General features: G+C 43.6%; 41 protein-coding genes (2 of these 41 running past the window's edge). 14 read left to right on the forward strand and 27 right to left on the reverse strand.

The genetic code is table 11. The annotated features are described in order from the left end of the window. On the reverse strand, positions 1-380 hold the 5' portion of the coding sequence (locus tag RH96_RS09100; protein WP_010200095.1) for an NAD-dependent epimerase/dehydratase family protein. Its footprint begins 322 nt before the window's first position; only the first 380 of its 702 coding nucleotides appear in the window; its start codon is at positions 378-380; its stop codon lies off the left edge, out of view. Between the two features lie 467 nt (positions 381-847). On the opposite strand from RH96_RS09100, the gene rpsT reads away from it, so the two are divergent. Together rpsT and RH96_RS09110 are read left to right on the forward strand one after the other, a co-directional pair. Further along, the gene (gene rpsT, locus RH96_RS09105) at positions 848-1,114 is read left to right on the forward strand and encodes a 30S ribosomal protein S20 (protein ID WP_010200097.1); all 267 of its coding nucleotides are present in this window, start codon (positions 848-850) and stop codon (positions 1,112-1,114) included. 121 nt (positions 1,115-1,235) lie between these two features. Beyond that, complete coding sequence (locus tag RH96_RS09110; RefSeq protein WP_010200100.1) at positions 1,236-2,378, forward strand: FAD binding domain-containing protein; 1,143 nt, start codon at positions 1,236-1,238, stop codon at positions 2,376-2,378. Between the two features lie 81 nt (positions 2,379-2,459). Here the strand turns inward: RH96_RS09110 and RH96_RS09115 are convergent, their stop codons facing one another. The 20 genes from RH96_RS09115 to RH96_RS09210 form a co-directional block, all read right to left on the reverse strand. Continuing rightward, positions 2,460-3,296, reverse strand: coding sequence for a histidine phosphatase family protein (locus RH96_RS09115; RefSeq protein WP_010200102.1), 837 nt, complete (start codon positions 3,294-3,296; stop codon positions 2,460-2,462). A 167-nt stretch (positions 3,297-3,463) separates the two neighbouring features. Next, positions 3,464-4,261, reverse strand: a complete 798-nt coding sequence (locus tag RH96_RS09120; protein ID WP_227500956.1) for a metallophosphoesterase — start codon at positions 4,259-4,261, stop codon at positions 3,464-3,466. 1 nt (position 4,262) lies between these two features. After that, positions 4,263-4,451: a hypothetical protein gene (locus RH96_RS15070; protein ID WP_010200105.1), complete on the reverse strand. Its 189-nt coding sequence runs from the start codon at positions 4,449-4,451 to the stop codon at positions 4,263-4,265. Positions 4,452-4,486: 35 nt separating this feature from the next. Beyond that, positions 4,487-5,185: an orotidine-5'-phosphate decarboxylase gene (gene pyrF, locus RH96_RS09130; RefSeq protein WP_010200108.1), complete on the reverse strand. Its 699-nt coding sequence runs from the start codon at positions 5,183-5,185 to the stop codon at positions 4,487-4,489. Between the two features lie 72 nt (positions 5,186-5,257). Continuing rightward, positions 5,258-5,662, reverse strand: a complete 405-nt coding sequence (locus tag RH96_RS09135; RefSeq protein ID WP_010200115.1) for a lipopolysaccharide assembly protein LapA domain-containing protein — start codon at positions 5,660-5,662, stop codon at positions 5,258-5,260. A gap of 86 nt (positions 5,663-5,748) precedes the next feature. After that, positions 5,749-6,054, reverse strand: a complete 306-nt coding sequence (locus RH96_RS09140; RefSeq protein WP_010200120.1) for an integration host factor subunit beta — start codon at positions 6,052-6,054, stop codon at positions 5,749-5,751. Between the two features lie 335 nt (positions 6,055-6,389). Beyond that, positions 6,390-8,078, reverse strand: a complete 1,689-nt coding sequence (gene rpsA / locus RH96_RS09145) for a 30S ribosomal protein S1 (RefSeq protein ID WP_010200122.1) — start codon at positions 8,076-8,078, stop codon at positions 6,390-6,392. A gap of 288 nt (positions 8,079-8,366) precedes the next feature. Then, positions 8,367-9,119 carry a (d)CMP kinase gene (gene cmk / locus RH96_RS09150; RefSeq protein WP_010200125.1) on the reverse strand — a complete coding sequence of 251 codons (753 nt, stop codon included), beginning with the start codon at positions 9,117-9,119 and terminating at the stop codon, positions 8,367-8,369. Between the two features lie 492 nt (positions 9,120-9,611). After that, positions 9,612-10,190, reverse strand: a complete 579-nt coding sequence (gene tadA / locus RH96_RS09155) for a tRNA adenosine(34) deaminase TadA (protein ID WP_081501587.1) — start codon at positions 10,188-10,190, stop codon at positions 9,612-9,614. A 15-nt stretch (positions 10,191-10,205) separates the two neighbouring features. Then, entirely contained in the window at positions 10,206-10,943 is a 738-nt protein-coding gene (locus RH96_RS09160) for a uracil-DNA glycosylase (RefSeq protein WP_010200131.1), read from the reverse strand. A 303-nt stretch (positions 10,944-11,246) separates the two neighbouring features. Continuing rightward, the gene (locus RH96_RS09165) at positions 11,247-13,817 is read right to left on the reverse strand and encodes an AAA family ATPase (RefSeq protein ID WP_010200134.1); all 2,571 of its coding nucleotides are present in this window, start codon (positions 13,815-13,817) and stop codon (positions 11,247-11,249) included. A gap of 682 nt (positions 13,818-14,499) precedes the next feature. After that, a complete protein-coding gene (locus tag RH96_RS09170) occupies positions 14,500-14,895 on the reverse strand; it encodes an ATP-dependent Clp protease adaptor ClpS (RefSeq protein WP_010200136.1) in 396 nt (131 codons plus the stop codon). 199 nt (positions 14,896-15,094) lie between these two features. Then, on the reverse strand, positions 15,095-15,970 hold the full coding sequence (locus RH96_RS09175; protein ID WP_010200138.1) for a hypothetical protein: 876 nt from the start codon (positions 15,968-15,970) through the stop codon (positions 15,095-15,097). Positions 15,971-16,144: 174 nt separating this feature from the next. Next, positions 16,145-17,212, reverse strand: a complete 1,068-nt coding sequence (gene argC / locus RH96_RS09180) for an N-acetyl-gamma-glutamyl-phosphate reductase (protein ID WP_010200140.1) — start codon at positions 17,210-17,212, stop codon at positions 16,145-16,147. A 151-nt stretch (positions 17,213-17,363) separates the two neighbouring features. Then, on the reverse strand, positions 17,364-18,500 hold the full coding sequence (hemE, locus tag RH96_RS09185) for a uroporphyrinogen decarboxylase (protein WP_010200147.1): 1,137 nt from the start codon (positions 18,498-18,500) through the stop codon (positions 17,364-17,366). Between the two features lie 465 nt (positions 18,501-18,965). Continuing rightward, a complete protein-coding gene (gene proB / locus RH96_RS09190; RefSeq protein WP_010200153.1) occupies positions 18,966-20,138 on the reverse strand; it encodes a glutamate 5-kinase in 1,173 nt (390 codons plus the stop codon). A gap of 83 nt (positions 20,139-20,221) precedes the next feature. Beyond that, positions 20,222-21,433, reverse strand: a complete 1,212-nt coding sequence (gene cgtA, locus RH96_RS09195) for an Obg family GTPase CgtA (protein WP_010200157.1) — start codon at positions 21,431-21,433, stop codon at positions 20,222-20,224. A 296-nt stretch (positions 21,434-21,729) separates the two neighbouring features. Continuing rightward, positions 21,730-23,172 (reverse strand): glyceraldehyde-3-phosphate dehydrogenase, encoded by a 1,443-nt coding sequence (locus tag RH96_RS09200; protein ID WP_037033396.1) that lies wholly within the window; start codon positions 23,170-23,172, stop codon positions 21,730-21,732. A gap of 275 nt (positions 23,173-23,447) precedes the next feature. Beyond that, positions 23,448-24,677: a lipocalin family protein gene (locus RH96_RS15235; protein WP_010200162.1), complete on the reverse strand. Its 1,230-nt coding sequence runs from the start codon at positions 24,675-24,677 to the stop codon at positions 23,448-23,450. A gap of 413 nt (positions 24,678-25,090) precedes the next feature. Continuing rightward, positions 25,091-26,173: an NUDIX domain-containing protein gene (locus tag RH96_RS09210; RefSeq protein WP_010200163.1), complete on the reverse strand. Its 1,083-nt coding sequence runs from the start codon at positions 26,171-26,173 to the stop codon at positions 25,091-25,093. 273 nt (positions 26,174-26,446) lie between these two features. Here RH96_RS09210 and hemP point away from each other — a divergent pair, with 273 nt between their 5' ends. Further along, entirely contained in the window at positions 26,447-26,605 is a 159-nt protein-coding gene (gene hemP / locus RH96_RS14780) for a hemin uptake protein HemP (protein ID WP_227672156.1), read from the forward strand. Positions 26,606-26,745: 140 nt separating this feature from the next. Here hemP and RH96_RS09215 read toward each other — a convergent pair whose 3' ends face one another. Both RH96_RS09215 and RH96_RS09220 read right to left on the reverse strand, forming a co-directional pair. Next, entirely contained in the window at positions 26,746-31,740 is a 4,995-nt protein-coding gene (locus tag RH96_RS09215; protein WP_010200176.1) for a translocation/assembly module TamB domain-containing protein, read from the reverse strand. Positions 31,741-31,801: 61 nt separating this feature from the next. Beyond that, positions 31,802-35,449: an autotransporter assembly complex protein TamA gene (locus RH96_RS09220; protein ID WP_010200179.1), complete on the reverse strand. Its 3,648-nt coding sequence runs from the start codon at positions 35,447-35,449 to the stop codon at positions 31,802-31,804. Positions 35,450-35,931: 482 nt separating this feature from the next. On the opposite strand from RH96_RS09220, the gene RH96_RS09225 reads away from it, so the two are divergent. The 7 genes from RH96_RS09225 (at position 35,932) to RH96_RS14985 (ending at position 45,634) form a co-directional block, all read left to right on the forward strand. After that, on the forward strand, positions 35,932-37,272 hold the full coding sequence (locus tag RH96_RS09225; protein WP_026037257.1) for an MFS transporter: 1,341 nt from the start codon (positions 35,932-35,934) through the stop codon (positions 37,270-37,272). A gap of 196 nt (positions 37,273-37,468) precedes the next feature. Further along, the gene (coq7, locus tag RH96_RS09230; RefSeq protein WP_026037258.1) at positions 37,469-38,107 is read left to right on the forward strand and encodes a 2-polyprenyl-3-methyl-6-methoxy-1,4-benzoquinone monooxygenase; all 639 of its coding nucleotides are present in this window, start codon (positions 37,469-37,471) and stop codon (positions 38,105-38,107) included. A gap of 220 nt (positions 38,108-38,327) precedes the next feature. Beyond that, positions 38,328-39,461: a hypothetical protein gene (locus RH96_RS09235; RefSeq protein ID WP_010200184.1), complete on the forward strand. Its 1,134-nt coding sequence runs from the start codon at positions 38,328-38,330 to the stop codon at positions 39,459-39,461. 525 nt (positions 39,462-39,986) lie between these two features. Next, positions 39,987-42,461 (forward strand): esterase/lipase family protein, encoded by a 2,475-nt coding sequence (locus RH96_RS09240; RefSeq protein ID WP_010200186.1) that lies wholly within the window; start codon positions 39,987-39,989, stop codon positions 42,459-42,461. Between the two features lie 454 nt (positions 42,462-42,915). Then, the gene (locus RH96_RS09245) at positions 42,916-44,412 is read left to right on the forward strand and encodes a cytochrome ubiquinol oxidase subunit I (RefSeq protein WP_010200188.1); all 1,497 of its coding nucleotides are present in this window, start codon (positions 42,916-42,918) and stop codon (positions 44,410-44,412) included. Further along, the gene (gene cydB, locus RH96_RS09250; protein ID WP_010200190.1) at positions 44,412-45,428 is read left to right on the forward strand and encodes a cytochrome d ubiquinol oxidase subunit II; all 1,017 of its coding nucleotides are present in this window, start codon (positions 44,412-44,414) and stop codon (positions 45,426-45,428) included. The genes RH96_RS09245 and cydB overlap by 1 nt, the downstream gene beginning before the upstream one ends. Positions 45,429-45,517: 89 nt before the next feature. Next, the gene (locus tag RH96_RS14985; RefSeq protein WP_141629728.1) at positions 45,518-45,634 is read left to right on the forward strand and encodes a DUF2474 domain-containing protein; all 117 of its coding nucleotides are present in this window, start codon (positions 45,518-45,520) and stop codon (positions 45,632-45,634) included. Between the two features lie 84 nt (positions 45,635-45,718). On the opposite strand, the gene murU is transcribed toward RH96_RS14985, so the two are convergent. Further along, entirely contained in the window at positions 45,719-46,447 is a 729-nt protein-coding gene (murU, locus tag RH96_RS09255; RefSeq protein ID WP_010200193.1) for an N-acetylmuramate alpha-1-phosphate uridylyltransferase MurU, read from the reverse strand. Between the two features lie 56 nt (positions 46,448-46,503). Further along, entirely contained in the window at positions 46,504-47,613 is a 1,110-nt protein-coding gene (locus RH96_RS09260; RefSeq protein ID WP_010200195.1) for an aminoglycoside phosphotransferase family protein, read from the reverse strand. A 400-nt stretch (positions 47,614-48,013) separates the two neighbouring features. Here RH96_RS09260 and RH96_RS09265 point away from each other — a divergent pair, with 400 nt between their 5' ends. Together RH96_RS09265 and RH96_RS09270 are read left to right on the forward strand one after the other, a co-directional pair. Beyond that, positions 48,014-51,100 (forward strand): LPS assembly protein LptD, encoded by a 3,087-nt coding sequence (locus tag RH96_RS09265; RefSeq protein ID WP_010200196.1) that lies wholly within the window; start codon positions 48,014-48,016, stop codon positions 51,098-51,100. Between the two features lie 163 nt (positions 51,101-51,263). Further along, positions 51,264-52,667 carry a peptidylprolyl isomerase gene (locus tag RH96_RS09270; protein ID WP_010200197.1) on the forward strand — a complete coding sequence of 468 codons (1,404 nt, stop codon included), beginning with the start codon at positions 51,264-51,266 and terminating at the stop codon, positions 52,665-52,667. Between the two features lie 646 nt (positions 52,668-53,313). Here the strand turns inward: RH96_RS09270 and RH96_RS09275 are convergent. Beyond that, a complete protein-coding gene (locus RH96_RS09275; protein ID WP_010200201.1) occupies positions 53,314-54,492 on the reverse strand; it encodes an endonuclease/exonuclease/phosphatase family protein in 1,179 nt (392 codons plus the stop codon). Positions 54,493-54,976: 484 nt separating this feature from the next. Between RH96_RS09275 and asd the strand changes: the two genes are divergently transcribed. Next, on the forward strand, positions 54,977-56,110 hold the full coding sequence (asd, locus tag RH96_RS09280) for an aspartate-semialdehyde dehydrogenase (protein ID WP_010200206.1): 1,134 nt from the start codon (positions 54,977-54,979) through the stop codon (positions 56,108-56,110). 78 nt (positions 56,111-56,188) lie between these two features. Here asd and RH96_RS09285 read toward each other — a convergent pair whose 3' ends face one another. Further along, positions 56,189-56,839 (reverse strand): SOUL family heme-binding protein, encoded by a 651-nt coding sequence (locus RH96_RS09285; protein WP_010200210.1) that lies wholly within the window; start codon positions 56,837-56,839, stop codon positions 56,189-56,191. A 236-nt stretch (positions 56,840-57,075) separates the two neighbouring features. On the opposite strand from RH96_RS09285, the gene tgt reads away from it, so the two are divergent. Beyond that, positions 57,076-57,671, forward strand: the 5' portion of a protein-coding gene (gene tgt, locus RH96_RS09290) for a tRNA guanosine(34) transglycosylase Tgt (RefSeq protein WP_010200213.1). It continues 556 nt past the right edge of the window; 596 of the gene's 1,152 nt are visible here — the first part of the coding sequence; its start codon is at positions 57,076-57,078; its stop codon lies off the right edge, out of view.

Consider the following 57,671-nt stretch of genomic DNA (forward strand, 5'->3'; position numbering starts at 1 on the left):
TTGTACAAAAACCGACTGTCGATATCAGCGTTCATTGAAGACAATAAAAAGAAATTTTCAACGCCTTTATCGCGGCATAGTTTGGCAAAGTTCATATTATAATCATGATCGACTTTTCGAAACGCTTCGTCACTGCCAGCCTGCTTTTTTGTGGTGCCGAGGCAACTAAAGGCATCTGTCGTTCGGTCAACACCCACACTGACAAATATTTCGCTTAGATTGTCGAAGTCATTGACCTGATAAAAGCGCATACTGGCATTGATGTAGCGTGGCGGATGCCGTGCAATCACAATCAACGTGTCGTAAAGCTCACTCAATTGTTTGACAAGGTGTTCCCCCACCAATCCTGTCGCGCCAATCATAATTGCTTTTCGCTGCATACCTTATCCATTTATATAATGTTAGAAAATCCATGATTATGAGAAGACATATCCGTAAAGACAGATTGCTCCTATATCATACCTAAATTAACAGATAACTGAGCTCATTAAGCACAGTTTATTGTAAGAGATTTTGTCAGCGATAGGTATGACTTGGCAGCTGACTTTGCTCTTAATAGCCTAATAAAGTAAAATATTAGCAAATAGTCTAACTACTTTGAGCATTAACCATCAAATATATTGTTCTAAGCGCAATAATTTGCTAAGATAACCGGCTTTACACGTCAACGCTGTTTAATTATTCCAAACAGTTCTGACGCTTGCGATGATCTATTGATATTAGATACCCTATTAATATCAGACATCGACATCATGTTTGGCGAGAGGCTGCTCGTCACCGATGATTGTTAAACCCATTATTGCAATCAACATTCATATTTTTATCTGTCTTTATCAAGGAGATACGCGTGGCTAATACTGCACAAGCTCGTAAACGCGCCCGTCAAAACACCAAACGTCGTCAGAACTCTGCGTCACAACGCTCTATGGTTCGTACTTACTTAAAACGTGTTGATGCGGCAATCGCAGCTAAAGATTATGACGCGGCTACCGAAGCTTACAAAAAAGCGGTACCGGTTCTTGATCGTATGGCTGACAAAGGTATTATTCATAAGAATAAAGCTGCTCGTCGTAAGAGCCGCCTAAACAAAACAATCAAAGGCCTTCAAGCTTAAGATTTGTTCTGTTTAGACCGTAAGCATAAAAAAACCTTGTCACTGGTTCTAATACTGGGGCAAGGTTTTTTTATGCTATTTTTTTTGTATATAGATATTCAGGAGAGGCTCAGTGGAATCAATGAATAAGCGTGCAATCGTGATCGGTGGTTCGTTAGCTGGGCTGTTTTCAGGGACGCTATTACGTTCTATTGGCTGGCAAGTAGATATTTACGAGCGTTCTGCTCGTGATTTGGATAGCAGAGGCGGTGGTGTTGTTTTGCAAGCTGATGTCGTGACTGCTCTTAAAGAGGCGGGAATTGCGACAGACAAGCTAGGCGTCGATGCTCTTGAGCGCTATTATCTGCAAAAAAATGGCTCAATTGAAAAAATGGTCATGCGTCAGACGCTCACCTCTTGGAATATTCTCTATCGCTCGATGCGAAGACACTTTCCAGATAAGCATTATCATCAAGGTAAAGTATTAGCGCGGGTACAATCAAAAGGCGCTAAAGTAACAGCTGTTTTTGTTGATGGCTCTTGTGAAACTGGAGATTTATTGATTGGTGCTGACGGGCCAAATTCAACTGTGCGCCAACAGCTTTTGCCCACTTATGAGCCTCAATATGCAGGTTACGTGGCTTATAGAGGTTTGATCGACGAAGCTGACTTAGCGCCAGAAGTGGCTAAGATATTTACTGAACGGTTTGTATTTTATGACTTTCCAAACTCGCACATTTTGGCCTACGTCATTCCTGGTGAAAACGAATCGCTGGTTCCAGGAAAACGCCGATTTAACTGGGTTTGGTACGTTAACTATGATGAGAAAACGGAGTTAGCTCATATACTTACCGACAAAAACAGTAAATGTAGAATGCATTCTGTGCCACCAGGAATGATGTCGCCTGCTGTTGATCGAGCAATGCGAAGCTACGCAGATCTTGTACTCGCTGACCCCTTCAAAAAATTAGTAGCCGCGACTAAAGAGCCTTTTGTACAGTCGATTTTAGACTTAACAGTGCCGCAGATGGCTTTCGATAGAATGGCACTGATAGGAGATGCCGCTTTTATTCCTCGGCCTCATACAGCAGCGGGTACAGCAAAAGCAGCAGCAAACGCTATTTCGTTGGTAGAGGCACTCGTTGACCATAATCATAACGTTCCTAAAGCCTTACAGGCATGGGAGAGCAACCAGCTATCACATGGCATGCAATTATGGCAATATGGTCGCAGTGTGGGTGATCGTTCTCAGTTTTCTTATGGTAAAAGCCGAACAGAGGGATAGAAAATAAAATTCGACTGATTCTCCATTTTTGAGATGAATGGGTCGAATTTATGCTCAATAAGCATAAAACCCCTTAAAAAATTAAGTCCACTTCACTTTTGGTGGCAGCAATAATTTGCTAGGATGAAAGCCGGCAGCACGGTAACCGTCTAACAAAGTACTAACAGGACGAATATAAACCTCACCACGCCAGACAAAATAAGCATTCGCCTGATCAAAAGGCTTATCATCGAACCATAAAAACACCCCTTCCATCATCTTAGGCCAATCATTCCAATCGATTTCGGTCACATCAAGCATTACCGCCAAAAAAGCTGATAACAAAGTATCATGACTAACAGCGAGCATTAAATGCCCGTGCTGCGGCTGATGTTGATAAAAGAGCGATAAAATATCAAGACCACCTTGATAGGCATTTTTGGTGCCTTCAAGATTGCCTTGTAAAAAACGATTAATAAAGTTAAGCACACCAATTTCTTTGAATACGACATTGGCAATCTCAGGTTCAGTAACCAGACTGCCCGGCTCCACCAGCAATGATTGATGAGCAATATGACGCTGTAACCCCGCCCCTTCTTGCATCAATTGTGCCGTATCAATGCAGCGCCCAATCGGACTGGAGATGCTATCGACATCGAGCGAATACGGCAGATGTCCTGCTAGCCAACGTCCCCAAGACTTAGCCAATATGCGACCTTTAGGCGTAAGCGGCAACTGATAACTGGCAAAACCGTTACCATCAGAACGCTCGCGTAGAGAGTGCCTAGTAAATAAAATCAGTCGCTTATTATCAGGTAATAAGCTGACCGAAGAGATCATACTATCAGGTAAGTGTGACGGCGCAGGCGCACTTGGCGTGTGACTCGCAAGCTTATCTGCGGATAGTTTTGACTGGGTACTAATAGGATATTTGCTCATGCTAGCAAGCCTAGCAGATTTTTTATCAGGAATGAACAAAATATAAATCCAGTTGCAATATAAGCAGCGATAATGAACGGACTTTTAAGACCAATAATGAATGATAGACTATTTCAGGATGCGCTAAGCCATTGCTAGCGATCCAACGTATTTATACGAAAAACGGCTCAACCAATATCAATGACTTTATCCCAAGCAAAGGCTAATGCTGTACTACTCACCTCGTTTGGATAAGCGCGTGGATTGACAATCACTCGGGTATTACCAATACGATAGTCAAATGCTTCGTGCGTATGTCCATGCACCCACAGCGTAGGCGCCCAAGTTTCATGCATCCAGCCAGATAAATCACTGACGAACGCTGCATTGCTGGGTAGGCTGGCATACTTCTCAGACACTGATAACGCACTGATGCTATGATGACTCATCACTATCGTTTTTTTGCCCAGTTTTTTCGCGGTTATCAAGGCTTGTTGTAACCATTGACGCTGCTCAGCATGCAATTGCATAGATAGCTCAGGTGAGAATAGCTGATCACCAGCATATATTTGCGTATAGTCCCGCATAAAGCGTTTAGCAGCGACCATAGTGTCCTCATTCGCTTGGTACTGATAATCAGTCCACAGCGTACACCCTAAGATGCGTACTTCTCCGATGTCAACATGCTGACACTGGAGCACGCGCATGCCTTTGGCTGAGGTTTCATCGTAATTATCCCATGTTGCTAGCTTCTGATCGAAATTTAGCACATCTTCTTTGAAATACTCATGATTTCCCGCGATGGTAATAAGCGGTACCTGTAAACGTGCAGCTTGCTCTTGTAGCCACGGCATGCCGCTATCACTATTAGCGGTGTCACCAGCGACCAATACAATGTCTGCATCGGTCTTAGGAATATACCCCATCGGATGCAATTGCCGGGCATAGCTGTCAATGTGTAAGTCACTTAATATCTGTAATTTCATATTATCCAACATCATTTAGTGGCGTTATTATTAAAAATCTAATTAGCGATAAACGCTCATAATAGTAATATTTATATTTAGTTAAATAAACATTTTTGATATGGCCATTATATTTTAGAAAGGTTGTAAGCATAAATTTAAGTAGTGTAGCAGCTTTTCCTTGTCCATCAAAAAGTAAAAAAACAGCCATTTAGGCTGTCTTTTTTTCTTAACATCTATTCAAACTCAAATACTTTGAAGTATCTTCTGTAGCTTAGCGGCAGGATTTTGCGCTTGGGTAATAGAGCGTCCAATGACCAGATAATCAGAACCTTCCATCAAGGCTTGACTCGGCGTACAGATACGTTTTTGATCATCCGCACTGTCCTCAGCGAGTCGGATGCCAGGCGTGACCAGCTTAAAGTCTTTACCACATAAAGCCTTAAGTACTTTTGCCTCCTGTGCTGAACACACCACACCATCCAGACCAGCTTGCTTGGTCAATTGTGCTAGGCGGCTGACTTGCGCATCTAAACCGTCCCTGATGCCCGTTTGCATCAATGCTTTATTGTCCATAGAAGTCAGCACAGTGACGGCAATCAACAAGGTCTCAAAATTACCGTCTAACAGGCGTTGTTTGGCCAATGACATCGCCTCTAAGCCCGCGCTTGCATGGACATTAACCATCCATACGCCAAGCTCAGCTGCCGCCAATACCGCTTGAGCCGTGGTATTGGGGATATCATGAAACTTTAAGTCCAAGAACACCTCAAAGTCACGCTGATGCAATGCCTTGACGATGTCAGGACCACAACGAGTAAACAGCTCTTTACCCACTTTTAATCGACATAACGTTGGGTCTAATTGGTCAGCTAGCGCTAAGGATGCATCCAAAGTCATGTTATCTAAAGCAACGATGACTGGAGAGTTAGTTATATTATTCATGGTTTTGCCATATATCAGAGTTATCAAAGCATTGTATTTTTAAAATTAGCCGCGCCGCCATTATTAAGCCGCTTAGTCTCGCTTATGCTTAATCAAAGTCGAGCTTTCATCTATATTAACTGCTGTATCTTGAGTTTGGGTCGCTGTTGTCCCATAGACCGCATCTTCTACTGTTGGTGCATTTGCTTGACGATCAATAACGACATTGGCTTGGGTCAATTGCTCTTGCAAATGATTGTTGGCCTTGTTAAGGCGCGAGATTTCCCACTTATTTTGTAAGACGCGGAAAATAAGCAATGCTAGCAAAATACCAATAATTATACCGAGTATTAAACAGAGTATCAGTAGCAACCCCAAATTCATCGTCGGTGCTTGTGAGAACAGCAAGTTTACGCCAACCTCAGTATTATTTGCCAATACCAAGCCAAGCGAATAAGCAAAGCTTAAAAACAGTAATACAAACAGTAAAAAGCGCATGAAAGATACCTCAGTTTTGAATGGAGCTAACAGTTTAAAGATAGCATTCTAGAGTGCATCATCAATTAACACATCTATGACCAGTACTAATTATTTGCTACTTTATCATTTACAGCTTCACGTAGTGCTTTACCCGGCTTAAAATGCGGAATAGCTTTGGCAGGTACAGGCACGCTTTCCCCTGTTTTTGGGTTACGCCCCATACGAGCGCGGCGATGATGTAGACAAAAACTACCAAACCCACGAACCTCTACCCGACCATCATTGGCTAAAGTATGGGTCATCAAATTTAATATTTCACGTACTGCATCATCTACAACTGTGTCAGTTATATTTTCACAATTCGCACTCAAATTACTAATAAATTCGGATTTGTTAATCGCTTGCTGCATTATGACGCTTGCCCTGTTGATTAATGGATAAAATGACGGTGAGTCAAAACCTGGTTTTTACGATGACTATTTATAGCATTATACTGAATTAACTTAGAAACACCTAAAGTCACAATTGCTTCTATAAGCCGATATTATTTATATAAAACTAAATCTGACTGATATATTGTTACTCAATGTTGCAAATGATAGCGGATATTAGGATAAATGGAAATAAGAGTTTGTCTGTTTGAGCAAAAACTTCTATTACTGGCCACGTTATACAAATTTAATCATAAAAAAAAGCGACCGGAGTCGCTTTTTTTACATTACTTTTATATCAATAGCTTAGCAACTTACTGCATTTGTTCTTTGATCAAGTCACCAATTGTTTTTGGCTGTGCATCAGAACCTGGAGCAGCAGTCGTGCTAGTGCTACCAAGATCTTTAATCGCTTGACGCTCTTCAGCTTCGTCTTTCGCTTTGATAGACAAGTTGATGTTGCGTGTTTTGCGATCAACACTGATGATTTTAGCTTCAACATCATCACCAACCGTTAGATGCTTAGTCGCATCTTCAACGCGGTCACGTTGGATCTCAGAGGCACGTAGATAAGCTTCTACTTCGTCAGCAAGTTCGATAGTAGCACCTTTAGCGTCTACTTCTTTCACTTTACCATTAACGATAGCACCGCGGTCATTGTTGACTAGGTATTCGTTGAATGGATCAGAGCTTAACTGCTTAACGCCTAGGCTGATACGGTTAGCTTCTGCATCTACAGACAATACCATTGCTTCAACGGTGTCGCCTTTATTGTAGTTACGGATAGCATCTTCGCCAGTTTCGTTCCAAGAGATATCAGATAGATGAACAAGACCATCAATACCACCGTCTAGACCGATAAAGATACCGAAGTCAGTGATTGATTTGATCGTACCAGTGATTTTATCACCGCGCTCATGTTTCTTATCAAACTCATCCCATGGATTGGCTAGAGTCTGTTTGATACCTAGGCTGATACGACGACGTTCTTCATCGATATCAAGAATCATTACTTCAACTTCATCGCCCACTTGAACTACTTTTGATGGGTGGATGTTTTTGTTGGTATGATCCATCTCTGATACGTGCACTAGACCTTCGATGCCTTCAGAAATCTCAGCAAAACAACCATAATCAGTTAGGTTAGTAACGCGTGCTTTAACAACGCTACCCACTGGGTATGTGCCGCCAACGTTATCCCAAGGATCAGTACCAAGTTGTTTTAGACCTAGGCTAACGCGATTGCGCTCACGGTCAAACTTCAATACTTTAACTTTTAGGTCTTGACCAACTTCAACCACCTCAGATGGGTGCTTGATACGGCGCCATGCCATGTCAGTGATGTGCAATAGACCATCGATACCACCTAGGTCAACGAATGCACCGTAATCAGTAAGGTTCTTAACGATACCTTCGATCTCGATACCTTCTTCAAGCTTGTTCAATAGCTCTTCGCGCTCAGCTGAGTTTTCAGCTTCCATAACTGCACGACGGCTAACCACAACGTTGTTGCGTTTTTGATCAAGTTTGATGACTTTGAATTCTAGCTCCTTGCCTTCAAGATGCGTGGTATCACGGATAGGACGTACATCTACCAATGAACCTGGCAAAAACGCGCGTACTGAACCGATATCTACGGTAAAGCCGCCTTTAACTTTGCTAGAAATAATACCTTTAACGATCTCATCATTGTCAGAGATTTTCTCAAGGAAATTCCAAGTCTCAACGCGTTTGGCTTTTTCGCGTGACAGTAAGGTTTGACCCATACCGTTATCAACCGCTTCAACCACAACATCGACACTATCGCCAACTTCAACTTCAAGTTCGCCTTCTTCGCTTAAAAACTCTTCACGAGCGACGATACCTTCAGACTTAAGACCAGTATCTACTGTAATCCAATCACTATCGATGGCTACAACAGTACCTGTGATAACCGAGCCACGCTCGATATCAAGACCTGTTTCTTCGATGCTCGCTTCAAATAGTTCAGCAAATGATTCCATTATGTCTACCTTTGTATAGCCGTATCCTGTCCAGCACAGTACGGATCAAATTTATGACTATATAAAACGGAATACTGGTTTTATATCCTACATAGTCATATAAAAAAACGTTTGTTGCTAATAAGCGCATTGTTCATAAACACAATGTTTATAGAGCTCATTAGCAACAACTGTCTTGTGTTATTAAAACGACAACGTTGTTCTAATCACTTCTTATCCGACATACTATAATTTTATACTAAAATCAAAGATATAGGAAACTATTTAGTGCTCAATATGTTGTTCCTATTAGCTATTAAAGCAGACACCCTGATTCTGGCAATGTTTTTTTATCTGCTCATAAACCGCATTTGCATCTAGCATTGAGCTATCCAATACTAAGGCATCGTCTGCTGGCTTTGACGGTGCTGTCGTACGATTTTCATCACGATCATCACGGGCTTTAATCGTCGTTAATATCGCCTCAAAATCTGCCACTTGTCCCGCTTCTACTAATTGTGTGACACGGCGATTGGCACGTGCTTCCGCGCTGGCAGTCAAAAACACTTTAACGTCAGCATCTGGGAACACCACTGTACCCATATCGCGACCATCAGCCACTAGGCCTGAACGGGTTGCCATGTCTTGTTGTAGCGTTAGCAAGGCATTACGAACCTTTGGATAGACAGCCACTTGTGAGGCGTAACCACCAATCGTTTCGTTTCGTACTTGCTCACCCACTGCTTCGCCATTTACGATGATATCGACACGGCCTGACTCATTGTTAGGCACAAAAGCAATGTCTAAGCTTTGTGTCAACTGCAATACAGCCATCTCATCAATCGCTTTGCTAGCATCGGCAGTAATCAATCCTGCTTCAAATGCCTTTAGACCAACGATGCGATATAAAGCGCCTGAATCTAACAGCTGATAACCCAATACTTGTGCCAGACGCCAAGTTACCGTGCCTTTGCCTGCGCCACTTGGACCGTCAATACAAATAACAGGATAACGCACTGGCTGCGCTTGGCTATTATCATTAGTAGGTGTAGAGACGGTCATAGGACTCACTTATCACTTAATAGTAGGCACTGCTTATATGGCTGCTTTTATATTAAAAAGCACATTAGCTAGAATGCTACTTATGCAACAGTAACAACGCAATATTTACTTAATTATCAACTGTTTGTTAGACCACTAACTTATTAGCAATCAAATAGGGCGATATTATAGCAAAAAAACCACGCTATCACTAGCCACAAGACTGACATCTTGTTGAATGTCTGTTTTAGGGTCTGCTGAACATTCAAATGTGGCACTGGCAGTGGCTATTTTTTAGACAATACGCAGTGAAATTTTTGACGCCTAGTCATTCTAGGGTAGACAATTTCGCCATGTATTGGCAAAAATAGCCCTGCCCTGAAAGGCTGATGCTAAAACCACCCCAAACGTTGTTGTAAACCTAGCTAAGGTCTCGACATTATCGTCGGTTTACGCCTAGTTTGGGAAGATTTTAGCGATCAGCAGTCCTAATATTTTAATGTTTAACAGACCCTAATTGTTAATGACAGTGTCTTTACTTTTTTTGGCTGCGCGGCGGCGTTCACGAAAAAAATGCTTTAGCATCTGACTACTATGCTCACGGCATAAACCTTTATCAACTTGAATACTATGATTATAAAAAGGCTGCATGGCTAAGTTCATTTGACTGCCTACCATGCCCGCTCGAGGTTCGCTCGCCGCATAGACCAGTCTATCCACACGGCCATGAATGAGTGCGCCAACACACATCGTACAGGGCTCTAAAGTCACGTACAAAGTTGTCTGTAATGGCAGGCGGTAGTTTTTTAAACGCGCGCACGCATCCCTTAGTGCAACTATTTCAGCATGAGCAGTCGCGTCATGGCGTCCAATTGGCTCATTGAAGCCTTGCCCGATGATCTGCTGATTGTGTACCAACACTGCGCCTACTGGCACTTCTCCGAGTGCAGCCCCTTGTCTAGCCAGTAGCAATGCTTTTTGCATCCACTTCACGTCCTCTAGTGACCAAAATGTACTGCTTACAAATGGCATTTCTACTTCAATAATGGCCAATTGGCTAGGTATTAACGGATGAGAGTGTAAATTTATCATTAGATTATTTGTTGTCTATTGTGGTAATTGCCAGTCAATTGGTGTTTGTCCATACTGTACCAAGTAATCATTGGTTTTAGAAAATGGCTTGGAACCAAAAAATCCACCACGATTGGCAGCCAGCGGTGAAGGATGCACAGCTGTTAAGATTAAATGTTTTTCAGTATCGATATACTTGCCTTTTTTCTGCGCTTTACTGCCCCACAATATAAATATCGTGTGCTCCGTTTGTTGATTGACCACATCAATCACGGCATCGGTAAACTGCTCCCAACCTTTATTTTGATGACTATTCGGCTCACCTTCTCGCACCGTTAATGAGCTGTTCAAGAGTAAAACTCCTTGCTGCGCCCAATACGTTAAATCACCATGCGCTGAGTAACTGGTGCCGATATCATTGGCCATTTCTTTGAGTAAGTTATTAAGTGACGGCGGCTTGGGAATCGCTTTGGGCACAGAAAAAGATAGCCCCATTGCCTGACCTGGACGATGATAAGGGTCTTGTCCCAAGATAACGACTTTAACCTTCGATAAAGGGGTTAGGTTAAAGGCATTGAACATCAGCGGTGCAGGTGGATAAACACTCTCATCTGATTGGTATGCTTCCTTTAAAAAAGCTCGTAGGTTATCCATATTGTCAGAGGTTAATTCATCTGCTAGTGCCGTTTTCCAGTCTGCTGGTAGACGGACATTGTCTAAAATCGCTTGCCTTTGCTCTGGGGTCTTCGTCGGCTGTTCGTCAAACAGTTCCATGTTACATCCTTATTATATTTGTTATGAATAATTACTTCGCAACTATAGTTAAAATATCCTAGAAACGCGACGGTATTGCTGATATTAATTTTTTGTAGCCTCTGTCTGCGCAAGCACAGCAAGCAAGAAAAATTGGTATCAGCAGTGCGTGATGGTTCGATATTACTTTTCACTGACTATAGCGTGGTTTAGAAGTTGATGGTAACAAAAAACGATGTGAGGTTTGTTGATAAATTATAGCAATAAAAAAACGGCTACCACAGCAATATGGTAGCCGTTTTTATAAAGCTAATGTAAAACCGTTTAGCTGGCCAATGATTCAGAGTCTGAGCGCGGCTCATGGGTCTCAACGACTGTTAAGATAATCCGACTATTCGCTGAACCTTTATCCGATACCTTATCTAGTTTCATAGTAGCGCCATCTTGCTCATCGCCCGCTTCAGGCTCTAAGGTAAGATGAACAACCCCACCGTTAACCAAATCTCCAAACAAAATCATACTTGCCAATGGTTTTTTGATTTCGTCTTGAATCAGACGCTGCATCGGACGCGCACCCATCAAACGGTCATATCCTTTTACAGCCAAGTAATCACGTACTTCATCATCAATCTCTAGCGTGACTTGCTTATCATCAAGCTGTACTTGTAGCTCGACCAAGAATTTATCGACCACTGATACCACCACTGATGTATCTAGTGAATTGAACTGAATGGTGGCATCTAAGCGGTTGCGGAATTCAGGGGTAAAGACACGTTTGAGCGATTCTGTGTTATCACGGCTATGATCTTGCTGGGTAAAGCCCATCGAAGAGCGGCTAATACTATCAGCACCCACGTTGGTGGTCATAATGACAATCACTTGCTTAAAGATAGCGACACGACCGTTATTATCCGTCAACGTACCATGATCCATCACTTGTAATAACAAGTTGAACACATCAGGATGCGCTTTTTCAATCTCATCAAGCAATAAGACACAATGCGGATGTTGATTGATTTTTTCAGTAAGCAGTCCACCTTGATCAAAACCGACATAGCCGGGAGGCGCACCAATCAGACGTGATGCGGTATGGGCTTCCATATATTCTGACATATCGAAGCGCACCAATTCTACGCCTAATAATTTTGCCAACTGACGCGATACTTCTGTCTTACCAACCCCTGTCGGACCGGCAAACATAAATGAACCAATTGGCTTATCTGGCGCTTTTAGACCCGCACGAGACAATTTAATGGCATCTGCCAAAGTCTCAATCGCTTCGTCTTGACCAAATACTAAATGCTTAAGATCACGATCTAAATGCTCAAGAATACTCTTATCATCGCTTGATACTGACTTGGGCGGAATGCGCGCAAGCTTGGCCACGATAGCTTCAATGTCTGCCACATCGATTTTCATCGGTGGTTTTTTCTTGGCTTTCGCCGCTTTTGACTCATCAGATGATTTAGCACGATCATTGGCTTTTGCAGTATTGGCTTCATCCTGCATTTCATTATCGTTGTCATCACTGGTTATGTCATTATGAATATCGCTCTCAAGACCTTCAACATCGGCATCAATCTGCGCATCAAAATCTTGCTCCAAATCAGCAATAAAGCTTTCTTCTGCCTCGATATCATCGGTATCCGGAATCACGCCTAAACGCTTATAAGCACCAGCTTCATCGATAACATCAATTGCCTTATCAGGTAAAAAGCGCTCGTGAATATGCTTGGCCGATAACTGTACAGCAGTGACCAATGCTTCATCTGTATATTCAACGTTATGAAACTCTTCGTAACGCGGTTTGAGACCCCGTAAAATATCGATACTGTCATCGACACTTGGCTCTTTCACATCGATTTTTTGAAAACGACGCGAGAGTGCATGGTCTTTTTCAAACACCTGACGATACTCAGTAAAAGTCGTTGAACCAATACAACGCAATTCACCGTTGGCAAGCGCCGGTTTAATTAGGTTAGACACATCCATGTTGCTACTCATTGAAGAGCCTGCACCAATAATCATGTGAATCTCATCGATAAACAAGATGGCATTAGGCTTTTTCTTCATTGCATCAAGGAGCGATTTCATACGTTTTTCAAAATCACCACGGTACTTAGTACCGGCGATGAGTGAGCCAATATCTAAGCTATAAATCACACAGCCGTTAAGCGGCTTTGGGGCTTTATCATTGATAATTAACCATGCCAAACCTTCAGCGATAGACGTTTTACCAACCCCTGGCTCACCAACCAACAATGGGTTGTTTTTGCGGCGACGACAGAGTACTTGCGCCGCACGCTCAATCTCAGAAGTACGTCCAATTAATGGATCGGTTTTACCTTCTGCCGCACGCTGGTTTAGGTTAGTAGCGAACTCAACCAACGGATCTTTGCTGGTTTTTTCAGAAGCACTACGACGCTCTCCAGTCGTAGAAGCACGAGGCTCTGATGGCTCATCTTTATCTTGACCATGTGATAAATACTGGGTCAGCTCAAGCCGACTGATGCCTTGTTTTTTGAGCAAATAAACAGCGTAAGTATCATGCTCGGAAAACATAGATACCAAGATATCTGAGCCTTCGACCAAACGACCACCACCAATAGATTGCACATGAAAAATAGCACGTTGCAGGATGCGATCAAAGCTTTGGGTTGGCTGTGGTGATTGCTCCGTTTCTGCATCTACCGTTGGCGTATGCTTATTGATATAAGCCTCGAGCTCGGTACGTAGCGTTGAAACATTTGCATTGCACGCCGTTAATGTGTTGGCAGCATGCGTGTTCTCTAACAGTGCCAACAATAAATGTTCAACAGTGAGATACTCATGCGATTTTTGGCGCGCAAGTGTCATTGCTAAACGCAAAGAAACTTCAAGATGACGACTTAACATAAGGACTTCCTACGGTTGTACCTATCTTATAAATTGATAGCTTTATGAATGAGTTAGGTAGTAAATCAGGGCGATAGATGTATTGTTCAAGGGCAATGTTAGTATTATTAAGAGACACGACCAAACGATGATTGAAGTGTACCGTGTATCATTTAGTGAGTGTTTCGACCTATCTAGCAATGATTGTGATAATTCATATTCGCTTTTCTTTATCTCAACATGATACTCAAACATAGTCAATCTATTAACGCATACTAAAATGTATCTAAGCATACTTTGTGAGGGGATGTTGGAGACGAGAAAGTCAGAAAATAACGAATTACACAAATGAGAAGTTGAGAATAAAAAAGATCTTATAAAAATAAGGGCGTAAATAATCAGGGTATTAGGAACATAGCGAAATGCTAAAAAACTGAGCGCAAGACATCCATTTATCACACGACGTTATGTTTAGTATATAAGGCTATTTGAGATAAAAATCAAGATCAAAGCAGAAAGAAGACTGATTACCTAGGAGAGGTATGAGGGCTGATTTGCGGTGAAGTAATAGTAGCACTGCCTAGTAAAAAGGCTTTTAAAAAATATTACGGGTATATAATCTTGGAAGTGGCAGCATTAAATAGCTGATTAAATAATATCAAACAAGGTGAAAAGCTGCGAAAAAATAAAACCGTTGTGGCGGCTATTCACCCTGATGTGGTTCAATTTGAGTCAATAAAGGATAGCCTTCGCGATGAGCCAAACTGTTTACCTTTTTGGCTTTGGTTTCAGCGATATCTTTGGGATAGATACCAGCAATACCTTTACTGCTGTTGTGAATCGTCAACATCACTTCAACGGCAGAATCAACACTGTGGCGAAATTCCGACTGTAAAACATAGACGACAAATTCCATCGGTGTGTAATTGTCATTATACATCACGACCGCATACATCGGCGGCTTTGCCACTTCTGGCTCGGCCACGAGCACGTCTGCTTGCGGCGACGTCTCATCCTCTGGCGCACTGTCTTGAGCACGCTGTGCAGGTATGTTAGGAAAATGCCAATCAAAAACGGTTGGCCTAGCTTGTAGAGTCATAGGTTTTATCATAATAAAAATATAATTATAAGGTAAATTCTAAATAAAAAGGAGGTTATACAGAGAGGCTATTTGGTACACAATTGGCATGTAACAAAGCACCTTTGCTTCCACTTAGCTGCTATCAGTAGCCATCATGTTTAACTAGCTTTGGCTCATACCATCAAATTTCAAGTGATTATTGATATTTGAGTAATAATCAAGGTTCAATAGGACTTTCATCGACTTCTGGCAAGTCTAAAAGGGAGAGCGGCATATTGTCGACCCTATCGCCAAGCCTCCAATCATACAGCTGTTCTTTTTGTTGCCCACCAGCTCTTAAAGTCAGTTTAGCCTGTAAAGGCTTAAATCCTGATGGCATCATAAAGCGACCACGAATACGTACAATACCTTTGATCGAATAACTGGCAGGATCTAGTGGTACTTCCACAAAGTCATCATTATCAATTAATGTCAAAATTGGCGTTAAACGCTTGGCAGTGCCATCTTTACTCAGCATACCGACATCAAAACCATACTCGAAAGCGTTCTCGGGTAACGGCTTAATATTAGCGCCAATTATCTGTAATGGCATACCACCATTATCACTAATCACCTCAGTATAAAGCTCATTAAGCTGGGCAACTTGTTTGTTTTCAATGGTTAATTCTTTTTGTGTGGCGCGTAACTCTTCTAAATTTGTCAAACTTATCGCCAGCTCTTGCTTGGCAGTGGCGGCTTCACTCGTGGCAATCTTATTGCTAACATGTAGATCTTTCAGCTCTTTAGTTGCCTCAGTGCTGTTGATAATCGCTTGTTTGGTCTCAGTCTGCATCGCATGAAAGCCGCGCTGATAGCCAAGCTTGTGACCAAATACCAATCCAACGATAGCTGTCGCTAATATGGCCACGACAAAAAGCGCCAGTACCAGTGTCGAAGCACCTGTTTGGCTCGCACTGAGACTGTTCCGACTATCGATAGTGCCATTACTGACTTGTAAAGAATGTCGGCTACGCTCCAATTTATATGAAATAGCGTCTTGGCACGATAGACGTGCTGGCTGTGAGCAAAAGCGTAGTACAATCTTAACACGCATTTAGACAGTATCTCTTAACAGTAAGGGCAGGTTATTATAGCGGAATTTATAATCAATACCTAGCACCATCAATATGAACGATGTGACAATAAAAAAATGAGGTAACTTAATAGGTTATGTTTGATCCCTCGACCATGACAGTGCTTATTTGTGAGCGTTCAACACGCCTCAATATTAAGGAACAATAGGCGCGAAATTCAATCCCAGTGATTCATCAAGACCAAACATCACATTCATATTTTGTACCGCCTGCCCTGCCGCGCCTTTTACTAAGTTATCTTGCACCACGATAACCGTCAGTTCAGCACGGTCATTGTCTTGATGTACCGCAATCCGCAGACGGTTGCTGGCACGTACACTGCGCGTATCAGGATAAATACCTTTTGGCATGACATCAATAAACAACTCTGACGCATAGCACTCTTCAAATACTTGCTGCCAATCAATAGCCGCGCCTTCCTCAGTCATCTCCATATGGATGGAGCTCAGCATTCCACGAATCATTGGCACTAAATGCGGTAAAAAGCGAATGCGATGGCTAAACTGACTGTCTAATAGCTGCGAAACTCCTTGCTCAATCTCTGGCAAATGGCGATGACCTGCAACGCTATAAGTTTTAAAATTGTCTGTCGTTTCCGCATAATTAAGCGCCAAACTTGCCTGACGTCCCGCCCCTGAAACACCAGATTTGGCATCAATAACGATACGTGCGTCGATCAAGCGTGCTGCTTGCTTGTTTTGCGCGTCAATAATGGGTTTTAGTCCCAAAATAGCCGTGGTTGGATAACAGCCAGGGTTCCCTACTACTAAGGCGTTTGCAAGCTTGTGGCGATTGACTTCAGGTAGGCCATAAACAGCTGTCTTCAATAACTCAGGGCATGCATGCGACTGTTGATACCAATGCTCAAACTCCGTCAAAGACTGCAAACGAAAATCAGCTGCCAGATCGATGACTCGCACACCTGCTTGAGTCAACGCTTCCGCTTGCTTCATCGCGACACCGTGTGGCGTGGCAAAAAATACCACATCACATTTTTGCAACGTTGCAAGCGTATCATCACCCAAGTCACTAAAGACGATGTCTGAGATACCGCGTAAGCTTGGGAATATCTCATCAGCACGTGTACCAGCTTCGCTACGTGACGTTAGCAAATCAATAGAAACTTCAGGATGAGCGGATAGTAAGCGAATCAGCTCAATACCTGTATACCCTGTGCCACCGACGATTGCTGCTGAAATCATAAGATATCCCTTTTTACTCAATAATGTAATTGCTAGGCTATAGCTAACACTGGATTTTAACTTTATAAGTCCAATTTATCATAGCATTTAAATACCCCAGTGGCTAAATAGCAGAGTAGTTAAATAGCACAGTGATTAAATAAAACAGTGGCTAGATTTTATAATCATGCACGGCATCGATAAACACTTTGGCATTATCAGGGTTGACCCATTGCGTAATACCATGACCTAAATTCGCCACGTAGCCGGTTTTTTCGCCGTTAGCATAGGCATCATCAAGCATTAATTTTACTTCTGAGCGGATGGTTTCAGGAGAACCATACAAGGTTGCTGGGTCCAGATTACCTTGAAGCGCTTTGCTAGCTTGTAGTTTTTTATGCTGCTTAGTCAATTGACGCTGACTCTCAGTCAACGCCTGACGCGCACGATCAAGCGGCATCGTCCAATCTAGACCTAAGGCATCCGCTTCACTATCCGCTTGGATATCTAGCCATAGTCCGCCGCCCTTGGTGAATAATACCACTGGTATATCAGGGTGACGCACTTTTAGCTCAGCGACGATGCGCTTATTATAAGCGTGTGAAAAATCGATAAACTGACGATGACCAAGCGCGCCGCCCCAGCTATCAAAGATCTGTAGTACCTGAGCACCAGCAACGACTTGCGCATCTAAATAGTCAATAACAGACGTAGCAAGCTTATCTAATAATTGATGCAAAAAAGCAGGATTGCTATACAAAAAGCCTTTGGTATAACGATAATCCTTTGAGCTACCGCCTTCAATCATATAAGTCGCTAGTGTCCACGGGCTGCCAGAAAAGCCAAACAAGGGGACTTGGCCATTAAGCGCTTTACGAATACTTGTCACCGCACGCATGACATAATCAAGAGAATCATTCACATCAAGCACGGGCAATCTATCTAAATCAGCTTGCTGGCGGATAGGGTGTTTAAACTTCGGCCCTTCTCCAGCTTCAAAATACAAACCCAATCCCATAGCATCAGGAATGGTCAGAATATCACTGAATAAAATAGCGGCGTCCAAATCATAACGACGTAAGGGCTGCAAAGTGACTTCAGTTGCGCGGTCAGTATCTCGGCACAAGCTCATAAAATCGCCTGCTTCAGCGCGGGTGGCTTTGTACTCTGGTAAATAACGACCTGCTTGACGCATCATCCACACTGGGGTGGTGTCTATCGTCTCAAAACGAAATGCGCGTAGCAATCTGTCGTTTTTTAAAGGGGCAAATTCTTGCTGAAGCGAGTTGCTATGGTCTGAAGCACTCATGTACAAATCTCCAAAGCAGCACGGTATTCATTGTTACTATTTTCAATGAATACCGTGCTGGATAAAATAAGTTGAATATAAAGGATATAAAACGCGTTGCACGTTGGATAATTAAGCTTTCATTCAAAGAAACGTTTTAGTCAACGCTGTCTTTAAATCCAAAAACGTCTCGTATCATTAAGTAATACTGGTTTTTAGATTTTTGAGTGCTCGTTACTGCTAAATACTGATAAATGCCTACATGTTGACAATTTTCAAACGTTGATAAGTCATGCTATGACGTATATAAGCTATCAACCGACACATCTCTATGACTCATCAACACCTGCAAACAGGCCATATCCAAATTATATAGTTGGTTCAATATAATTTGGATACAAAGAAGTCGAGCGAAAGTGCTATAAAAAGTGCTGTAAATAGTAGACTAAGCGAGACTGACAGCGTATCCAATTTATATAGGATTGACTATACCGTCAACGCTAAGTTGTCACGATGTACCATGACAACGCGCTCTTCATTACTACCGAAAATTTTATCAAAGCTTTCGGTACGCTCACGAGCCACACGGCGCGCATCATGCGATGAAAAATTCACTTGACCGACAGCTATACGTTCGTTTGTATCTTGATCAATAATCTCTACCACATCGCCTTCATCAAAACCGCCGCGCACTTCTACGACCCCAACTGGCAGCAAACTTCTATTGTGTTCAGTCAGCGCTTTAGCGGCACCAGCATCGACAATCAAGCTGCCTGACATGCGCAGATGCGCTGCAAGCCATTGTTTGCGAGCAATGATTTTGTCTTCTTCGTTGGTGGTCAGTAATGTACCCACTGCCTCACCTGAAACGACACGAGTGATAACATCATCAATAGCGCCGCTCACGATAACGGTTGGACACCCACCCATTGCAGCAAGACGACCAGCACGGATTTTGGTGAGCATACCACCGCGTCCGAGCTTGCCACCATCCCCTGCGATATCAAACAAATAATCAGCCATCGCCCGCTCTTGACGAATCATTTTGGCATTAGGATTGTCACGTGGGTTATCAGTAAACACACCGTCTTGATCGGTTAGGATAATATACAAGTCAGCATTGACCATCGCTGCTGCCATTGCACCTAGCGTGTCATTATCACCAAATTTTATCTCATCAATAGTAATGGTATCGTTTTCATTAATGACAGGTAGTACGCGCCATTCTAGTAATTGCGTCAGCGCACCCGTCGTATTGAGGTAACGGCTACGGTTGGACAAATCATCATGAGTCAGTAGTAACTGCGAGCTTTGAATACCATGTTGGATCAATGCTGACCACCACGTTTCAATCAGACCCATTTGACCAATAGAAGCGCAGGCCTGTAGTGCAGCTAGTTTTTTAGGGCGCTCCTCAAGGTTCATACGTACCACACCTTCAGCAACGGCACCTGACGATACCAGTAGCACTTCCACACCTTTTTTGTGCAGCTTAGCAATCTGTTTTGCCCACTCATATATGGCAGTACGATCTAGCCCTCGACCGTTATTGGTTAATAACGATGAACCAATCTTGACAATAACGCGCTGAATATCAAAGTTGCGAGTTTGCTTAATAAACCTTGCCTCTTCGGTCGTGTTTTCTATGTCACCTGCCATATAAACTCCTGTTTCTTTTATGGATTAATTACGGGGGTTAATTTGAAAAATCAACTCAAATGTATCAACTCAAACGAAATAACTTAGGGAACGTATACGACTTCAACGCCATCGTCATCATCATCCAGTTCGTCTTCGTTGACTAAGTCTGTGCCTTCACGCGCCGCTTTGCGAGCCGCACGATATGCTTCACGCTGAGCTTCAGTATTGAGACGCACTTCTGCTTCTAGACGCTCAAAACGCGCTTTTTGTGCTTCAGCGAAGATAGGATCTTCTAGTTCACGCTCACGCTCACGTTCAATCTCATTCATTAAATGATATTTAACTGCATCAGTCCCTTCACCCATTAAGGTTGACGTGCGAAATACATCGCCTGTCCACTCAAGCTCGGCGACAATATGAGTACAAAGCTCATCTAACTCTTCGTCAGGCACCTGATCAATTTTGTTTAATATCAAAATCTGGGGCAAGTTGGATAACTCAGGCGAAAAACGCTCAAGTTCATTCAAGATAACACAAGCGTTGGCTACTGGATCGCTGCCATCAATTGGCTTTACATCAACCACATGTAACAGACGACGAGTACGAGCCACATGTTTTAAGAAACGAATGCCAAGTCCAGCACCTTCTGAAGCACCTTCGATCAAACCTGGAATATCTGCCATCACAAATGAGCGATGACGACCGATATCAACCACACCTAGATTCGGAACGAGGGTGGTAAACGGATAGTCAGCAACTTTTGGTCTAGCAGCAGATACTTGACGAATAAAGGTAGATTTACCAGCATTAGGCAAACCAATCAAGCCAACATCAGCCACAACCTTTAGCTCAAATTTAAGAACTTTTAACTCACCTTCAAAACCAGACGTAGCCTTGCGTGGTGCTTGGTTGGTCGAGCTTTTGAAATGGGTATTACCCAAACCACCATCGCCACCTTTGGCAATCAGTAACGTCTGATCAAGTTCAACCAAGTCACCCAACACTTCGTCAGTTTCGGTATCAACTACTGTGGTACCGATAGGTACTGGTAAAAACAAATCATCGGAGCCCTTGCCTGAACAGTTTCTACTGTGGCCATTCTCTGCTCGCATAGCATCGTGACGACGGGTATAACGATAGTCCACTAGGGTATTGGTGTTATCCTCTGCAATGACGTAAATATCTCCGCCCTTGCCACCATCTCCACCATCAGGTCCACCACGTGGGACATACTTTTCTCGGCGAAAACTGGCGATTCCGTTACCACCGTCACCTGCTTTTACCGTTACGACGGCTTCATCAATAAATCGCATCTTACGTTCCTTAATTTACCATCCAGTTTATCAACTGGTTACAGTCAGCGACTGTATTTTAGGGTATAGCTATGTGTTTGTGTGGTTATAAAAACCAATAATTTTAAAAACTGATTTAAAAAATATTTGCGACCCGTGTGTGAAGCCGCCCTTGGTAGTCATTATGACAATAACACCCGATAACCAATCGGACTATCGGGTGCTTAAGTACTGCATCTAAAAACCGACGAATCTATACGGATTGCAAGGTACTACCGTATAAATACTACCGCATAAATGATATCGCCTTAGACTTTTTATGCTGGAATCTGAGTGTAGCTGATTCCAGCCATTTGCGTCGCCAAACGCAATACTTGCGTACTATAGCCGACTTCATTGTCATACCAAATGTAAACAATGGCATGATTATCCGTCAAAATAGTTGCTTGAGCATCGATGATACCGACATGAGTCGTGCCAACAAAATCCGTTGATACGGCTTCTGTAGAATCGGTATATGCAATTTGCGACTGCCAAGTGCTGCTGTTAGCCATCTTGCGCAAAAATTCATTTAAAGCATCAGCGCTTTTTGGTGCTGTTTTAAGGTTCAAATTTAAAATAGCTAAACTGACATTTGGCGTTGGTACACGGATAGCATTACCCGTTAATTTACCACTTAGTTCTGGCAATGCTTTGCCAACTGCTTTTGCTGCGCCAGTGCTGGTAATCACCATGTTCATAACTGCACTGCGACCACGGCGATCTGCTTTGTGATAATTATCGACTAAGTTTTGATCATTGGTGAATGAGTGGATGGTCTCTACGTGACCGTTTTCGATGCCATACTCATCGTTCAATACATTAAGCGTTGGGGTAATAGCATTGGTCGTACAGCTAGCAGCACTCACGATCGTATCGTCGCCAATAGTATTATTATTCACACCATAAACAACGTTTTTAATATCGCCACCAGCCGGTGCAGTTAACAGAACTTTTTTCACACCAGTAGATTGTAGGTGCTTGCCAAGACCTGCTTCATCTTTCCAGATACCTGTATTATCAATGACCAAAGCGTTGTCGATACCATAAGCATTGTAGTCGATTTCGCTAGGGTCTTTGGCATAAATCACTTGCACAAAACGACCGTTAATAATCATGCCGTTGTTGTCATCATCGATACTAATGCCACCCAAAAATCTGCCATGAATCGAGTCACGCTCAAGCAATGAAATACGCTTAGCCAAATCACCAGCAGCAGCTGGACGTACAACGATGGCTTTTAGTTGCAAACCTTTTGCACTTGACGCTTGTGACAGTAGCAGACGGGTCAAAATACGACCAATACGGCCAAAACCATACAATACAACATCCGTCGCGCCATTCACGGCACCTGCATTATTGACAGATTTTAGTGCAGCTTGTACGTCAGTGTCATTAGCAATCAATTGACCAACATCGATACGAGTGGCTTGAATGTCTTTGCTCTCTGCGATGACTTTTACCATCGCTAACGTGTCAGCGATATCGATAGACTTAGCGCCATGGTCGCGCAGTGCTACTTTTTGGTGTAGTGCTAATATCTGACCAACTGAGGTAGTACCTAGCGTTTCACCGAACAATGTTACTTGTACATCTTGCTCATTATAGAGCTTATTCAATAGACCCATAAGCTCGATCGCTTGTTGCTCTTGGTTGTTGTAATTGCTCAAGTGCTCTTGATGTAGTTGGCGTAAGGTATCAGCATTGCTCACGAGAAACATCCTTATGATCAGTAAAGTATTATGAAAAAGTATCAAACAGATAGATTAAATTTAGTCTAAGTAGCCACTCCAATAAAATGACAGAAGAACATTCATGTCAATCATTTTCATCAGAGTGTTTAGATCGCCTAGATTTTAGCTTAAAACGCTCTATTTTGCCAGTGCTAACCGATCAGCAAGCACTTATAACGCGTTTTGAGGGTATATTTAATAGATTATAAAAATAAAGGCAGCTTATTACGCTACCTTTTGATAAACACGAACATTTTAGACGGTTATGGCACCAGCGTAACCGTTTGATTACTGTGCGCTGTCAGTTTAAATTCTTTTAAATCATACCCTTGTTGTTGGGCAATTTGACGATATTTTGCGTAAGTTTCCTGACTGATATTGGGCGACCGTGCCAACAACCATAGACTACCTTTATCGGGTGTACCGACCAAAGCTGTCTTGTAATCTGAATCTCGTGCCAACACCCAATAATCAGCGCGACCAACTGGCAGCCAGCGAATCCATGAGGGTAAGAACGTGACTTTCAATTTGCTACCCGTATCGTCAGCAGGTTTTGCCAACCCCTCAGCTATAATGCCTGAACCGTCTTCAGCCTGACACTTATTAGTGACTATAATTCCTGAACCATCTGTTTTTTCGGTGTAATTAGCAGTGACATCACTGGCACAATTGCGCTGAAAATACATCGGCAATCGACCTATCTCATACCACGTACCTGCATATTGTTTGAGATCCACACTATCGACGGTCGTCGGTACATTGGCAGAACTATGCATGATACTGCTAGGCTTCACCGACAATGTCTCTGTTGTCGCTTTATCAGTCGTCGCCGTAGCAGAGGTTTTATTGGCGGACATTGTAGCCGGCAACGGTGCCGCATATGCCGAAAATGCTGCCAACGGTATAATAATCGCTAAGGCAATGCCGGTATGCTTGATAAGCCCGTTCATGAATATGCGCTCCGGTATTTTTTTGTACGAAATGGTAGTCAATAATAAATCATCGGTTTTTTGGGGTCTTTCTGTTGAGAAATCAGCGGGATCTTCTGACATAAGTGCGTCTAATTCACTGATTTTTTGTGCTTGTTTCTTCTGCACTTTTTTATAGCCGCTGGTTTCTTTGTAACCGCTAATTTTTTGAGAGCTACTGGCTTTTTTATAGCCATTGGCTGTGTCAAAACCTTCTAGATCACTATTTTTTGGATCGTTACTGTCGGTACTACCGTTTTCAATCATAGCAAACTCTTTTGCCTGTGTAAGGCTTTTGTCGATACTCTTGTATCCAAAATAGCTGTCTTGCAAAGACATATCTCTTGCCAAATGGTTTGAACGTTCATCGTCATAACTGTCATAACTAGCATCGTTGCTAGCACTATTGGCATGTTGCCCACTATCATGCAGATAGCGAGCCTTTGATTGGCTAATTTGCTGCGCTTGAGAACCGGCTGCCTGTGAATCAGACCATGCTGACTGAGGTAACTTATTGGTTTTCATAGAGGTACCATTAATTAGTGGTGATGGTTAAAATTGATCAATTATCAAATGATTACCATTTAATTTCTTGCTCAAACACACTGCTAATGTGAAAAATAATACGAGTAAAATTAAATGTTATTAGAAGTAGTTAAGACAGCTTGACCCGATTATGGGCTTATAAATACTAAAATCGTCATTTATAAAAAATAGCGTGCACACTTTCTAATTTGATAGCTTATCTTAATGGCAGCACTACGATTAAAACAGTGTTGCAATGTAGGAAAACGCAACGGTTTGTAAGTAGTTCTATGTTTGTGCTAAAGAATAAACACAGAGTTACTGGCTGGATAAATATAGAGAAGATCGATTGTTTGCATAAACCTTTTATAACAAATACCCGATGAAAATAAAGATACGACCTAAACAAATTGCTAAATAAACTGACGAATACCTGCCACGCTGATACCACCGTACTGAGCGACTCGCTCGATCATGGCGGGTGACAATCCACCTAAGCCGATGACAGGCATATCTGCCAGCCGTGCCAGAGCTGACCAATCTGACCAACCTAATGGTGCAGTATCAGGGTGAGTTTGGGTCGCTAATAACGGTGATAGAAAAATACCGATAACTGGTGGTAGCTGCTGCTGTAAACGAGCATTAGCAAGCTTATTGGCAGCATAAATACTAGCCGTATCATGACAACTAACTATCAATGGTCGATCGTTAAATGACGTCTGCTCACCTACAGAAACGTGCTCCTCATTATTGAACCATTTCATAAGCGCAGTCTGAGAGATTTGATGAACAACGACTTGATGAGCAACGATTTGATAATCCGCTTGCACAGATTGCACGTGATGATCAAAAGGCAGAATTACCTGAATATCTGGACGCAAAGTCATCAGTTGCTTTACGCTGTTATCAAAGCCTGAGTCTTTAACTCGAATGTATAGCCAAGCATGAGACGCTACCTTTTCCTCGTGGTAAGTCAACCATTCTGCTGCTGGATTGGGCTGATCACTAAAGTGTGCCAAAGGATAAGTAATCGCTATCTGCGTGGGTAGTCGCAACCATTCAAGAATCGTTTTATTGGCAGCAGGCAAATGATACTCTCCCGCCAATAGCGCGGATTTATTGACCCATTTTAGCGCCTGCCCTTCTAAGCCATAGCAAAGATGGCGATGCTGTTCGTACTGTAGCCCTGTCAGCTCAATATTATAGACCTGCAAGCTTACTTGCTTATCCCCGTAATCATGATGCAGTCGTCCAAGTTTGACGACAGTATTGTCGTGAATATCGATCCCAGTTTCTTCAGCGACTTCGCGTATTAATGCCTGTTTTGCGGTTTCATCCGCATCAATCTTGCCACCTACAAACTCATATCGATTACCTTGATGTTGGGTCGCATCGCGGAACCCAAGCAAATACTGTGCTTGATAATGAATAACAGCGACAGCGACGTTTACAATCTTTTGATGGCTCGTTGCTGGGATTTTTGAGGGGTTTGGCATAATACTGTCCTTAAGTGCTTATTTCATTGTTTGCTGATAATAACTCGAAATGGTAGTCAGCTATGGCATCAAAACGTCGACAAGACTGTTGAAAATGTGTTTGAGATGGGCTTTATCACCACTGCTTCATATAAGTTTACATAATAACTGCATTTTATTTTATCAATTACCTTGCAAAAAAACTAAATCTAAATGATAATTATTATCGTTAATAATTATTACTCTCTGATGTCGACTACTCAACTGTTTTATCAAAAGGAATTTACTATGAGCATGGTTATCTCTCGTTACTTGAACTGCCGCGAAAATCGTCTACCAACTTTACAGTCACAGCATCTGTTTGCCTTGACCAAAGAAGTACGTATTGAGCACGAAGGTGAGGAATATCGCTTACGCTTAACCCGCAACAATCGCTTAATTTTGACCAAATAGTTAAAATTACACCTCAATAAAAAACGCCTTTCGATGAAGGCGTTTTTTATTGGATAGCGTTTTATTAGGTAGAACATGGTAAGTGCTATCGAGCCACTATTGCAATTCATTGATGAATAAGCAACGGATGACAGTGTTACCTAAAACTGCCAACTATAGACCACATCAACTGCGTTCTCTGCCGCTGACGTTGCCTCGACGTAAATGCGACGGGTCAATTGGTAACGGACAGATAAGCTATTCTGCGCATTAAAGACACCCACCCCGTAGCGAATATATAAGTCAGGAGTCACGTAACCGGTGACATTGACGTTGGTATCTTCACTACCGCCAGAAGCATCAACGGTCAGGCTTTGTAGACCAAAGGCTTGACCAATTTGGTTGGTCAAGTTGCGTGTACCACTCAGCCCAAAGCTCAGGCCAGCAGCGGCTAGATTATTAGTCACTTGTGACTTGAAGCCTTGCTCACTGATTTGTGTGGCGCTCTTATTATCGATACGACCCGTTACCAAGGCATTCATTGCTTGCTGCTGAGTAAGACCAGCATTGTTAAAGACAATAATATTTGGACTTTCAGTACTGCCTTTAACGCGCACACCAACTGTTTTTCCACTAATGGTTTTGGCGGCCTCAATACTCAAGTTAGGCTTCATGACATCACCATTGAAGCGTACCTGACCATAGTTAAGCTCTAAACTCTGACCAAAGGCATTGATATTGGTACGACGTGATACCTGTACTACCCCTGTGGCGCGCATAATGCCCGTGCCGTTTTGAGTGATATTGATAGCACCTGCCAAAGGAATAACGGCACCAAATCCACGGAAATTAATGTCATCCCCTAAATCTACGCCAATATCGGCATTGATCGACCAAGGTTTTGAGATAGCTAAAACTTCGTCGATATTACCAATAAGACGACGATCAAGGACGACCACATCTTCAGTTTGCGTAATGATGTCTTCACTGGCTTCTGGCGGACGAATGGTCGCCGACGGCACACTGATAGCACCTGTAATGTTGACGTAACGGTCGCCTGGACGCACGATGATATCGATATCAGGATTAATCTCAGCCAATAGCAATGGCGGCTGGGTCAGTACTAGACGCTCACCAGCGATACTCAGTTTGGCTTGTAGTTTTTGCTGCCAGTTTACCGTTCCGGTTAGCGTGCCGCTGCCCGTACCACTATTAAAGGTTCCATCAACAGTCGCTTGCGTGCCACGAATTTTAGCATCGACATTAACTTTTCTTAAATTGACAGGCAGGTCGAGCATCGCGATACGACCATTAGCCAATTTAACATCACCATAGAACTGTGGCTTATCCAATGTGCCACCCACACCACCCGCCATGGTTATATTCCCTTCGAGTACGCGCATACCGGGGAAGAAAGGTTTGAAAATCGCTAGATTGAGCTCATTGAGCACCAATGCGCCCGAGATGGGTTTAGGATTTTTATAAGGATCGACAATAACTTCCGCATAACCACGTGCCCCGTGACCAGTATTGATGTCCGTACGCAGTTTGAGACCCTCAGGTACTGACAAGGCAATCAGTGATACACGCTTATATGACAAACTTATAGGAACGCTATCACCGTCTTGTAGCAAGCCGATTTTGCCATTGTCAGAATATAAAGTGGTATTGATAGTCGGTGGACGACCACGTTGCCAACCGACAACTGCTTTCCCATTGATCTGACCATGCCAATCAATATCTTTAGGTAGAAATACTGAAAATAGCGAGGTATCTAGCTTTTGTAGCACTACGTCAACCTGACCACCAGATGGCGAAGCGATTAATTTTTCACGCAAACACAGCTTGCCAGTTTGATCTGCCGCCTGCCAACAGTGTGCGGCAAGTTGCACTTTAAGCTCACGGCTATTGCCGTTCTGATTGTTGGGCAAATTGACGATTAATTGCGCTGGCTGTAACTGGTTCAACGTGGCATATCTAGACTTGACGCGACCTTTACCAATCACCCCAGACCAACTGAGTGTGTCGCGATTAAAGCCACCTTTGAGTCTTGCCGCAATATCAAGTTGCTCATTCGCGACGTTTAGATCGACCACGTGCGACTTTTCAGTACCATTGAAAGACGCACTAACGCTTTTAAAACTTTGTCCCGCAGCGTCTAAGCCTTCAGCGCTGACAATCAGCTGACTTGGGCTATTTGCTAAGTTGACGATTTTGCCGCGAATACGACCTTGACGCAATATAAAACCTGGGAGCGCAATACGCTCACCGACTAAATCAATATAAATAGTGGGCAAGGCTTGTCCCGCAGGCTGCGATAAGGTCGCACCGCCGGTCACTTTACCAGTCAGCTTATTGGACAGCTGATCGAGACTGGTGATATTAATCTTGGTTTGTAATTGCTTGGCATTGCCATTAGCAGTTATATAATTATCGCCCCAACGTAAAACGAGGTTATTGGCATTCAAACTGTCGATTAAGGCGTTCACTTGCTTATATTGTGCTTGTGCATCTTGCGTTTGCAGACGCTTAAAGTAGCTCGCCAAGTCTTTTGGCAGACGCATTTTCGCGGCTAAGCTGCCTTTTGCACTAAGCGGCTGACCTTTTAACATGCCAGTCAAGTTGATTTGTTTGATATTAATGGTTTGCTGGGTGTCACTCCAGCGACCGTCGGTATCTATAGTACCAGTGATAGCGCTTGGCGTACTTTTGAGGAAATAACCCAAATTAAAGCGATTCATTACCGCCTTGATATCCCAAGCGATACCTTTACGTACATCGACAGTGCCGCTAGCATCGATACTACCTGCAGCGCCGACATGACGGAAGCGTTTGATACGGATAAGTTGAGCATCGCCACTGGCATCAATGGTGAGTTTGCCTGCTGGTAATTGTTCGGCATCTAATACACCGTTAAAATTTACTGCAAAGCTATTCAATTTACCTTTGGCATTCGCGTTGTTCTTGGATACCGTTTGCCACTCGCCATTGGTTTTTAGATCACCAGTAATAATGGCAGGATTATTGGGTAAAAAATAACCCAAATTGAAGTTATCAAAGCGACCATCAATTGTCCAACCAATATTTTTACGCAAATCGATGACACCTTTTGCATTCACTGCGCCAGCCTCACCCTTGTAATTGAGCTTGCGAATACTGATCAGCCTTGGCGTGCCTGCCGCATCGATAGACAGACGACCCTTTGGCACATCCGCAGTATCGACCTGCCCATCAAAACGCGCATCGAACATAGATAGCTCGCCACCAACGATATCGACTTTGGCGTCACCGCCACCAGTGATACCGATAGCACGGCCGTCTTGCGTGGCATCAAGCTGCGCCTGCAAATCGGTATTGTTTAAATTAATAATATGACGCTGACCCTTGACCCCGCTTTTGGTGATATTCACTAAGCGACCACTGGCACTAATGCTGCCCGTTAGACGCTCAAGCGGTAAATCACTACGATACTCTTTGGGCAGTAAGCCATTGGTACGGGCATCAATTTGCCACGTCAATGGGCGCTGCTTGCTCGCCAGTTGGATCTGCCCTGTACCCGATAGGTCACCGACGATGCCATCATAATTAAGGCGATTAATATCAATGACATTACCCACTTTTCGGACACGTACATCGTAGTTGCCTTTGGGAGCGGCATTCAGCTCATTGATCACCGCATTGGCATCGATAGAGAGGGTCGAACCGCGCACGATGACGTCCGCTTGACCGCTTGGGCTATCGATATTACCGATGTTAGGGACGTTACGACGGGTCAGATTTTGCCAAGTGGCATCGATATATAAAGGCGCTGCCTGTTTGATCTTCGCAGAGGTCTTACCTTGGGTAATATTGGCATTAATATGTTCGCCATCACGCTGACGGAAATCTGCGTCAACTTCTAAGTTACCCGCGCTGTTCTTTTGTTGATAATGTAGCGATAGTCGACCGTTTAGTTTTTGCGGGGCATAGGCTTTGAAGTCAGCATAGTCGTCAGGAATGACACGGCGAATATCGAAATTGCTACCCGTCACTCGTACTTTTGCATCGAAGCTATTTTTCCAATCTAAAATACCTTGTAGTATTAAGTTTCCAGCTGGAACCTGAGCATCCAAACGATCAATGCGCAGTTGGCTATTGGCAATCACTGCCCGCCCTTGATAATGCCCTGAAGGGATATCTTTGGCAGTCAGTTCGGTATTAATACGCAGACGTATTTCAGAGATGACACCTGAGGCAGTGGCCGTGCCGCTTTTTAAACGAATATTTTGGCTTTCAGCATAAGGAATCAAAATATCATCCCATTGCAGTTTTGCTTGAAGTGGCAAATCCTTGTCCAATGCCTGTACGACAAAATCACCGCTGACATCGCTATCATTATAGCGACTACGCACTTTGCCGACAGTACGCTTTAAACTGCCTTTGGCAGTGATATTTAGCGGATCGATATAGGCTTTGTCTAAAGCACTCACTTCAGCAATAGCACTCAAATCTAACGGATAGTCACCTTGAAGATCAATCTCGCCTTGTAAAGCACTGACTTTGACAATGTCCGCATAGCGTAAGTCACCACGACCTACCGTGACCATGCTGCCAACCCATGTCAAGTCACGAGCTCTGATGTCATGGACGATGATAGGGTCTTTCGTCACTTGCTTATAGACAATCGTTTTTATTTTTGCTTGATCAAAACGCAGGTTCACCGGTAGCTTGAGCGTTTTATAATCGAAAGCCTCACCCGTTGGTGGTTTTTTATTGATAATCTCAATACGTTGAATGTCTGCATCCCGTAGATGGACTTCTTTTGCAAATACTGCACGCCAGCCTATTTTGACATAGGCTTTATCTACCCGTACTTCAAGGTCTTCGGTCGCCTCGATATCGATATCCGTGACCAACAAACCATCACGTAAATTACCGCGCCCATATTTGAATTTAATACCCGTCTCGGCACTGATCTTTTCTAATAAGAACTTGGTACCTGATTCAGTACCAGCCGCATAAAAAAATACGGCGAACATAATTGCTAGCACAATTAGTATGAGCACCAGTAGTTTGAGCAAAAAAGACAGCGGATACCAACGTCTTACAGCACGGGCATCTCGTTGCGCCGGATCTTCATCCGATGAATCATTAGGCGGGGTATTTTCGGTCAACATCACACTCAACTACGTTAAAAAATGATTGTCAACAATCGCTAAAAAACGATTGACGAGGCTCTTATAAAGGCGATCCGATAAAGAAGTGCAATCGAACCGGAATACTCTCTTCTGTCACACCAGCAGCGACATCAACCCGCACCACACCGACTGGTGATGCCCAGCGAATACCAACGCCGACGCCGACTTTGGTTTCAGTCTCGAAGTCTTTGTCATAGGCGTTACCCACATCGGTAAACAACGCACCGCGGAAGCCAGGTCTAAATTCATAGTTATATTCGGCACTACCAACGGTGAGGATTTGTCCACCCGTCAGATAGCCTTTGTCAATTGGCGATAAGCTTTCATAATCGTAACCGCGAATACTTTGGTCGCCACCCGCGAAGAAGCGCAACTTGTAGGGCACGTCATAAAAGTCATCGGCCCAAATGTAGCCGGTATTGAGGCTACCAAGAACTTGGTGTTTATTATCATTACCAAAACTATATATACCGCTGACACCCGCACGCACAATCGCCAAATCCGTATCGCTTAATGCCTTTTCAGTTCCTGCTTCAATAGAGTAGTACTGACGGATACCACGAGTTGGATTGGTTGCACTATCCACGTCCGTTTTATTGATACCATAGCCCAATAAAAGCGCTTGTTGCTGCGGGCTAGAAGACGTAAAACGTATGGGCAGATCTTCTAAGTTGGCCTCATCTACCCCCGTCTCTAACTCATCTAAACGGTAACGCACAGAGTAGCTACGATTCCAGCCACTGTCACGGCGAATATTACGTGCCAATGCCGCTTTTAGCGTTCGGGTAGACAGATCAAAGTTGCCTTCGCCTTGATCGATGACTTCCTCTTCATAAGTCAGGCGAGCATCTAACTTGTCATTAAGCGGATGCTTCCACGGTCGGCTGGCATAGACCGAAACATTCTTAGTAATTCTAGAGACTTCTGTTTCTGCCCCTGCCTGATAGCCTTGACGATTGAGTAGATTGTAATCTATCTTCGCCGTGGCACGTACGCCAGTATCGGTACCATAACCAATACCTACTTGGGCATCGCGTGGCTTACTGGCAGAGACAAAGACATATAGTGGGACTTTTTTACTTTCTCGTACTTGTTGCGGCGTTTTACGTCCTGCCAGCGTTGGTGGTACAAAGTTTTCATCCGCAAGAATGCTTTTTTCATCCGGAAATATTTTTTGTGCCACGTTGCTAATAGAGTCACTGATTTTACCTAAAATCGTGTCTGTCTCTTGGTCTTTTTCGTCTAATACCCGATCATCTGGTAGGCGACTTAAACGATTGGCTTTTTGTTTAATGGCTTGAAGTTTTTCCAGTGTTTGCTCGTCTGCCTCAAACTCAATGGCAGCGATATCAGCCGGATTGACCGTTTCTCCACTGTTGGCAGTGTTGGTGCCTTCACTACCATTTGCCTCATCACTGTTTTGGACAGTGCCATTTTGAACAGTACCATTCGTATTACTACTCTCTGCCCCATTATTTGCTGCCGCTACGCCATCGATAATTTCTGCAGCATTGACCTCACCATCAACATCGTTGTCAAGAGTATTGCCAATGGCATTGGCGGGTGCATTATCAAAAGCTAAAGTACTGTTTTCGCTGCTTTCATTGGGCGGCAAAATGGATTCGACATTCACAGTGTTGAAATAACGCGTCGCCGATAAATCGTTACTAAATTTGGTAATATCGGGGCGATAGAACGGATCACCGGGTTTAAAATCAAACAACTGCTGCAATAAAGACAATTCGACAGGTAGCTTATCAGGGTCGCGGGTCAGAGTATTGGTCGCTGCATCATAAGTAAAAAACACCACATCATCGTATTCATAACGGTCGCCCGTGTTATAAACCAGCGATATATCAGCGGTGTTGTCTGGCAAAATAATATCGACTGATTTATTCAACCAATATTGGTCGAAATAGCCATAAGTATTGCTGAGTGACTCAAGCGCTGCTTTACTGTTTTTATAGACGCGATGGTTAAATACATCGCCTTCTTGCGGTGGCAGCTCTTTTTCTAACGCTTGATATTCTTCTTGCGCGCTACCTTCGCCACGAATCTCGACAATACGACTGTCCACAGTGACCGGCTCGCCTAAATCCTCAATAACTACCTCAATGATGTCGCTATTGGGTTGGCGCAGACGTAAGGTCACATCGTAATAACCAACGGCTTTTGCGGCATCTAATGCCGTTTGACGCAGACGAGGTAAAGCTGCCGTAAAGTCAACGACAGATTGGACGGTCGTGTCATCAAGCGCCGCCTTAATATTCTTAATCGGTTGCGTGTCTTCGTCTGCTTCGATAACTTTTGGTTGAGCGTTAGTCGCATCGTCAGCAGCGACTTGCTGCAAGTAAACCGTTGTCTCTACATGTGGTAGCGCTAGAGCACCATCATTAAAAAACCGATTGTAGAGCCGCTTAACGATATTGGTTTTTTTGCGAGACAGCGCTTTAGGCTTTTTGGCCTGCAGGATACTTTGATTGACGGCTTGGGTTTCGGACTGATAATCTGGCAAATAATCGTCTGGATTGATGATATCTGATTGTTCACCTTCCTCTCCTATCACATTATCTGCACTGACTGACATCTGGTCGTCGATAATAATATTATCGTCATCAGCGCTTCCACTACTGACAGCATCGCTTACGTTAATGGGTCGTGCCATGATTTCAGCGGTCTTAGCCTGTTCAGCCGCCGTCTCATTTTTCCCTAACGTATCAAGGTTGCTAGGTGCTGGCAAGTTGGTGGCGTCGAGACTCACATCTAAACCGATAGGCGGGTTGGTATCGTTTAACGTCGCGATAGGCGCATCAAAGCCACTGTCGTTATTGCTAATGCTATTCATGCCATTAATATCAGCGCTATTAGCGACGCTACCATTATTGATGCTGTCAATGTCTTGCGCATTTTGCCTATCTAGCGCTGCCAGCTCGCGATCAATTTCCTCAGGCATCATCATCTGATAGCCTTGCTGCTGCACTGTCTCAGCTTGCTGCAACAAATCCTTATTAGCAACGTTCGCCTGCGCGTCACTCAAGTCGTCTACATCATAAAGCTCATTATCCAAATCATTGTCATTGGCATTGGCATTGGCATTGTCGACATTATCATCGACATCTTGCTGATTTGCAGATGCTTGCTTAGATAGTGAATTTTGCGCGTCTGTCTCTTTACTATTAGGCTGCTTATTACTTAGGTTTTGCTCTCTATAATCATCTAATACCGACTTATCAATGATGCCTTGTTCCACGGCTCTTTTTAGTCGCAAGGCATCCAATGCGATATCGAGCTGAGTGTCTTCAGTAGAAGATGGCTCGCGAGGGTTTGGGGGCTGTGAGGGTGTTGGTGGTTGGGCTAGTGTCGCAGTGCTGGCGGTTGACCGGCTGGCTGTATTTTGCGTGTCATCATTCTGAGAACCAGCGTTCTGACTATCAATGATTTGACTGCTAGTATCGATACCTGTTGTGGTCTCAGCCAATGCCATAGGCGCGATGCCAAAGCCCACCAAACTGGTCGCTAGTGCACTAAAAAGCGCTGAGCGTGTAAAATAAGTACGCGACAACGCCGGCTGCAAATCATCAATCGCAGCATATTTAGGGGGTTTGATGTTGTGACCATCATGACTGGTTAACGCATTACACTGCGTAACTGACAAGTGGCGCGCTAGAGTTGAAGGCTGATGTTCCATGTATACTTATTTCCTATCACCTCACGCGGCACAAGTCACTGACGATAGAGTCATCAGGTATTACCGGTGAATAAACTTATAACAGTTAGCTGAGATGCTCTATGGACTACCCGTACTTTTTTATTGCTAAGTTTTAGCGCTGAACGTATATCATCTAAACTTGCTAGCATAAAATAGGTCGTTTTAAGTGATACCGAGTCTTGAGTCTCATTGATACCTTCACCTGATTGATGCCTTCACAAGGTAACCCTTCAAAAGACAACCATGTAAAATTTACAAATCATAACTTAGTTAATTATGAAATCATAGCATCGGGCGCATGTATTTTTATCAAAGCCTTGCTATTATACGGCTTAATATTGATAAAACCTATGCTATATTTCGATAAGTTTTTGATAATATTGATAATTGCTTATACCTCAAAAGCTGCGCGCAGCCCTTATTTTTCATCTATTAGCCGCGATCCATCTGTAGGAATCTTCATGGCCAATCAGTTTCAGTTATTTAAGCGCCGCCGTTTTAGCGCCATGTTTTTTACCCAGTTTTTGGGGGCGTTCAATGACAATATTTTTAAACAAGCACTCATATTAGTACTGACTTATACTGCTGCCAGTCAGTTGGGCATGGAAGTTAGTATTTTAAACAACTTAGCGGCAATGCTATTTATACTGCCCTACTTTCTATTTTCGGCATTGGCGGGACAAATCGCTGATAAGTTTGAAAAGTCAAAGCTCACGCGCTTTATTAAAATGCTTGAGCTGGTCATTATGGCGATTGCTGCTGTAGGCTTTGTTTTTGAGTGGTACGGCTTATTATTTGTGGCGTTGTTTTTGATGGGCACGCATTCAACTTTTTTTGGCCCGATTAAATACGCTTACTTACCGCAAGCGATGAAGGAAGATGAGCTCGTCGGTGCCAATGGTCTGTTTCAGATGGGCACCTCACTGGCTATCCTCATTGGTATGATTGTCGCCGGTGTTTTGACCCAGCTATCGCAATCCCTTTATTGGATTAGCGCCACCGTATTGGTCGTCGCTGTTTTGGGTTATCTAGCAGCCCGATATATTCCTACGATGCCCGCCATGCAGCCGACGCTCAAGATTAATTGGAATATTTTTACCACCAGCTGGTCGACGGTACGCTATTTATACTCGCTGCCTTTCTTATTCTTTGTCATTCTTGGCAACAGCTGGTTTTGGTTTTATGGGGCGACGTTTTTGACCCAAGTACCAGAATTCAGCAAAGTCATTTTGCATGGCGATGAGTCGGTGGTTATTTTCCTATTAACGTTATTTTCTGTGGGTGTGTCGATCGGGTCTTTGTTATGTAAAACCTTGACCAAAAACCAAGTCAGTTTACGCTTACTGCCTTTTGGTATTGCTGGTTTAAGTATTTTTGCTATCGATTTGTATTTTTCCTTGTCAGGATTAAACATTGACGTTAATACTGAGACGTTACTGGGTATTGGTGATTTGTTTGGCGTGAGTGGCAGTTGGCGTGTGTTTGCCGATTTGTTCTTCTTAGGGTTTAGTGGCGGCTTATATATTGTCCCTTTATATGCGTCTATGCAGGCTTACGCGCCCAAAAGCCACCGCGCACGTATCGTTGGTGCCAACAACATTTTTAATGCCATCTTTATGGTCAGCTCAGCGATTTTTGCGATTATGGTGCTCAACACCTTAGGATTGACGCTACCGCAGTTATTCTTGGTCACTGGTGTGCTAAACATTGCTTTTGGTGCGTTTTTATATATTAAGCTGAACAAACACGTAAAGCATGCGGTCATCCAAACTCATGATGACGAGCTTAGCCGACAAGATTAGATGCTTCGAAGATCTAACGAGCATTAGTAGAGTTGGTGTTCGCTGAATCATGCAGCCGATAATAGTGGTGCCGATAATTTGTATTGTTTGCTATAGTAATGTGCATGAACAGAATATTGCTGTTTTAAAAAGCAAGTAGCCTTAATAAAAGTATTTTATTGATAAAAAATAAAGCCATCAGGAGTGAATCATGGCCCTGCGTCCCTTATCTAAAATTGACCAGCTATTGCTTGGGGTTGACAAGGCATTGCGAGCGGTTGTTCCGCACTCAAACCCCAGTACCCGCCCATTGCCCGTCAGTAATGACGATATTCCTGAGCTGACCATTACGGAGGCGCGTCACGTGGCAGGACTGATGCGCATCAATCATACTGGCGAAGTATGTGCGCAAGGTCTATATCACGGTCAAGCCTTTGCCGCCAAAGACAATGGCGTCAAACAAGCCATGCAGCATTCAGCCGAAGAAGAAGTCGATCATTTGGTGTGGTGCGAGACACGTTTAAAGGAATTAGGCAGTCATGCCAGCCTTTTTACCCCATTATGGTACGGCATGTCTTTCGGTCTTGGCGCAGTAGCAGGCACTATCTCTAACGAGTTTAGTCTGGGGTTTGTCGCCGAAACCGAGGCGCAAGTCAGCGAGCATTTGCAAGAGCATATTGGGCAATTACCCGTCCATGATCAGCGCTCAAGAGAGATACTGGCGCAAATGGATATTGAAGAATTGCACCATCGCGAGCTGGCACTAGCAAGTGGCGGCGCGGCCTTATCACCACCCGTGCGTCAGACCATGCGTTGGATGGCAAATCGGATGAAAGCCACGGCTTATCATCTGTAAATGCATAGTGAGTAGCGCCTCTCATAGGGCTGACTGAATTATTTAATTTAACAATCCTACTACTGATAGCATTCAGCTTAATTTGCTAGGGTATTAGAAATTTGCAAGATTGCGCGCCAATAATACAAAACATTTTAGAAAATACAAAATAGCTTCGATAATACAAAACAACTATCAATCGATTGTAAATAACGACTTAATACACAAGGTAACGACTTTTATGAAAGCCATCAACCACTCTAGCTTGTCTACCGACTCATATACCAAAGCGCCTAAGTTTGCGACCTTGACCGCCTTAGCGGCTGCCTGTGCCATGATGTTGTCTGTCCCTGTTAATGCGGCCGAAACTGACAGCACAGCTAGTGCTAGCACAGTCGCTGCTGTCCCTAGTGCCATGGATTCAAGCAGACGCGTCATTCGTCTTGCTAAACCAAACGCAAATGCTGCTGCCAGTACGGCTCAAACCGACGTAGCGGCAAATATGGCAACGGCAAATAGTACCCAGCAAAACAATGCTTTACCAACTGGCACTCAGCAAAGTCAGCCGCCATTAAACGCTACACAGTCAGCAGCAGTACCGCAGGCACCAGCAGTAGCAACTCCGGAATTGACAGGGACGACTCGTGTGTACGAGCGTGGACCAATGACAGCAACCGGTATTGACCTTCGTGGTGGTCAGCTATCTAATATTCCAACCCCGCAAGTGCAACTTTCAAGCGTTAGCTTTGTACCGACAGTGTTGGTTCCACAGCAGCAAGGTTTAGGTACTGATAAGCTTGACGTTAGCTTGCTAGATGACTTTATTGAAGACGTCTCTCCTAACGCCCGTCATTATCCACCGAACTTTCCTAATCGCTCACAACGTCACTATACTCGTGAAAAAATCAAAGTATTAACCGAATGGATTGAGCCTTATGCCCAATCGCCAAATGCTTCTTATGACGTGCTACTTCGGGCGGCCAAACTCAATGGTATGGGACGTAATTTAGACTTAGGCTCAGATTATACGGTACGTGGTGGCAAATATGTTGACCGGGCCATCAAAATCAAATCAGATAGTGGTGAAGCCAACTTCTTGTACGGTATGATGCTATCAGAAGGCGGTGGCTTCAAAGAAGGTCAAAAATATCTAGACCGAGCCGTCTCTTTGGGCTACACCGAAGCGGAACAGAGCTTGGCACAGTCAGATCTATTAAGTGATCGCCGTAATAATGCTTTAGAGCGTTTGCGTCGTCTCGAGCAACAAGTCCCTAATAACGCGGTTATTCGTCAACAAATTAAGCTCGTTGAAGATGGCAAGTTTTATATTTGGGACATACCAGCGCCTGATATCGACGTAAAGCCAGGGGCATAAATCCAGTTATTAATCTCAATTATTAATATCTGATTTAAAACTAAAGTACACAGCGCCTTCTTTTTGTATTGGTTTGATATCAATATAAAAAGAAGGTTTTTTTTGGCTCAATGCTAGGGCCTGTCTTCAATTCACTCGATATTCATCTAAATGGGCTAAACCTTGCCAAACATCGTCAAATAGCTGGTTAATATCCCTATATTATCTGCGCTATTTTTCTTGTTTGACGGCAATTTATCTCATTTTTATCGCCATTTTTGAAATGAAGACACGCCCTAGTCATTGTTGCTTTTTCTTTTACTTGTTCAAATAACCTCTTTAGCCATTCAGGTTAAAATTTGATACGTTGTCGTCACACTCATTTTATTCTAAATATTATTAAACAAGATTTGACTATGAATTTTGTCCATTACACCTGAAGTTTCAAATAAAATAGTGAAATCCAAAAAGTTGCGCTACACTCGTTTTATTATATTGACGACCTATGATGACTATAGGCATGACTATTATTTATTGGAATTACCTATGACCTTCACTCGCTCTGTCAGTAATCCGGCCACACACGCTACTATAAAAATAAAACCTGTCATTCTATCAGGGCTCATAACGGCAATGGCGCTACTACCAGCTTGTAGTACCGTATCGGTTGAAAAGCAAGCATCAGCGAAGACCATTTCTGCACAGCGTGGCAATATCGTCACAGACAATGAGCTCAGTACTGACACAGCGTCAGCCTTGTTATCAGCAGGACTTAACGAACAGGCCTGTTTTCAGCAGTTCGATTTGTGCCTAATGCAGCTCACTGATAGCATACTCACTGAAAATTACCGTCCAGCGCTGGCTGTGTTTTCAGAATTACATTATGCCAGAGCTCGCCAGCTTGCCGACTCCAAAGAGTGTCAAAATGCACTAGCTCGTCCGCCGCTTGACCCTTATTATGCCAATGCGCCTCTGAGTGATACTGAGGCCGAGAGTCAGCAGCAGAGCACAGACGAATGCTTGACTAGCTACCAAGGTCGACTGTTTGACGCCATCAAATCCAGCTATACCTATCTGTTTTATGACAGTTTGGCACATGACTTTGAAGGAGCAGATAAAGTAAAAAGTCAATCTCAGGCAAAAAACCGTATTCCAAGTGATATTGACATCCAAACTCAAGATATTTATAACGCAGCCAGCAATGACGTCATTACCCAACTATATCAATCGGTAGATGGCACAAATAAATTGATGGGTAAGACCAAAGTGGACTATCTACCAACGAGCACGGCTTCTCAAGATACGAGCAAACGAGAAGCGATCGCAAACCGAGCATCGTTGAACGGTAAACCTACTGACCAGATCGAAGTGATGAAGGTGCAAGTAGACCGTTATAATCTCAATATCTTTATGCCCAACGAAAGTAACTATCTAAAAAACGCACAAAAACAAACCTCAGCGCTCGCCGACTTAGTATCCACTTATGAGCTGCGTCTCTCAGGCCTTAACTCAATCAGCAAACGTCCAGGACTGGGTATTAGCTTAGTCGCTTCATTGGATGATCGCTATACCACGACCGTCCGACAGCTGCTGGTTTCATCACTATCGGGGCAGCTCAATAAAGATACCGTTGACGGAAAAAAAGATGATAGCGCGCCCAGCTCACGCATCTATCCTACAGGGCATTTATTGATGACGGGCTTAATTAAGCCCACGGGAGATAGCGTCCTTGATACGCTCAGCAGTCATCAGCTCGATATTCATTTATACAACCCTTATCGCAGCGAGAGCGCCACTATCTTGGGTGATGACTATCCACTGGCAGCGAACTTCTCTGCTGGCTATGGACTATGGCTGGCAGAAAACCAGCTCGATGGCGTCGGTTACTTAAACCTAATCACCCGCCAAAAACAGGCCAGCTTACCTAAGCTGTTTATGCTAGAGCCTTACGATCCTGACAAGCGGGTAATCATCATGGTGCATGGCTTGGCGTCTAGTCCCGCCACATGGGTAAATTTGACCAACGATATTTTTAATGATGATAAGTTGCGTGATAACTATCAGGTATGGCAGATTTTTTATCCGACCAACTTACCTATTTTAGAGAACCGTTATCAAATTCAGGAATTAATCAATAGTACGTATCAACAGACTGATCCTAAAGGACAAAATCGCGCCAGCAAAAACAGCGTGATTATCAGTCATAGCATGGGTGGTATCATCTCCCGCATGATGCTGTCTGATGACAATTTGGCCAACAACTTAGACGCTTTAGAGGATGAAAATTTACTCGAAAACAGCAGTAAACGACGAGTCGATGACATGCTGAAAAAAGCCTTTGCTAACGACGATCTGCGTAACCGTTTTGAGCTACACACCCTACCACAAGTCGATACTGCCATCTTCTTGTCCTCACCCTTTCAAGGCACCGACTATGCCGATCGCTGGTTTACTCGGGCGCTAAGGCGCATCGTGTATTTACCTGTGGGATTGGTCAAGACTGTCACCGATAACGTGGCCACCCTCGCCATTCAGGGCGACTTGGCGCAAAACCCCTTAGGTGCTCTGTATTTGCAGAATGGTGCTAGCCAGCTAAGCGATAAATCGTCTTTTATTCAGCTAACCAAAGACATCAGCATCAATGATCGCATTACTTATCATTCGATTATCGCTAATAACGATGCCGATATCACCAACGGCTTGGCGCAAATGCAACCCGGTGGTGCAAGAATTGACTTATCCCAAGAAGTATCAGAAGAGGACAGTAGCGAGAATGCAAGCAATGGCCCTGCATCTGAATCTGAGTCAATCAGTGAACCGCTCGTCGCCGCTGTGACTGTCGATGAAGATATCAGCCAAGCACTGACCGAACGCTTGTCAGATGGTATCGTCCCCTACACCAGTGCCCATCTCGAAGGTGCCGCCTCTGAAACCGTCATTAATGGCGGTCATAGCATCCAAGAAAACCCACAAACCGTACTAACTCTGCGACAGATTTTGCATACACAATTACAGGAATGAGGTAAATATACGCCATATGCCAAAGCAGCAAAAAATTTGTCCATCAGCTATCTATAAATCATATGTAACAGCCATGTGCTGCTGATATAAATTAGGCAATATATTGTTCTTCATGGCTATCAATTCAAGTTTTTTAGGTACATTTGATACTATTTGGGTGACTACTAGGTATGTAACTGCGTGTTTGGGCAGCTTGCGTGTATATCTAGGGAAGCGCATAATAGACCCATAGCAAATGACAGTAATATACTAATTTATAAGGATGTAAGTTATTTAACCCAGCTAAACAGTGATAATCTTAGCCGCATTTTATTTTAAATATTGCTTGCGAGTGAACACTGAGCTACTGCCCGTAATCAATCGTTGCCACCTTAATTATATGGTCAATTACGGACAGTTACTTGCGTTGTATGGAAGCCAGCGCTATTCAGCTAATAGATAAGGGTGACCATTTATGTTCGCTACGTTTATGATTGACCAGCTTGATGCGCTGATGCTGGCGCGCATCCAATTCGCTTTTGTTATCTCGTTCCATATTGTCTTTCCCGCATTTTCTATCGGGCTTGCTAGCTGGTTGGCAGTTCTTGAGTTCCGTTGGTTGAGAACGGGCGACCCTGTTTACGCTGAAGTTTATAAGCACTGGGTAAAGATATTTGCCGTGGTGTTTGGTCTAGGCGTGGTGTCAGGTGTGGTGATGTCTTACCAGTTCGGTACTAACTGGGCGGTGTTCGCAGATAAAGCCGGCAATGTTCTAGGCCCTCTACTCGCCTACGAAGTATTGACCGCGTTTTTCTTAGAAGCCTCTTTCTTAGGTATTATGCTATTTGGTTGGGGACGCGTCAGCAAACGCATGCATTTCGCTTCCACTGCCATTGTCGCCATCGGTACGCTGATTTCAGGTTTTTGGATTTTGGCAGCCAACAGTTTTATGCAAACGCCGCAAGGCTTTATGATGGGTGCAGACGGGCTACTATATCCTACTGATTGGCTCGAAATCATATTCAATCCTTCCTTTCCTTACCGCTATGCTCATATGATGACGGCCGCGTTCTTGACTACTGCCTTTGTCATTGGTGGTATCGGTGCTTATTATATTCAATCTAAAAAACACACAGAACACCGTCGGCATGGTCGGGTAATGCTAGGTATGGCAATGATTATGGCCATATTTGTAGCGCCTGCACAGGTATTGATTGGCGATGAGCATGGCTTAAACACGCTTGAACATCAACCAGCCAAAGTAGCCGCCATGGAAGGTATTTGGGAGGATGAGCGCGGTGCGGCTTTACGCTTATTTGCGATTCCTGACCAAGAAAACCAAACCAATAAGTACGAAGTAAAAATCCCTTATGTGACTGGTTTGATTCTTACTCATTCGCTTGATGGTGAAGTAAAAGGCCTTAAAAATTGGGCACCTGAAGATCAACCACCCGTCATTGTTGTTTTTTGGGCATTCCGTATCATGGTTGGCATTGGTATGCTGATGGTATTGGTCGGTTTATTCAGTCTCTACAAGTATTTCAAGAAACAACAGTTTAACCCCGAAAGCTTATGGTTCCACCGAGCGTGGATGATGATGACACCGCTTGGTTTTATCGCACTATTGGCTGGTTGGTTTGTGACTGAAACGGGGCGTCAGCCATGGACAGTATATGGCGTAATTCGCACGGCTGAGAGCATGTCACCGCTTGCCGCTCAACAAGTAGCAACGACACTGATTGGCTTCATCATCCTGTATATCTTCGTGTTCGGTGCTGGTAGTTTTTATATTTTGCGCTTGATTGCACAAGGGCCCAAACCTTATGAGAACCCTGCTGATGACAACTTCTATGAGCATTCAGTGACAGAGAGTCAAGGTCGCGCATTAAGCGGCGATAAGAATACTGCTAAAAACACTGAAGAAGATTTAGATACTCCTGCGGACGATGTTGATGATGGAGGGTTACGCTAATGTTTAACTACGGTGATGTATTAGACTTACCTCTCATTTGGGGCGGACTTATCGCTCTATCTGTATTTATCTATGTGTTACTTGATGGGTTTGATTTGGGCTGTGGCATTTTGTTCCCGTTTGCAGGCTCCGATAAGAATCGTAGCCGAATCATGAACTCTATTGCGCCATTTTGGGATGGTAATGAGACTTGGTTGGTATTGGGCGGCGGTGGTTTGTTTGCCGCTTTCCCAGTCGCTTACGGTATTATTATGACAGGTCTTTATTTACCAGTAACCGCCATGCTTTTTGGTCTTATTATGCGCGGAATGGCGTTTGAGTTCCGCTTTAAAGCTTCGTCACGTCGTCATATTTGGGACACCTCCTTTTTTGTCGGTTCGGTCGTCGCAGCCTTCTCTCAAGGCATTATGCTTGGGGCACTCGTACAAGGTCTTGAAGCCAGCAACCGCTTATATACTGGTGGACCTTTTGACTGGTTTACGCCTTTCGCTATCGTTTGTGGCTTTGCGATGATTATCGGTTATGCTTTACTTGGCTCTACTTGGCTCATCATAAAAACGGAGCATACTTTACAAATTTGGGCGCGCAAAGTCTCTGGCTGGATGCTCTCTGCCTTAGTCGTGGCGATGATTATCGTCACAGGGTTTATGTATTTTTCAGATATCAATGCACTCGAAGGATGGTTTAAGTTCCCGAGTTTATTGTATCTCGCACCTATGCCTATTATCGTCCTACTATTATTTTTTCTCATGCGTAAAGACTTAAAAACGGAGCGTGAATATCGTCCTTTCTTATTGACGGTTGCTCTATTTTTGATGGGTTACATCGGCGTCTGTTTTGCCATGTTCCCTTATATCGTACCGTATCAAATGACGATTTATGAGGCAGCCGCTGCGGATACGTCGCTATCCTTTATGTTAATTGGTGCTGTTATTATGCTGCCTATTATCTTAAGTTATACTGCTTTTGCATACTATACTTTTAAAGGCAAATCTGATCACAAGCCTATGTATTGATTAGGGTCATACCGTCAATCAGCCAAAAACCTTGGCTATCATTATTGATTCATGATGACCACAACTCATAAGCCAATCAGGAGATTTTCATGAAAAAGCTTAGTAAGAAACAATCACAATGGGCATGGTTTGCTGGCTTATATCTAGCAGGGTTCTTGGTTGTCTTTACCATTGCCCAATTGATAAAATTGGCTATGGGCGTTTGATGCCAATCGCTAATAGCATAAAAAAGCAGCGTCGAGAAATCAACGCTGCTTTTTTTATTAATCTGTTTTTATTTGATATTACGTTTATGCGCCTAAGTGATTGTCGCTACCGTTGCTCTCAATAAACTCATTTACCTGCGCCAAGCGCTCAGGCGTCCCTACATCTATCCAATTGTCAGTGATGACTTCCGCAGTAATTTGAAACTTTATCATCGCTTGCTTGAGCAGCGGCGCCAATGCAGCTGGCTGACCTGATACCAATCCATCCACTAATCTAGGCGACATTACACTGATACCAGCAAAGGTATATTTGTCTGCCTCGCCAATCGGTTGCTCACTGGCCAGACCATTATTGATCGCAAAATCACCGCCATTATTATGCTCTGGATTGTCAATCAATAACAGATGCGCCCGTTGATCAGCGCCTAGTGTATAGTCCCGCAACTGAGCAAAATCATACGTCGTCCAGACATCGGAGTTGACTAAAATAAATGGCTCATCTCGCAGTTTACCGGTTTGTAATGCTTGAAAAATACCACCTGCGGTCTCTAAAGGCTCATCATCTTCTACTGACCAATGCAATTTAACTCCGTACTCGCTACCATCACCCAAGGTATCCATGAGCTTGTCAGCAAGCCACGAGGCATTAATCGTAATATCGGTAATGCCTGCTGCTTGTAGCGCCTTAATATGCCAAACAATCAGCGGCTGTCCACCCACTTCTACTAAGGGCTTAGGCGTTTCAAGTGTTAACGGACGCAAGCGCGTTCCCTTGCCAGCAGCCAAAATCATTGCTTGCGTAATCGTAGACATGCACGCTCCTTATTCAATTTATAATGAGAGAGATAGATGCAAGTTATTGTCCATCTCTATAACGAGGAAAATTTATCTTGATAAGCAGGTAATATCTGATCTGCAAGCCATTGATTAAATGGCTGTAGCGCTTGCTTCATCGCCTCATTGCCATGCTCAGCAAGCCAATTCAACTCAAGCAGTAGATCGCGCATGACTTTGGGGATATCAGCCAAATAACGGTCTTTACCATCGCGCTCAGACAAGCGGATAAAGATTCCTAGTACCTTGAGATGCCGCTGTACGCCCATCACATTCATATCATTCTCAAGCTGTTCAGCACTATCGGCGGTGGTGAGCACCGCCTGTTGTTGCAACTGCCAAAAGTCACGAATCCAACCAGATATTTGATGCTCTGGCCATTCAACATAAGCGTCACGCACCAATGACACCAAATCATAGGTATAAGAGCCAATCACCGCATCTTGGAAGTCAATCACGCCTAAGCGCGAGCGATCCGCTTGATCTTGCATCAGGTTGCGACTGTGATAATCACGATGCACAACCACTGCTGGCTGCTGTAAAACCTCTTGTATCAATGCCGCTTTTAGGGTGTTCCATAAATCCTGATTCAGCTCGACATCGATATAGGGGATAAACCAATCACTAAATAAATCCATCTCGCGGTTCAATAACGTGGCGTCGTAATCAGGCAATTGGTACTGAATTTTTGCAGTCTCTACTGGCACAGTCTGTAGCGCTACCAAGGTCTGCATGGCCAATTGATAATGATCATTAATCTGCTCAGGTGTCGCATCGACGAGCAAATGCGCAAATTCTATCGTGCCAAAATCTTGCAATACCAAAAAGCCCTTTGCTACATCTTGCGCAATCAACGTTGGCACATTGATGGCGGGCGCCATCAGCTTTGCAACATTGATAAACTGCTGCAAGGCGTCTTGCTCGTCAGCAGAATCCATGACAATATAGCGCGCGGTGGCGTCATCCTTATCAGCCAATTGGATACGGTGATATTGGCGGGCGCTCGCATCACCAGGCAAACTATCAAGCACAAATTTTTGGTCAGCAAACACTTGCTGCAACCAATTCTCTAGCTGCTGTTGGCGGTTATTCTTGTCGTTCAGAGTGGCATTCAGGGTGGCGTTCAAAGGCATGGTATCAGTCATAGAGTACATCGCAGGTTAAATATAAGTCGTAAATCATTAAAGTAGTGATAAGTCAGGCAAAACCTTGCTAAAATAGTGACAGCTTGATTGACAGTATCTGTTGTAATGTAGGTATTGACACATAGTTTTATCAATGTTGCCCAGCAATTTTCAAAAAACAGCTTAGCAATGTTATAAATTTTGGTAAATAGTGTAGCTGATTTGGTTTTTTTTGACTATGATTAGTCGTCATTATATGTAAAACAGCCAAATTTTTGAGATTATATGATTAACTCCTGATTTTTTAATCATTTATGAACCACTAAGTTTTTAGTCATTTATGAACCGCTAAATATAGCTAAAACATGGCTATTAAACTAAATATCGTAATCCAATAGGCTCTGCAATCATAGGTGTGCCCTTGTTATATTCTCCGCTTTACCAAAGCATCCGTTTGGTTTTATTCGGTGCCTTAGGCTTATCGAGCTTGACCGTCAGTGCAGCGCTCACCAAGGCTGACACACAGACAACTGCGCCATTAGCCACCGATACTGTCAGCAGTTATGTCTCTGACATAGCTACCAATACCAATACCAAAGACAATATTAACACCATCAATCAGGATATTAGTTACCCGCGCGTCAATGCACAGAATAGCGCTTATGAAGCAGTAAACGAAGAAACTGTAAATATTGCTCCCGAAGCTAGCAACGCTGCTTTAATGGCTAGTAGCACACTTGATAATAGCGATTTAGACATCACTGAAATCAACGATAATAGTGATGCTATCTCTGACGTAGAAGCACAGAGAAAACCCCTAACGACCATCGGCGACAACACCAATTCCAAAAATAACGATGTGCGAGTGGCTGACAACGCTAGCAATACGCTGAAACCGATTGATGACAGCGATGCAATCGATGACAGCGATGAGAGTATTCAAAACAGCTTGCTGCGTTTGGCAGAATTTTATGAGCTGACCCCTGATACCGATTTATCAACCCTAAATACGAGTGATAGCACTTTAGAGTCTGAACCAGATAATATCCAGGACAATCTATCACCTGCAACGCAAACCATCGCCAAAGTGGGCAAAAACTTACGGCTGCTACCAAATGTTATCGATAGTGCCCAGCGCTGCGAAGGCCGATGGGTCTACCCACAACAGAATGCTAATTATCAACGAGCCGTCAATGAAGCAGCGATGGATAATGGTCAGGCGGCGACCAATCTGAATGGCGTGGCTAATAATCGAGCGCCTTTATTTGCAGAATCCGACTATGGTTATTATGACAATGTCGACTATGCGGAGCTATCTGGTAACGTGATTGTCGAACAAGGCACTCAGCATATTGAAGCTGATAGTATCTTGTTGGATTTGAGTCGTGGTGTTGCCGCTGCGCAAGGTAAAGTCATGTTTACCGATCAAGCAACTGGCAATCAAGTAACCCGTGCCAACACTAGAAACACAGGTACAGGCAGTATCACCGAACAGGCAGCCAAAGGTGGTCTCATTGGTGTCGCAGACAGTCTGGCTTATAATACTGAAACTGGACAATCAACGGCTAACGATGTGGCGTTTGCGAGCGTAGAACTCCAAGCACACGGCTATGCCAAGCGCCTTAATCGACCTAACGACAGCCAATATGAGCTGGATCAGGTCATGTTCAGCACTTGCCCACCGACTGACCGCAAATGGCAGTTCGATGCCAAAAGTATTGATTTGGACACGGAGACTGGTCGCGGTGAAGCTTACAATACGACTTTCCGTATTGCGGATGTTCCGGTGTTTTATCTGCCTTATTTTAACTTCCCCATAGACAGCCGACGCAGTACAGGGTTCTTATTACCGAATGCGAGCATTAGTAGTGAAAGTGGGCTTGAGGTTGATATCCCCTACTATCTCAATTTAGCGCCCAATTATGATGCGACGATCAATACTCACATCTATAGCGATCGCAATCCTATGCTCACAGGTGAGTTTCGCTACTTGACCGAAAATTATGGCGAAGGGATTTTTAACGGTTCATATTTGCCAAACGACAAAGAATATGATGACGAAGATCGCACCAGCTTTTTTTATGATCATTACTGGTCATCTACCAGTATCCCGCGCTTAAGTGGTGATGCTAAATACAGCTATGTGTCGGATGAAGATTATATTAACGACTTTGATACTTTGGGTTTATCAGACAACACCTTAAACTTGCCGCGTCGCGCTCGACTTAATTATTACAACGATTATGTCAACGGTGAGCTGAAGGTTGAGACTTTCCAAACGCTCAATGCTTTTACCGATAATGGTGAGCCGTTAGAAGACAAAGACAAGCCTTATTCACGCTTACCGCAGCTCAAACTTGACTATCGATTACCGTGGGCAGAGCGTTTTGATATCACGGGTGTGCATGATTCTGCTTATTTCAAAAAATCTATCGATGACGGTTCTGAAAATGAAAAAAGTGGTGCGCGGGTCTATAACAAAATCAGCGCTGTTTATCCGATGGAAAAATCATGGGGTTATATTAAGCCCAAGCTGAGCCTACAACATCTGTATACCTCATATGACGAAGACAGCCTCGCGGACAACCAACTTAGTGAAGAAGATGGTAGCCAATCGGTATTTGTACCGCAAGCCAGTATTGATGCAGGTTTGCACTTCTACCAAGCAGGCTCACCCTTCGGTGCCTTTGACGATACCATGGGTGGCTATCGCCTATTGAGTCCACGATTGAAATACACCTATTCGCCATTTAAAAACCAAAACGACATCCCTAACTTTAACACTCGTATCGCCTCAATTAACTACGAGCAGTTGTTTTCAGACAGTTGGTTTTTAGGTCATGATCGCTTGCAGGATTTGCATTCTATTACCCCTGGGATTAATTATCGTTACATCGATGCAACGGGTGTGACACGTTTTGATGGTAGCATTGCTGAGCAGTTTTATATCGATGATGGTCGCGTGACCCTTGAAGATCAACAACCTGTCTTTAGCTCTTCCTCTTCAGGAATGGTTTGGGATACCAGTACGCAACCCTACAACAATTTTTGGGTGGATGTCAGCGGTGCGCTAACCGATGATTATGACTTGAACTATGTTACGACAGAGCTACGTTATCAGCCATCGGATAATAGTTTGTTTAACGTTGGGTTTGTTAAGCGTCAGCGCGATGAAAACACCAATCAATTGCCGCTGTCTGCCTTTACTGCTTCAGCTGTGTTCCCGATCAATAACAGCTGGCGAGTATTGGCTCAAGGTCAATACGATTACAATCGTGATAAAATGCTCGATTCGCTAATCGGCATCGATTATGAAGATTGCTGCTTTGGTTTTGCCGTTTACGGTCGTCGTTACTATAATGACCTAAACGTCAAAGACAAGCCGACACAAGCGATTATGGCAGAGATTAGATTGAATGGTCTTGGTAACAATAGCAGCCGTTTGACACGATTGCTCGCTGATAAAGTCTTGGGCTTTGAACCCGTCCAGACTGCATGGAAAGACTAACAAGGCGCAAATAATGCTATATTAAGGCATTGTTTTCGTCATTATTTATATAACCTTGTTTGTAACCCTATTATGGACAACCTTAGACAATATTTGCTTCTTAAAGATATTAGATAGCGTTGACCGACTACCATCCGATGCGATGACATTGATGAGGAGCATCATGAGATTTTTTTCTTTACGTCAGACCAGCCGAGCCGTACTGCTTTCTATGAGTATGAGTGCAGGCCTTGTACTTAGTTTCAGCGCGCAAGCTGCCACCGTTAATTCTGCAACAGCATCTAAAACAAATGCTAGCGCTGAGCAAAGTAACGTCAATCGCTTGACCCCAGCAAACAGTACCGATGGCATCATTGCTTTGGTCAATGAAAATGCTATCTTAAAAAGCGACTTGATTGATGCGATCACTAAAACACAAGCACGGGCTCAAGCTGCTGGTGAACCGATTGCCAATTCAGCACAGCTACAGTCTGAAGTGTTAAATGCTCTCATCTTGCGTGAGCTGCAACTGTCACTGGTCAAACGTGTGGGTCTAAATCCTAACGAAGCCGATATCAATCAGCGTCTTGGTCAAATTGCTCAAGCTGAAGGGCTTGGTAGTATTGCTGCTTTACAGCAACGCTTAGACGCCGACCAACCTGGGAGCTACGCGACCCTACGAGCCAAACTCATTGAAGATGCCGCCATTCAGTCTTTGCAGCAACGCCAGATCAGCAGTCGTGTGCGTATTAGTGAGCAAGATATCGATGCATTTTTGGCTTCTCCAGAAGCCAAACGTTTGAACCAAAGCGAGTACCAAACTGTTCATGTACGCGTCCCTTACATGGATGACTACAGCCGACTGTCAGAAGCCCAGCGTGCTGAAGCACTCAAAGTGGCCCAAGCATTGCGTGCACGCTTATTAGAACCAAATGTCGACGTGGCTGCAGCCGTTACTGCCAGTCAAGGCAGCTACGCTATCCCTATACAAGGTGGCGATATGGGCTTTCATAAAGCGGCCTCGCTACCGACAGAGTTATCGAGCGAGATTACTAAGCTCGATGTCGGCGCAGTGAGTGCCCCGTTATTGACACCTGAAGGCATCGATATCATTAAGCTTGCTGATAAAAAAGAAAGTGATAAAATGCTCATACCGCAGTGGAACACTCGTCATATTTTGATCAAAGTAGATGAGTTACAAACGGATGCCCTTGCTGAGCAGAAGATTAATGATCTGTATGAGCAATTACGCAGCGGCGCTGACTTTGCTGGTTTGGCATCAACCTATTCGGATGATCCAGGCTCAGCAGGACGCGGTGGCGATCTGGATTGGGTAAGCGCAGAAGATATGGTCGGACCATTTGAAGCAGTGATGAAAAACACAGCAGTCGGTGATTATTCTGCTCCTTTTAAGACCCAATTTGGTTGGCATATCTTAAAAGTAGAAGGTAAGCGTCAAGAAGACGTTAGTGAGCAATATCGCCGTAACATGGCGCGTCAAGCGTTATATCAACGTCTAGCACCACAAGCCAAAGAAGATTGGCTACAAGAGCTACGTGCTGGCGCTTATATTCAGGTGCTTGGCTAATTGCTTGACGAGACGCTAGCAAGCTGAATATCAGTAAAAGTCTCTAAATAAAAAAAGGGTATATGCCATTGCATGTACCCTTTTTTTGTATGAACAACGCATAGGCTTTTTTCTTTTACCCTAAGGCATGTCCTCAACTCAAACTATCGTATCGTCAAAATATCCCAAAAACGCGACGATACTGCTGATATCAATTTTTTGTAGCCTCTGTCTGCACAGGCAAAGCAAGCAAGCAAGAAAAATTGATATCAGCAGCGCGTGATGGTTCGATATTACTTTTCACTGACTATATCTAAATGCTCTCAAACTTTGAATGCTAGAAGCTGAAATTTATAATTCAATAATTTATACACAAAGAAAAGCCCCGAACCTAGGGCGATTGGTTCGGGGCTATGGCGCTTCATATTATTGTTGTTATTTCTTCCTTGTTGACTCATCCTAAGTCACAAACAGTATCCTATAAGACAGCGGGCTGACCTGTGCTTTTATTGATACGGTCTCAACACTGCATCCATGCGTATCCTTGTGTTGATGGTGGTATTTTAAGGCAATCAGTTTGATGCGACTAGAGGCTAAAGACCTTATTTAACGTAAGCATATGCTTACGTCATGATAGCGCATTTTACCCCATCACTTAGGTCTGCCATTACCCAAAACTTCGCTGCTCTTCTCTATGCTCATCTGAGACTTTTTTGCCTTCTTTTTTGCCTTCTTCAATTTTGTTTTCTGTCTCTTGGATATCTTCTGCCTGTGCCGTGGGGGCATTACCTTCTTGTCGACTCGTTTCTTCTGGCTCGTATTGTAAAGTCGTCATGACAGGGAAATGATCGGATCCTACAGATGGCATACGCTGGATATCGACCACTGTAAAGCAAGCACTATGGAAAATATGATCTAATGCCCAGCGTAAAAATGGATAACTGACATGGAAGGTATTGATAAAATGACGACCAATACGTGGATCTAATAGCCCTGAGATACGCTGGAAGCGACGAGTTGTCTTTGACCATGCCACATCATTGAGATCACCAGCCAGTATCGCTGTTTGGTTTTTTTCTTTGATATGCTTGCCGACCATGAGCAGTTCGGCATCACGAGTCGTTGATTTATCCGCTTCCGTCGGGCTTGGCGGCATAGGATGCAAACAATACAGCCAAATTACTCGGCCGCTTTGCAATCGCAGCTGCGTGTGGATAGAGGGAATATCATCAATCATCAGATATTTTATTTCAGGATCTATCAGCTCAAGCTTAGAATAAAGGTGCATACCATACAGATTATCCAGCGGGACTTTTACGGTATAGGGATAGTCTGGCTCGATTTGGTGTAACGCTTTTTCCCATTTTTTATCACTTTCTAGCGTAATCAAAATATCCGGCTGTCTTTGCTTGACCAAATCGACCAATTTTTGCATTTCATCATTAGGGGTTAAGACATTTGACACCATGATTTTTAGTTGATGATCTTGACCATCTGGCTTGCTCTTGGCACTTTGTACTTCTTTCTTCCATAATTTAGTATAAGGCAATACCATTCTAATCTGAAAAGCCAAAGTGAGACTTAAGGCAACAAACAATAACCACTGCCCCAGCTGCCAGTCTGACCAAAATACCAACATGCCAATCCAAGCAATGATCCCAAGCACCATTATTTGAATACGGGGAAACTCAACGCCGCGCACCCACCAATTATCAAGAGGCAACCACCCCCAAATCGTCACAAACGCGATAAGTCCAGCTAACCACTGCGCGCCATAATATAATAATGAGAGATCCATAATATGTATTAACCATTTATTGAGTTGCTGGCTGAGCCAATGATTCATATACTCATCGTTAGCCAGTGACTAACGTTTGTATCATGATTATCTTTGATAAAAATAGATGCTTATACCATTCACAAAAACTAGAGTAGCAAGGAAAACGAGTGTAAGTACTACGCATTGTAGACTAAACGAGTTTGACACAGCTAGTCGTATATTTGGGTTTGGTATTACTTTAGCATTTCATCAGTCTATCGCCTACTACGGAGCGTTAATATGCTCAGCTGACCATAAAACGTTACAATGTCAGCGCAGTCACGATACTGAGCTTGTTATATTTTTCGTCATTTTTCTCAGACTTTATGCAATACAAGAACAGCAGATCTCATAGTAGGCTCATGATGATAACGTAAAGTTATAGTGAGCATAGTTATTAGTGTATGAAAAACAGCCAAAATCTGCTAAAACGCCTTGCTTTTTATGGTCATTCACGGCATTGTTATCGGCTAGCAATGCAATAAATAATGGTAAAAAAGGATTAAGATTCATGAGTGATTTAACAGTAGGTTTGGTAGGCTGGCGCGGCATGGTTGGCTCCGTATTGATACAACGTATGCAGCAAGAAAAAGATTTTGACGGTATCACGCCGGTATTTTTTTCAACCAGTAATGCTGGTGGTGATGCGCCAAGTTTCGATGGTATTCAAACCAGCCAACTAAAAGACGCTCATGATATTGACGCACTAGCAGCTTGTGATGTAATTATTACCTGCCAAGGTGGCGACTACACCTCAAAAGTTCATCAACCACTGCGTGCTAGTGGCTGGAGTGGCTATTGGATTGATGCCGCAAGCACTCTGCGCATGGAAGATGACAGTATCATCATTCTTGATCCGGTCAATCGTAGCGTCATTGATAGCGCCTTAGCCAATGGTCAAAAAGACTTTATCGGTGGTAACTGTACGGTATCACTCATGCTGATGGCTATTGGTGAATTGTTTAATAGAGGCTGGGTAGAATGGGTCAGCGCGATGACTTATCAAGCAGCGAGTGGCTCTGGCGCCAACAACATGCGTGAGCTCATCAACGGCATGGGCGTGCTACACGATGCGGTCAAAGATGAATTGGCTGATCCTGCGAGCGCTATCCTTGAGATTGATAAAAAGATCGCCCAGACTCAACGCTCAGAGGGCTTTCCTAAGCAGTACTTCGGTGTACCACTCGCTGGTAGCTTGATCCCTTATATCGATGCACAATTAGAAAATAAGCAATCCAAGGAAGAATGGAAAGGTGGTGTCGAAACCAACAAAATCCTTGGCAACTCTGAAGCTGATAAGATTGCTATCGATGGTATGTGTGTCCGTGTTGGCGCGATGCGCTGTCATGCTCAAGGCTTGACCATCAAGCTCAAAAAAGACATCCCGTTAGAGGAAATCGAAGCGGCACTAAAAAACAGTGGCAATGAGTGGTTAGATCTAGTCGAAGATGACAAAGAAGCCACCATGAACCGCTTAACACCAGTGGCAGTAACAGGAACTTTGACAGTCGCATTAGGACGCTTGCGTAAGCTCAATATGGGCCCTGAGTATCTAGGCGCATTTACCGTTGGTGATCAACTATTATGGGGCGCAGCTGAGCCATTACGCCGCATGCTAAACATTATCCGTGAGCAAAAAAACTAAGCTAACTTTCTTAAGAATTCAATACAAAAAAGACAGCATTTGCTGTCTTTTTTTGGCATTATTTTTGGTAATAAGGAGTCATTTTGGCTGATAAGCTATCATCACTTCATTACGACGCATAAATGGTAGTGTCCAAGGCGGATTATAACGTGCCAGCTCGGGCTTACCTGTCGCTGTTAGATTTTGAGTTTGCATCCATGTCTGTAACTCTGCAGTTTTCGTTGCAACTTTGTCTTCTCCTGCCAACCAAGAGAACTTAATCACACCATAGATCTGTGCAGGCACTTCAACAATCTCAACCTTTGGATTATTGGGTTTTGGCAGCGTTTGTATCGTGTATTGACTAGGCATAGTAAATTGGACACGCCATTTACCATCAGTTTGTTGCATGCTCACTGGCGCAGTCATGGCAATTTCTTGTGATTCATCAGAATCTGCTTTGGTTTCAGGCTGCATTATGACCGGCGCTGTCATACTGATCTTGCTACTCTCTCCACTTGGCGCGTTATTGTTGCCAAAAATATAATCAGCTAAAACCTTAAATCCTTCGCGACTCGCTGAGTCTTGGTCACCACTCACCCACGTTTGCGCCACTAGCTGCTTGTCATAACGACGCAGCTCAAAGTCATCCATTTGCGACAACACTGTATAATTCGGCTCTTCGGTAGCCATAGCTGCTCCTGATGTTAGTAGTAAACCACTCAGTAATAAGTAGGTTGCCTTTTTCATATCGTGTCTCCAGCATCTAAAAGCAAGGTCTGGCGATTCTTAATACCTCACCGGTATGGTTGCTACTTTACCAACTGACCATTAGTACTGTCCGTGTCTTTTGGTTATGAAAAAGGAATCTTAACCAAAACATACATTGACCAGATATATCTATGTCACCAAATATCCATGTCCAAAAAAACTGCTAACAATGCTATAATTGGCATCATTTTCATAGTGTAAATAGCGATTATCATATGCAATTTGTCTTACATAAAACGGCCAGCGGCGAGACGCGTGCACGCCGTGGTACGGTTCATCTCAATCATGGCGACGTACAAACGCCTGCTTTTATGCCTGTCGGTACTTATGGCACGGTCAAGGGTATGCTGCCACGTGATATTGAAGCCATTGGCGCTGATATCGTGTTAGGTAATACCTTTCATTTATGGCTGCGTCCAGGTACTGAAGTCATCGATAAGTTCGGTGGTTTGCATAAATTTATGCATTGGAATAAGCCTATCCTGACCGATTCAGGCGGCTTTCAAGTATTCAGTCTGGGGGCGATGCGTAAAATCACCGAAGAAGGGGTCGATTTTAAATCTCCTATCGATGGCGCTAAAGTATTTTTATCACCAGAAAAGTCGATGCAGATTCAGTACAGCTTAAACTCAGACATCGTCATGCAATTCGATGAATGCACGCCCTACCCAGCGACTCATGACGAAGCCAAAAAATCGTTAGAGCTGTCACTACGTTGGGGACAGCGCTGCGTTGATGAGCACAACAGACTGGGCAGTACCAATGCCTTATTTGGCATTATTCAAGGCAGTATGTATGCCGATTTGCGCCA

It is taken from the genome of Psychrobacter sp. PAMC 21119 (assembly GCF_000247495.1).
Classification (GTDB): domain Bacteria; phylum Pseudomonadota; class Gammaproteobacteria; order Pseudomonadales; family Moraxellaceae; genus Psychrobacter; species Psychrobacter glaciei.

Coding starts and splice junctions, on each gene's coding strand:
- RH96_RS09285 (WP_010200210.1), bottom strand. CDS start 56,839: ATGAAAAAGGCAACCTACTTATTACTGAGTGGTTTACTACTAACATCA.
- hemP (WP_227672156.1), top strand. CDS start 26,447: ATGGTTATCTCTCGTTACTTGAACTGCCGCGAAAATCGTCTACCAACT.
- RH96_RS09200 (WP_037033396.1), bottom strand. CDS start 23,172: ATGTTTCTCGTGAGCAATGCTGATACCTTACGCCAACTACATCAAGAG.
- cgtA (WP_010200157.1), bottom strand. CDS start 21,433: ATGCGATTTATTGATGAAGCCGTCGTAACGGTAAAAGCAGGTGACGGT.
- RH96_RS09175 (WP_010200138.1), bottom strand. CDS start 15,970: ATGCGTGTTAAGATTGTACTACGCTTTTGCTCACAGCCAGCACGTCTA.
- RH96_RS09215 (WP_010200176.1), bottom strand. CDS start 31,740: ATGTTGACCGAAAATACCCCGCCTAATGATTCATCGGATGAAGATCCG.
- murU (WP_010200193.1), bottom strand. CDS start 46,447: ATGTCTACGATTACGCAAGCAATGATTTTGGCTGCTGGCAAGGGAACG.
- RH96_RS09110 (WP_010200100.1), top strand. CDS start 1,236: ATGAATAAGCGTGCAATCGTGATCGGTGGTTCGTTAGCTGGGCTGTTT.
- tadA (WP_081501587.1), bottom strand. CDS start 10,190: ATGATAAATTTACACTCTCATCCGTTAATACCTAGCCAATTGGCCATT.
- RH96_RS15070 (WP_010200105.1), bottom strand. CDS start 4,451: ATGGCTGTTTTTTTACTTTTTGATGGACAAGGAAAAGCTGCTACACTA.
- RH96_RS09275 (WP_010200201.1), bottom strand. CDS start 54,492: ATGAATCATTGGCTCAGCCAGCAACTCAATAAATGGTTAATACATATT.
- RH96_RS09120 (WP_227500956.1), bottom strand. CDS start 4,261: ATGAAATTACAGATATTAAGTGACTTACACATTGACAGCTATGCCCGG.
- cmk (WP_010200125.1), bottom strand. CDS start 9,119: ATGACCGTCTCTACACCTACTAATGATAATAGCCAAGCGCAGCCAGTG.
- RH96_RS09220 (WP_010200179.1), bottom strand. CDS start 35,449: ATGGAACATCAGCCTTCAACTCTAGCGCGCCACTTGTCAGTTACGCAG.
- RH96_RS09160 (WP_010200131.1), bottom strand. CDS start 10,943: ATGGAACTGTTTGACGAACAGCCGACGAAGACCCCAGAGCAAAGGCAA.
- RH96_RS09135 (WP_010200115.1), bottom strand. CDS start 5,662: ATGCGCTTTTTACTGTTTGTATTACTGTTTTTAAGCTTTGCTTATTCG.
- RH96_RS09170 (WP_010200136.1), bottom strand. CDS start 14,895: ATGACTCTACAAGCTAGGCCAACCGTTTTTGATTGGCATTTTCCTAAC.
- RH96_RS15235 (WP_010200162.1), bottom strand. CDS start 24,677: ATGAAAACCAATAAGTTACCTCAGTCAGCATGGTCTGATTCACAGGCA.
- RH96_RS09225 (WP_026037257.1), top strand. CDS start 35,932: ATGGCCAATCAGTTTCAGTTATTTAAGCGCCGCCGTTTTAGCGCCATG.
- proB (WP_010200153.1), bottom strand. CDS start 20,138: ATGGCAGGTGACATAGAAAACACGACCGAAGAGGCAAGGTTTATTAAG.
- rpsA (WP_010200122.1), bottom strand. CDS start 8,078: ATGGAATCATTTGCTGAACTATTTGAAGCGAGCATCGAAGAAACAGGT.
- RH96_RS09245 (WP_010200188.1), top strand. CDS start 42,916: ATGTTCGCTACGTTTATGATTGACCAGCTTGATGCGCTGATGCTGGCG.
- cydB (WP_010200190.1), top strand. CDS start 44,412: ATGTTTAACTACGGTGATGTATTAGACTTACCTCTCATTTGGGGCGGA.
- asd (WP_010200206.1), top strand. CDS start 54,977: ATGAGTGATTTAACAGTAGGTTTGGTAGGCTGGCGCGGCATGGTTGGC.
- pyrF (WP_010200108.1), bottom strand. CDS start 5,185: ATGAATAATATAACTAACTCTCCAGTCATCGTTGCTTTAGATAACATG.
- argC (WP_010200140.1), bottom strand. CDS start 17,212: ATGATTTCAGCAGCAATCGTCGGTGGCACAGGGTATACAGGTATTGAG.
- hemE (WP_010200147.1), bottom strand. CDS start 18,500: ATGAGTGCTTCAGACCATAGCAACTCGCTTCAGCAAGAATTTGCCCCT.
- RH96_RS09235 (WP_010200184.1), top strand. CDS start 38,328: ATGAAAGCCATCAACCACTCTAGCTTGTCTACCGACTCATATACCAAA.
- RH96_RS09260 (WP_010200195.1), bottom strand. CDS start 47,613: ATGACTGATACCATGCCTTTGAACGCCACCCTGAATGCCACTCTGAAC.
- RH96_RS09210 (WP_010200163.1), bottom strand. CDS start 26,173: ATGCCAAACCCCTCAAAAATCCCAGCAACGAGCCATCAAAAGATTGTA.
- RH96_RS09240 (WP_010200186.1), top strand. CDS start 39,987: ATGACCTTCACTCGCTCTGTCAGTAATCCGGCCACACACGCTACTATA.
- RH96_RS09140 (WP_010200120.1), bottom strand. CDS start 6,054: ATGCAGCAAGCGATTAACAAATCCGAATTTATTAGTAATTTGAGTGCG.
- RH96_RS09115 (WP_010200102.1), bottom strand. CDS start 3,296: ATGAGCAAATATCCTATTAGTACCCAGTCAAAACTATCCGCAGATAAG.
- RH96_RS14985 (WP_141629728.1), top strand. CDS start 45,518: ATGAAAAAGCTTAGTAAGAAACAATCACAATGGGCATGGTTTGCTGGC.
- RH96_RS09165 (WP_010200134.1), bottom strand. CDS start 13,817: ATGTTAAGTCGTCATCTTGAAGTTTCTTTGCGTTTAGCAATGACACTT.
- RH96_RS09270 (WP_010200197.1), top strand. CDS start 51,264: ATGAGATTTTTTTCTTTACGTCAGACCAGCCGAGCCGTACTGCTTTCT.